We start from the raw sequence: 57,671 nt of genomic DNA on the forward strand, positions 1-57,671 counted from the left end.
CGAGTGAATCCGAAAAATAATTTTTTATTTTTTGAAAGATGGATTTTCCTAGTCGGTTATATAAATATACATTTAACACGCCATCGTTAAAGAACTGATGGGGCGTAAGAGGAGGAATGAGCTCATAAATGAACACACGAACATCATCTTCTTCCTTAATATATGTTTTTAACAAACCAATACCTTCTAATTTTAACCGCTCATGGTAAATAGCTTTCAAATTAATTTGCATCATTGACATTAGGTGATGATGCGTAGACTCTTTTCCCCATAAACGATCTTGTTCCAGCTCGCTCCATAGCGTCATATACAAACCAAAACACGTCGTACCCACCAACGGCTGATAGAGCATTGTTAAAATCTTTCGGTCGTATTCCTGCAGTATGCCGCTCGAACGAACAACATAACGATCGACCGGTATCATTTCTTTCCAATGTTGTTCTTTCATGTCGTTCCCTACCTACTTTTAAAGTAATAGAAATGACAAAAAAAGAGCCTAAAGAATACTTCAATAGCTCTTTTACAGTCGTTCCTTCTTAATTAAATCTTTTAATTCATCAATAAATACATTGATGTCTTTAAATTGTCGGTATACCGAAGCAAATCGAACATAAGAGACTTCATCGATAGCAGCTAATCGCTCCATCACCATTTCTCCTACCACATCTGACTGCACCTCTGATGTACCCTGACTGCGCAGCTCTGTTTCAATATCGTGTACGGTATCTTCCAGTTGTTTTAAGCTTACTTGGCGTTTTTCACACGCCTTAATTAACCCTCGAAGGATTTTGTCTTTGCTGAACTCTTCTCTCGCTCCATCTTTTTTTACAACAATTAACGGAAGTTCTTCTACTTTCTCAAAAGTTGTAAAACGATAGTGACACTCTTCGCATTCACGTCTTCTACGAATAGAGCGGCCTTCTTCTACAGGGCGCGAGTCCAGCACTCTCGTTCCATTGTAATGACAGGATGGGCACTTCATATTCTCAGCTCCAATAATAAACCTTGTTTTTCTTTTTATTTTCTCTCATATAAGTTAATTTTCATCTATGTTAGCCGGCTATTCGCCATTTATTATGATTGTCATCATCATTTCCTTTATCAAACACGATGCTATATTAAAGGATTTACTTTATTCCATCTTATAGAAAACAAGGCTTGAATACAAGTAAAGGAAAAGGAATTTCCCCATTTTATTTCCTGAAATTCAAAAATGATAAGGAACTTACGAAGAAAGAGGAATAAGTTTTTGATCAAAGCTCTTATAAAGCGTACGTACAAGTTCTTTGCTAAAACCAAAATCAACTGGCACCACTTTTGACTCTGTTGTAGCAGAAAAATCGATAGCGGTTTCAAGAGGACGTACGCTAATAATGGTAATCACAACAAAAGCTTTTCTTCCTTTTACAACGTTTAAGCTAATTTCTCCTCGCTCTTCATACGCAGCAAGTATCTCTATCCCTTGCATATGCTTCAACATTTCATGAACTTGCTTAAATGCATTCCCAGCCGTTGTTTTGTAATAATGCGTTTTTAGAGTCGGATCTGAATGACGATCGCTTGTTTCTACATGATTAGAAAATAAAGATTTAACTACTTGTACTACCCCCATGTTGTTATCCCCTTTGTTTTTGCATATTAAAAATTTATATACTAAAAAGAGGTGTGTAATACACCTCTTAACTTACGTAATCAATCGACACTATTAAAGTGCATTCGCTTTAGTTTGTTTTACCTGAACAGGACCCATTCCACGTGGTAATTCAATTGTTTCACGTGTCTGTGCACTTAGAGCATCTGCAATATAATCTGCTGCGATTGTAGGATCTAAATGACCACAAGTATAAACATCGATACTTGCATAACCATGCTCTGGGAAGCTGTGAATCGTTAAATGTGATTCTGAAATAATAACAACGCCACTTACACCTTGAGGTGCAAATTTATGGAACGCTACTTCGCGAACTTCCGCACCAGATTTTAAAGCTGCATCAACAAACGTTTTTTCAATATAATCAATATCATTTAACTTATCGAAATCGCATCCCCATAATTCTGAGATGACATGACGACCCATTGTTTCCATAATGATATTTCCCCCTTTAACAATTTTTAATCGTTAAACATGAAGTTCTTTCGCCATATAGCATGTTAACTACCACGGGGGAAAGTTAGTCCAAAGAGGTCCTAACCCTTTAAGTAGCCACATCACCGAAAGGTACACAAGAAGTTCACGAAACATAGTATACTTTGTTTACATTTATTTTGCAATACGTGTTTTGATTTTATTAAAGATTGTTCCCGCAGATAGACCTATACAAATTACCACTGTGTTCTCGTGAGACAGTGTGTAAAAGCTGCTAAACGACTATTCATTTTTTTAATAAAATTGAGGAAAAGAAACACTCCTTTGCATCATTATCTTATTGCTTTTCCCTATTCTTCTGAATAAAAACAAAAAAAACAGGGCGATAGCTCCCTGTTTTTTTAAAAAGCAATCTATAGCTTTCTTAGCTTACTCTTATCTTTGATCCATTACGCATTTCTGCAGCAATATATCTTACCAAATCGACTACGCGCTGAGAGTAGCCCCACTCGTTATCGTACCAAGCTAACACTTTAATTTTATGATCTTCCATTACGATAGTCGATAGTCCATCTACAATCGCTGAATGAGGATTTGTATTAAAGTCAATTGATACGAGTGGTTCCATTGTTAAATTTAAAATATTCTTTAATGGCCCTTCAGCAGCTTTAATGAACGCTAGATTAACATCTTCCATCGTCACAGGTTTCCTTACATCCACAACTAAATCGACAAGCGATACGTTCGGCGTAGGAACGCGCAGCGCCATTCCATGAAGCTTTCCTTTTAAATGAGGAAGAACTAATGAAAGCGCCTTGGCTGCTCCAGTTGTTGTAGGAATAATTGATTGAGCACACGCACGGGCTCTTCGCAAGTCTTTATGCGGGTTATCAATATTCTTTTGATCATTTGTATATGCGTGAACGGTCGTCATTAAACCGTTTTCAATTGTGAACGCTTCGTCTAACACCTTGACAACTGGAGCTAGACAATTTGTCGTACAAGAGGCATTAGAGATAATGTTATGCTGATTCACATCAAACTCTCGTTCGTTTACGCCCATCACAATAGTAATATCTTCTTGTTTACCCGGTGCCGTTAAGACAACTTTTTTCGCACCTGCTTCAATATGTAACTGCGCTTTTTCTCTTGAATTAAATTTCCCTGTTGCTTCAACGACTAAATCAATCCCAAGCTCTTTCCAAGGCAAATTCAGCGGATCGCGTGAATTTAATAGCTGGATTCTTTTACCGTTAACAATTAGCGCATCATCATCACATTTAACGTCTCCATTAAATGGTCCGTGTATAGAGTCATATTTGATTAAATGTGCTAATGTTTCTGCTGGATAAGATGCATTTATGGCAATAATATCTAAATTCTCCTCTATAATCGCTGTGCGAAAAACCATTCTTCCTATTCTCCCAAAACCATTAATGGCAATACGTGCTTTCATGGCTATACCCCTCTCTATATGTGTTATACTATTTAACTTTTTATATTGAATAGTATAACATAAATATTTAAAAAGTGAATAATATTAATTTTTTTTAATAAATTATTTTAATTGAGTTTTACTATATGTATATAGCGAGAACAGATATTTAACACATTCTTTTTTAGAAGCTCGTAAATATTCTCAATAAAAAAATCCGAACGAGCTTGATTCTACCTCAAGAATCAAGCTCGTTCGGATTTCCCTTCAGCTAACATACGTTTATCCAAGCCTCTTTAATCTAGCCATAGGGCTAATATACTTAAAAGCTGTTGTTTTGTTTCCTCTACAGGTCCGTTGTTATTGATCACCGCATCGGCTAAGGCTACTTTCTGAATCAAAGGCAGCTGTGCGTGGATACGTGCATAGGCATCTTTCGTCGAGAGATCATTACGAGATTTTAACCTTTCTAGCTGCACAGGCTCATCGACATATACAACCACTACTTTGTCGACTAAATGCGTCAAATCACTTTCAAACAGCAGCGGAATATCTAATACCACAGCATCGTATCCTTCCTCGATATACCTTTCCTTTTGAGAAAGCATTTCTTTTCTTACCGCAGGGTGTACAATTGCATTCAACTTTTTACGTTCTTCCTCTTGAGAAAACACAATTTCCCCTAAAGCCGCTCGATTGATCTCCGCATTTTCGTGAAGAATGGCACGGCCGAACGTCTCTACAATTTGGTTATATGCTTCTTTTCCTGGTTCGACGACTTCTTTTGCAATGTGGTCAGCATCGATTACTGGAATATTAATATCTCTCAGCATTCCGGTTACCGTACTTTTTCCACTAGCAATTCCGCCCGTTAATCCAATTACAATTGACATTGGCCTCTCCTTTATCGCTTTATTTAAAATCTAAAAATACCTAAAATAATAAGCAGAACTCCCGGTAAAAAGGAAAACATTTTCATCCATGATAAACGTGAAAAAACTTTGCCAAACTGTATGCCAGCACTTAAAAAAAGTGAACTCATAAGAGCTACAGCAATTGCTAAAGCATACGGCGAATAACCTAATAAAGCTGCTCCAAACCCTGCTCCAAATGCATCAAGAGATAATGCAATTCCAAGTATAAATGCTTCAATCCCAGTGATGGAACCTGAATTATCTAAATCTGCTGCCGTTGGTTTTTTCAATACGTTAATGACTAAGCCAATTGACTTAATTTCAATTTTCACTAATGTTTTTTCTTCTTTCACTCGAGATGAATCTGCCGGACAAAAAAACTGGTATAAAATCCACATTCCAAGTAGAACAAGAATACCTCCGCCTACTTTATTTAGTACATCCACTGAAAATAGATGCGTAAGTACCTTTCCTAAAAACATAGAAAACATTAAAGAAAATGCTGAGCAACATGAAATAATAAAAATGGATTTCAGCGGGATTTTCACCTTTCGAAGTCCGTATGTCAGGCCAACGCTAAAGCTGTCAAGACTTACGGCAAAAGCAAGAATAAGTAAAGAAAATGTTATCATGATGAGAGGACTCCTTTCCTTTCTGTCTATACGTAGTATATGAAAGGAGCCCATCCATTGTTATTTTTTAGCCGGCTGACAATTTGGGCAGATATGTGTTCCTCTACCGCCTACAACAAATTTTTCAATTGGGGTACCGCAAATTTTACAGGATTCGCCTTTTCTTCCGTACACGTAAAGCTGCTGCTGAAACATGCCTATTTGCCCCTGTGTGTTTACATACGTACGAATTGTGCTGCCCCCTTGTTTCACCGCTTCTTGAAGGGTCGCTACAATTTCTTCGTACAATTTTTCATACTCTTCGTCTGTTAATTGGCTTGCCACTCGTTCAGGGTGAATCCCTGCGCGAAATAGTGCTTCATCTACATAAATATTCCCTAGCCCAACCACGACATTTTGATCGAGTAAAACCGGCTTGATTTTTCGAGAGGTTTTGCCGATTCGCATTTTTAACTGACTTGGATTAAATGTTTCGTCAAACGGTTCAGGTCCAAGGCCAATAAGAGGAGGAAACAGATCTTCCTCTCCCTTTTTAAATAAGTGCATGGTACCAAATTTCCTTACATCCCGGTATCGTAATTCTGTTCCGTCGGTGAAGTGAAAAAAGACGTGTACATGCTTATCTGGTTCGTCTGCATTTTCATGGAGAGCATATTTTCCTTCCATACGCAGATGAGAAACCATCGTATAATCATCGAGTACAATTTTCAAAAACTTACCTCTGCGTTCAACATCTCGAATGGTTTGTCCAACAAGCGCGTCACAAAACTGCTCAACTTGCTCAGGACGTTTGATAATATTAGGCCATTTAACGGTTACACGCTCAATGGTCTTACCACTGGCTAATTCAATCAACGTACGTCTGACGGTCTCAACTTCTGGTAATTCTGGCACGTTTGTCACATCCTTTTTCCACTACTTTGCTTCGTACCAAGTCTTTCCGTAAGAATAATCTACTTTCAACGGAACTTCTAGCTCTAAAGCATGCTCCATTACTTCTGGTACGATTTTCTCTAAAATTTTAATTTCTTCTTCTGGGGCTTCAAAAATCAGCTCATCGTGTACTTGAAGCAGCAGCTTAGCCTGAAGATTTTCATCTTTTAAGCGCTTATCCATTTCAATCATTGCTTTTTTAATAATGTCAGCTGCTGTCCCTTGAATAGGCGTATTCATAGCTGTACGCTCAGCGAAGCTGCGGAGGTTAAAGTTTCGGCTCGTGATTTCAGGCAAGTAACGGCGGCGGTGCAAGAGCGTTGTTACGTATCCCTTTTCTTTTGCATCGCGCACAATCGTATCCATATACTCCTGTACACCCGGGAAGCTTTTTAAATAGCGTTCAATAAAAGTAGCCGCTGCTTTTCTTGTAATTCCTAAACTTTGCGATAAACCGTAATCACTGATGCCATAGACGATTCCAAAATTAACTGCTTTAGCCTGACGGCGCATATTCGACGTTACTTCTTCTCTTTCGACGTGGAACACATCCATCGCTGTTTTCGTATGAATATCTAAGTCATGCTTAAACGCATCAATTAGCTTTTCATCATTTGCAATATGAGCCAGTACGCGCAGCTCAATTTGTGAATAATCCGCCGCAAATATTAACCAATCAGGCTGTGAAGGCACGAACGCACCTCTTATTTTTTTACCTTCTTCAAGACGAATCGGGATGTTTTGCAAGTTAGGATCTACTGAGCTTAACCTTCCCGTTTGAGTTAACGTTTGATTAAAGCGGGTATGAACTTTTCCATCGCTTTCATGAATAACCTTTTTTAACCCTTCGATATACGTAGACTGTAATTTTCCTAGCTGACGGTATTGTAAAATCTCTGGGATAATATCATGGGCGCTAGCTAATTGCTCTAATACATCAGCTGATGTGGAATAGCCTGTCTTTGTTTTCTTTATGACTGGAAGCTGCATTTTTTCAAAAAGAACAACTCCTAGCTGCTTTGGTGAATTAATATTGAATTCTTGTCCAGCGTATTCGTAGATTTTCGCTTCAATTTTTTCAAGCTGTTCTCGAAGATCTTCGCCCATTTCATCCAAACGCGCCCGATCAATTTTCACCCCTTGATATTCCATATCGGCAAGGACAATGGCAAGAGGCATTTCAAGCTTTTCAAACAGCTCAAACTGTTCATTTTCAACCAATTCTTTTTCCAACACTTCTTTTAAATAAGCTACGGCGGCTGCTTTTCTTATAACATGCTCAGCTAGCTGAGCAGCTTCCGCAATGCTTCGCTTAGCTCCTTTTCCATACACCGCTTCATCTGATTGCACTTGATGATATCCTTTTAATTTTGCAATTGTCGCTAGGTCATCATTTGCTTCAGCGGGATTTAAGATGTAAGAAGCAATCATTACATCATGTTCAATTCCTTTAATTTCATGCCCCGCCCATTTTAACGATACAATCGTACGTTTTCCATTAAATACCGTCTTTTTTACATCTTCATCTTCTAGCCATGCTGTAAACTTGGAAGATGAAAGAGCTGTGTCTTTATCAATAAAATAGTGGCCGTTTTTGTTGCTGATTCCAAAACCGAGCAGCTGATTGTGATGATAGTTTTCTTCATAACCTTCTACGATCAGAGCTGCTTCGCTTGTTAACATATCATCGTGAACTTCCTGCACTATTTCAAACGTCAGTTCTTCAAAATCTGCTTCCTCTTCTGCTGATTCACCAAATTTAGCAAGCAGAGAATTAAACCCAAGCTCTTTAAATAAAGAGATGACCTTTGAAGATTCAAACCCGTCATATTTCGCATCTTCTACAGATACTTCAAGAGGCGCTTCGCAATAAATAGTTGCAAGCTTTTTACTCATGATGGCTGATTCACAATTATCTTCTAGCTTTTCTTTTAATTTTTTACCGCTGACTTGATCGATAGATTGCAATACATTTTCAACGGTTTCAAACTCTTTTAATAACTTTAAGGCTGTTTTTTCTCCAACTCCGGGCACGCCTGGAATATTATCTGAGCTGTCTCCCATAAGACCCTTCATATCAATGATTTGCGCAGCCGTGATTCCATATTTTTCATCAATGGCTGCAGGCGTATAGGAATCCACATCCGTAATTCCTTTTCTCGTAATATCTACGGTTACATGCTCTGACACAAGCTGAAGTAAATCTTTATCACCGGAAATGACTTTCACGGCCATTCCTTTTTGTTCTGCTTGTTTTGAAAGTGTACCGATAATATCATCTGCTTCGTACTCAGGCAGTTCATAGCGCTTAATTCCATATGCATCTAATAACTCACGAATAAAGGGAAACTGCTCTGAAAGTTCAGGAGGCGTCTTTTGTCTGCCTCCTTTATATTCTGTAAATGTTTTGTGACGAAACGTTGTTTTCCCTGCATCAAAAGCCACCAGTAAATGCGTTGGCTTCTCTTCCTCTAAAATACGTGTCAGCATTGTAGTAAAGCCGTATATGGCATTTGTATGTATTCCTTTATCATTGTTTAAAAGCGGCAAAGCAAAAAATGCACGGTAGGCAATACTATTCCCGTCAATTAATACTAGTTTTTGTGTCATTCATGTTCCTCCATTTCGCTCTCTTCTTATCTTACCTTTATTTTAGCAAACAATAAGCTTTAAGGACAAAAAGTACTCTTGAATTCAACGTTTTATTTTCATATGGTGATAAGATCTATACATCATAAAATAAAAAACACCGCCTAGTTATTTTAGGCGGTGTAGCATGTGAATGGATAGAAATTGTCAAAAAGAATCGGCGAAAATAGCACGGTTAAAGCTATTTTCGCCTTACATATTGGCTCCTTGGATGAAGGGGTTTCCATGAAAAATTGTATCAATTAATTATTAAGCTACATTAAATAAATTGTAAAAGGAACGTAAACATTTTACATCTGCGGCAAATACTTGTGCAGCTTCACCGAAAAAGTTGTCCCTTTATTGACTTCACTTTTCACTTCAATTTCCCCTTTATGAGCTTCAACAAGATGTTTAACAATTGCTAATCCAAGACCTGTTCCTCCGGAATTGCGGCTTCTTGCTTTATCTACTCTGTAAAAACGCTCAAAAATACGTGAAATTTCATCAGAATCAATACCGATACCTGTATCTTGAACATGAACCGTAATCGTTTCTTCTTCCTCTTCAAGCGAAACGTGAACGGTTCCTCCAGGCATTGTATACATGAGCGCATTGCCAATTAAGTTAACGAACACTTGCATAAGGCGCTGACTGTCACCATCAATCCACGCTTCTTCAGGAAGCGTATCTAACGTTAGAGTGATTTCTTTTTCATTCGCTCGGTTCGATAGCACTGTTATGACCTCATAGAGAAGGGTATTCAAATCTACTGAATGAATGCTTAGTTTAAAACCTTGCTGTTCAACTTTAGATAAATCCAAAAGATCTTGAATCAGGCTCTCCATGCGCTGGCTTTCCGTTAGAATAATAGATAGAAACTGCTCTCGCAGCTTTGGATCTTCCATGGCACCGTCTAACAATGTCTCACTAAACCCTTTAATGGACGTAATAGGCGTTTTTAGTTCATGAGACACATTCGCTACAAAGTCACGGCGCACTTGTTCTAGTTTTTTCAGCTCGGTAATATCATGGAAAACAAGCACAATGCCTTTCCATTCATCGTTTAAGCCAATAATCGGCGCTCCGTAAACATCAAAATATCTTCGTTCAATATTTAAAGGCAAAACGACTTGTTTTCGAACCTTTACTTCGGTCATAAATATTTTTTCCACAAGTTTAATGATTTCTTTGTGCTCAAATACCTCATAATACAAGTGATAAAGGAAATCGTCCGGATGTATATGAAACTGCTCTTTATAAGCTCGATTCACTAAGTTTATATAGCCTCGACTATCGATAAGAAGCATACCGCTTCCCATATTTTCAATTAGGGTGCGCAGCCTGTCCTGCTGCATTTCTTGATTAGTGATAGACTCTTGCAGATTACGAGCAAGTGCGTTAATAGACTGACTCAGCATCCCTGTTTCATCTACATAATCTTCATATGTACGAGCTTTATAATTCCCTTTTGCAAGTTCCATAGCCACCTTGGTTGCCGATTCAATAGGACGGGTATAGCGCCCCATAATCTTTACACCTAAGAGTAAAATCACAATCAAAGCTAGACCTAAGCTTCCAATAAGAAGCCCCCAGATTTGCTGATTTACTTGTTTTAATGAATCAAACGATGTACTCAAAACAACAAATCCCTCTTGCTTACCTTCTATAATAAGCGGGATACCATAGTAATATAAGTCGTAATCTTCTTTAATTTGATCAAAGCTTTTTTTGCTGTTTAACTGCTTTTTTAATACTTGTTGGATTACAATACTTTTTTCGATTCTTTGCTGCTTGCTACCTGGATTTGAGTCAACTAATATTTTTCCATCTTTTTGAACGACAGTCGTTCGTACACTTAGCGAATGACTGATTTGATCAACTTTAGATTTTAAAGCAGGACTTGTGATGCCTTCTTCACTAATGTACATTTCCACAAGCTTTGCTTCTTTTTCCATTCGCTCTTGAAACGTTTGAAAATAAAAGTTTTTAAACAACTGCCCCAGCAGCAGGCCAAGACCTACTAATACAATAATAATAAGTACTAATAGAGCCAAAAGTAGCCTTGAACGAAATTTATTCATCTACCTTTGGTTCCTCCAGCTTATATCCTAATCCTCTAATCGTTTTTATATAAACCGGTTTTCGCGTATTATGTTCAATTTTCTCACGCAGATGGCTGATGTGCACATCTACAATTCGCGTATCTCCGGCAAAATCATAATTCCACACTGCACTCAGCAGCTGATCACGAGTTAATACCCGTCCTTTGTATTTTGCCAAATATAATAATAACTCGAATTCTTTCGGAGTAAGCTCAAGCTGCTCTTGATTAAAGTAGGCCTCATAATGATCTGGAAGAATTTTTAAATCACCAATCATGATGCGTTCGCCATCTTCCTCCTGTTCATTTTCCTGAGCAATAATTTGTGTTCTGCGTAAAATGGCTTTTACACGGGCTACTACTTCTCGAGGACTAAATGGTTTCGTCATGTAGTCATCTGCGCCAAGTTCTAGCCCTAATACCTTGTCAAACTCATCGTCTTTTGCAGTTAACATTAAAATAGGCGTCATCACTTTTTGCTGACGAAGCTTTTTACAAACTTCAATTCCATCCATTTTAGGAAGCATCAAGTCTAACACAATTAAATCAGGTTTTCCTTCTAATGCCTTGTTGTATCCTTCTTCCCCGTCTTCAGCTGTTTCTACTGTAAAGCCAGCTTGTTGTAAATTATATTGTAATAATGTTGAAATTGATTGTTCATCATCTACGACTAATAATTTCTTACTCATATTAACGATATAAGCCTCCATCTAGTTAAATTAAACCGCAGCTTCACCCAAATGATATTATTTTCTATTTATCTTCTCTTATCATACAATGTTTTAGCCTCGTTCTCCAATACATTTCAACATTTTCAGAAAATATGGCTAAAGAGCTTCTTCTATATTTATCAATATTTAGGGCGTTTTAAAAATTTTCAAAGTCATGTGTCTCTACTGATGGAAGTCTAAGCGGCGGATACACAAGAAACCGAGCCGTTACTACTTTCTCTTTTTGTTCATTGACCGCTTCTACTTCAATCGTAACAGTTTTAGAAGAAACATCTACCTCTGTGACTTCAAATAAAAATTCAATCGTACTATAATGATGAATTTTTTTGGGAAAGGCAACCGTATGTTCTGCAACATGGCTTCCAGGTCCGGGCAAGTACTTTGAAATGGCTGCTGTCATAATACCGGTAATCATAATGCTTGGCACAATAGGTTTCTTAAAAGGTGTCTGAGATGCATAATCATGCTGAATGTATAAAGGGTTAGAATCATTTGTCAGCCCTAAGTACAATAAGATATCTTTATCTTCAATTCGTTCAGTTAGCGTTAATTTTTCTCCAACTTTTATATCTTCAATACTTCGACCTATTTTTTGTTTTTTACCTAATACCATCATCATTCCACCTTTTGTATAAAGTAATAGTTTTTCTTTATATACAAGAAAAATTCGAGGTTTCCCTCGAATTTTCCTTGTGACTATTGTTTGAATATCTATAAAAACCTATACTCAAACCTACTTTATTGTATTAAGCTAATACACCCATGACAGTTTTGACTGATTTTGCTGATTGATCTAACGCAGCTTTTTCAGAATCAGTAAGTTCTAATTCAATTACTTGCTCAATTCCTGCAGCTCCTAATACGGTCGGAACACCTAAGTAGATGCCGTTATAACCATATTCACCCTCTAGGTAAGCAATCGCTGGTAAAATACGACGCTGATCTTTTAAGATCGCTTCTGTCATTTCCACTAAAGAAGCAGCAGGAGCGTAGTACGCACTTCCGTTGCCTAATAAGTTAACGATCTCGCCGCCGCCTTTGCGTGTTCTTTCAACAATTGCTTCAAGACGCGCTTTTGGAATAAGCGTTTCAAGAGGAATACCGCCAGCATATGAGTAGCGTACAAGAGGTACCATATCGTCGCCATGTCCACCAAGTACAAAACCTGTGATATCTTTCACTGAAATGTTTAACTCCTGCGCTACGAACGTACGGAAACGTGCAGAATCTAATACGCCTGATTGACCGATTACGCGGTTTTTAGGAAAACCAGATTCTTTAAATACTGTGTACGTCATAGCATCTACCGGGTTTGTTAACACGATAATGTGACAGTTTGGCGAGTATTTAACAACTTCTTGAGTAACAGACTTCATAATTTTTTGGTTCGTTGTGACTAAATCATCGCGACTCATACCTGGCTTACGCGCGATACCAGCTGTAATAATGACAATGTCAGAATCAGCTGTGTCTTCGTAGTTGGCTGTTCCTGTAATGTTAGCGTCAAAGCCTTGTACAGGACTTGCTTCTAACATATCCAGCGCTTTACCTTTAGCTGGATTTTCTAATTGCGGAATATCAACTAATACAACATCAGCTAATTCTTTTTGACCAATTAAAAAAGCAGTTGTAGCTCCCGTAAAGCCCGCTCCGATAACAGATACTTTTTTACGCATATTTGCCATTATAATTCCTCCCCTAAATGAATAGCTATTAAACTGTTACTTGTTTTCCTAGATTGCTAATTAATTCATCAGCAAACTCTGAACACTTCACTTCTGTTGCGCCGTCCATTAAACGTGCGAAATCATATGTTACTACTTTTGAAGCAATTGTTTTTTCCATTGATTTCATGATTAAATCCGCTGCTTCATTCCAGCCAAGGTGTTCAAGCATTAACACACCTGATAATAATACAGAAGATGGGTTTACTTTATCTAAACCAGCATATTTAGGTGCTGTACCGTGAGTTGCTTCAAAGATAGCATGTCCAGTTTCATAGTTGATGTTTGCTCCTGGAGCAATTCCGATACCGCCAACTTGTGCTGCTAATGCATCTGAAATGTAATCTCCATTTAAGTTCATTGTTGCTACTACATCAAATTCACGTGGACGAGTTAAAATTTGTTGTAAGAAGATATCTGCAATAGAATCTTTTACAATAATTTTTCCTGCTGCTTCCGCTTCTGCTTGAGCTTTGTTTGCAGCTTGTGCACCTTCTTTTTCAACGATGCGGTCATATTGAGCCCAAGTAAATACTTTATCGCCGAATTCTTTTTCAGCTAGCTCATAGCCCCAATTTTTAAATGCGCCTTCTGTATATTTCATAATGTTACCTTTGTGTACAAGCGTAACAGACTTGCGGCCCTGTTCAATCGCATAGTTGATTGCTGCACGCACAAGACGCTCCGTTCCTTCAGAAGAAATAGGCTTAATACCTAATCCAGAAGTTTCAGGGAAACGGATTTTATTTACGCCTAATTCCGTTTGTAGGAATGAAACAAGTTTTTGTACTTCTTCAGAACCCTTCGCATATTCAATACCAGCATAAATATCTTCAGTATTTTCACGGAAGATAACCATATCTGTATCTTCTGGGCGCTTAATTGGAGAAGGTACGCCGTCAAAGTAGCGAACAGGACGTAAGCATGTGAATAAGTCTAATTCTTGACGCAATGCCACGTTTAGAGAACGAATTCCACCGCCTACTGGTGTCGTTAATGGTCCTTTGATTGCAATTATGTATTCGCGAATTGCATCTAACGTTTCTTCCGGTAACCATTCGCCAGTTTGATTAAATGCTTTTTCACCTGCTAATACTTCTTTCCAAACGATTTCTTTTTCACCACTGTATGCTTTTGCAACTGCTGCTTCTAATACGCGGGAAGCTGCTGCCCAGATATCCGGACCAATTCCGTCACCTTCGATAAATGGAATAATTGGGTTATTTGGTACGTTTAAAACGCCGTTTGCTACAGAAATTTGTTCACCTTTTGTCATGAGAATGACCTCCTTAAAAAATTGTCTACTTTCACTTATGGAAAAGTGCTCAACGAACGTGAGCACCTTCGTCACATTGTTTAGCTGCGCTCTTCAAGCGGAATGTACGTTTGTTTTCCAGGACCGATATAATCAGCTCTTGGACGAATCAAACGATTGTTTGAATACTGCTCTAAAATGTGAGCAATCCATCCTGATACGCGGCTTACGGCAAAAATCGGAGTAAATAAATCGTGATCAATACCTAAGCTGTGGTATACAGAAGCTGAATAGAAATCAACGTTTGGCGGAAGCTTTTTCTCGCCTGTTACGATTTCCTCAATTTTCACTGACATATCGTATAGCGTTGTATCTCCTGCTTGTTTTGTAAGTTTTTCAGACATTTCTTTCAAGTGCTTGGCACGAGGATCACCCTGCTGATACACACGATGTCCAAATCCCATAATCTTTTCTTTCTTCGCGAGCTTTTCGCGAATGTAAGGTTCTGCGTTTTCAACTGTTTGAATGTCAGACAACATTTTCATAACAGCTTCATTCGCTCCCCCGTGAAGAGGACCCTTTAACGCTCCAATAGCGGCTGTAATTCCTGAATAAATATCAGATAATGTTGCCACACAGACACGAGCTGTAAAAGTTGAAGCATTTAGCTCATGGTCAGCGTGTAAGACAAGTGCCTTATCAAATGCCTCTACTTGGATATCAGTTGGCTCTTCGCCGGTTAACATATATAAAAAGTTAGCGGCAATGCTATAGTTTTCGTTTGGTTCAATTGGCTCTAATCCGTTACGGACTCTTGAAAAAGCCGTTACCACCGTTGGTAATTGTGCTTGCAAACGAACAGCTTTGCGATAATTTGCTTCTTCATCCATTAAATCAGCTTCAGGATCGTACAACCCCAATAGTGATACGACTGTTCTTAAAGCTGCCATTGGATGAACATCTTGAATTGGATAAGTTTTGAAATGATTTAAGACTTCTTGGGGTAATTTAGCGTTTTCTGCTAGTAATCTAGAAAACACAGATAATTCTTCTTTGTTAGGTAATTTTCCGTGCCATAGTAAATACACCACTTCTTCAAATGTTGCATAATTCGCTAAATCATCAATATTGTAGCCTTGATATGTTAAAGTGTCATCAATAATTGAACTTACTGCTGACGTTGTAGCGACTACCCCTTCTAGACCTCGAGTTGCTGTCATAAATCTCCACTCCTTTACAGAAAAAATTCCCCATACCTTTCTGTGTAAAACGTGAAAAACAAAATTGAGCTTCTGCTCAACTAGACATTAAATGATATACGAAGCGCCTCTTTTGAATATATATCTTGGAAGAACATTCCTTCACCCCACGTAAAGAAAATGCTTACATTTCCATTTGTTTCAATAACACACAAAATTAAAACATCTGCATGTGTCATTGCTTTGTTACAGCCCTATAGGTAAAACATACAATTGTATGTAAAAAGATGCGGCCTCAAAATATATTATAAACAATTATCTGACTTTTGTGAATCAAAAGAGAGAAGAAATTTTAAAAAAATTATTATTATACAAAAATTTCTACGAAAAAAGTTCAGTTAATTTCATAAATAAATAAGCAATTCCAGCACCGATTAACGGACCTACTGCTACCCCTTGAAACAGCGCCACAGCAAGAATTGTGCCAAAAACTAAAGCGGTCGTAATATGCGGATCATCTTCCAAGAGCGTAAGCCCATATTTGGCAATAATTGCTACAGCAATGCCGGCTCCTAGAGCAATCCAGGCATAAGAAGATTTCACAGCTTCTCCTAATTGTTTAAACCCTATGTCTCCTGTTGCAATTGGCACAAGAACGGCAATTGTAATCACCGTTACCCCAATATTAATTCCTTTTGATTGTAGAAAAGGAAAAACCTTACTGTCTAACCCGATTAATTTTAAAATAAGTAAAAATGCAACTGCAATGATTAATGATTGATTTTTAGCCACTAATCCAATTACGAGTAAAACAGCTAAAAAAAGCATCGGTTGTGAAAACATTTTACTCATCCTTTCTTTTTTTATTGTGATAATTCTAAAGCGTATTACGTAACTATTTTATGAGTAGCTTTTTCTTTTGTTGACTATCGTTTACAAGGAGGCCTCTATTTATTGTGTACAAGCTTCATTTACATCGCCTATTTCGCTTAGCTTGTGTGTTGGTAATTATTGCAGCAGCTGTATTTCTTAGTTATTATGTCTCTTCTCTCCTCTATCCATTTATTATCGCCTGCTGCATCGCTTTTTTTATAAATCCTATGGTTAATCTATTTGAATTAAAGCTGCGCTTACCACGCTACTTAGCTGTTTTACTGTCAATGGTTCTTATCTTCTCTCTTTTGGCTGGACTTATTACGTTACTTATCACAGAAATTATTGCAGGAAGTACGTATTTAGCGAAAGTTGTTCCCACAAATTTCAAAGAAGTGGTCATATTTATTGAAAATATTGCTACAGAACAAATACTTCCGTTTTATGAACGCATTACTTCTATGTTTAATAACTTAAATACCGGTCAGCAAGCAACTATTTTATCGAACATTAAAGGGGTAGGCAACCATATCGCTCAAACGGTGGGCGATTTTCTGCAAAATGTATTGCAAAGCATCCCAGTATTTTTATCCGTATTGCCTAATGCAGCTACTGTGATTATTTTTTCATTGCTGGCTACTTTTTTTATTAGTAAAGATTGGTACAAGCTGATGGCTAAAAGCAGCGTGTTTATTCCTAAAAAAGTAAGAGAAAATGGACAGACAGTTGTTATGGAGCTTAAAAATGCACTGTTTGGTTTTATTAAAGCTCAGCTTACGCTTATTTCGATTACCACCATTATCGTTCTTTTTGGTTTACTTGTTCTTAAGGTTGATTATGCTATTACAGTCGCTTTATTAATCGGCTTAGTAGATATTCTTCCTTACCTCGGAACAGGACTGGTTTTTGTTCCTTGGATGATTTATGCGTTTGCAACAGATAATGTGTCATTTGCTGTAGGACTTTCGGTACTATATGCTGTAGTACTTGTGCAGCGACAAATTATGGAGCCCAAGATTCTGTCATCGAGCATTGGTCTTGACCCTCTTGCTACATTAATTGCTTTATTTGTAGGATATCAATTGATTGGATTTTTTGGATTAATAGTTGGCCCTGTTATTCTTGTTATTCTAAAAACACTTCATACAACGGGAGTTTTTAAAGAAACGTGGCAGTTTATTGTAGGAAAATGAAGAAAGAGAGTCAGACACAATAAAAAAATCCGAACGGTTTATCGTTCGGATTTTCCTTGCACTAAAGTACTTTTGTTCCAGCCTCTTTCTAGTTAACGTATAATCGTCATTCGATTACGCCCTTGAAAAAATCTTCTTAACCACGTTAAAAGAAAAGGCTTGACGATTTTGCGTGTAAACGGCAGTAAAAAGATAAAGCCTACAACATCTGTCAAGAAGCCTGGAAACAGTAGAAACAAACCGCCAAATAGTATACACATACCATCAAGGATTTCACCGCTTGGAACATGTCCTTGGCTCATCTGACGCTGTGCTTTTTGAAAAAGAGATGTTCCTTGTTTTTTCGCTAGAAACGCACCAATAAAACTGGTAGCAATAATCAGTAAAAATGTTGACATTACACCAATGAGATGACTTGAATAAATCAAAATCATTACCTCAACAGCAGGTACAATAAGAAGGAGCGGAAGAAGCTTCCTCACCATCATCACCTCTTCGCTTATTGAATTGCCTAAACAAAAAGAGAAGGATTTCCCCTTCTCTTTTTTTCAATCATCTACGTGTTTCTTACAGTACGCTTGCGTGTCCGTTGTATACAACACCACGTGAAGCATCAACTGTAATATCTTGATCTTCTGAGAATACGCTTGTTGCGTTTTCTACACCTACAATGACAGGAATGCTTAAGTTTAATCCTACTACAGCTGCATGGCTTGTTAGACCGCCTTCTTCCGTAATAAGAGCCCCTGCTTTTTCGATTGCACTTATCATATCGCGATCTGTGCTGTTTGTAACAAGGATAGCACCTTCAGTCATTTTTGCATTTGCTTCTTCAGCAGTTTTAGCAATAACTACTTTACCAACTGCTGCTTTACGACCAATTCCTTGTCCTTTAGCCAGAACGTCACCTACAACTTGAACTTTCATTAAGTTCGTTGCACCTGATTCTCCAACTGGAACACCAGCAGTAATAACAACTAAATCACCGTGTGCTACAACGCCTGTTTTTACTGCGTCATTTACAGCGTGATCTAACATATCGTCAATTGTACTTACGCGCTCACCAACAACTGGTGTAACACCCCATACTAGAGAAAGACGACGTGCAACAGAATCGTTTGCTGCAACAGCTACGATTGGAGATTGCGGACGATATTTAGAAACGATTTTCGCTGTATAACCACTTTCTGTTGGCGCTACGATTGCACTAGCGTTTAAGTTAAGCGCTGTGTGTACAACAGATTGTCCGATTGCATCTGTAATAGATGGGCCAACTTGCTTGCTGCGCTGTTGTAAAATCTCAGAGTAGTTTAGAGCTTGCTCAGCACGAGAAGCGATTGAATGCATTGTTTGTACAGCTTCAACTGGGTAAGAACCCGCAGCTGTTTCACCAGATAACATAATTGCATCTGTACCATCAAAAATAGCATTGGCAACGTCACTTGCTTCCGCACGAGTCGGGCGCGGGTTGCGTTGCATTGAATCAAGCATTTGTGTAGCTGTAATAACTGGTTTGCCAAGTGCATTACATTGTTTGATTAGATCTTTTTGTACTAATGGTACTTCTTCAGCAGGAATTTCTACTCCTAAGTCACCACGAGCAACCATTAAGCCGTCTGAAACTTCAAGGATTTCTTTGATGTTATCTACGCCTTCTTGGTTTTCGATTTTTGAGATGATTTGAATGTGAGCTGCATTGTGTTTTTCTAGTAGTTCACGAATTTCTAATACATCAGATGCACGACGCACAAAAGAAGCAGCGATAAAATCAATGCCTTGTTCGATACCAAATACAATATCGTTTGCATCTTTTTCAGTGATACCAGGAAGGTTTACACTTACGTTTGGCACGTTTACACCTTTTTTATTTTTTAATGTACCAGGGTTAAGTACTTTCGTTTTGATTTCACCATCAGTTTTATTGACATCTAGTACTTCAAGACCGATTAAACCGTCATCTAAAAGGATTTTTGATCCTACGTGTACGTCATCAATTAGACCTGGATATGTAATTGAGAATTTTTCAGTTGTTCCCACTACTTCTGTCATAGAAACAATGATTTCAGCGCCTTCTTCTAACTCAATTGCACCATTTTCCATTGTGTTTGTACGAATTTCAGGTCCTTTTGTATCAAGTAAGATACCTACTGTTTTACCTGTTTGTTTCGCAGCTTCACGAATGTTAACGATACGTGCACCATGCTCTTCAAAGTCACCGTGAGAGAAGTTTAGGCGACAAACGTTTAAGCCTGAGTTAATTAGTTCAACTAATTTTTCTACACTTTCACTCGCTGGTCCAATAGTACATACAATTTTAGTTTTACGCATTCAAATTTCCTCCTATATATTTACTATTTACTCTTTAGGTAGAGCAAACAGCTATTTCCTTTACTAACCTTTTACAAGCAGGCTGTGAACAAATATTTTGTTGCCTTAACCTGTTCACCTTGCTTTACGTGTAACTTATGAAATACCTACATAGCGCTGAATCAAATAGCAAACAAATACACAGCACTTTAACGATGAATTTCTTCATCGTTTGCTTCTTGTTTTACTATTCCCTGCAATTCATACAGCAATACTTGCTGCCTGATTTGTCTTATATATCTCACGTTTTAGAGAAAAGACAAACGCTCGCACAGCTGCTAATAACCATAGGAATTTTTTTAAAAACACTCTTTTTCTACTTTTACTTAAAGGTTTTTGCTGTCTATAAAATACCACGAAGAACTTGTAAACACAATAGAGAAGGGCTATACAAACCGCACAAAAACGCGCACCCTTATTTTTCAAGAGTGCACGTTTCTTTATTTTATAGTAATGGCATCGTTTTCAGCTGCAAATTGTCCGATTTTTTTGTATTTTAAATAACGCTCCTCCACTAGCTCTTCTTTTGATAAATTCATCAGTTCTTTTAATGACTTCTTAATAATGCTTTCCATGTATCCAGCTTGTGCATCGATATCTCGATGAGCTCCGCCTTTTACCTCTGAAACCATTTCATCTACAATACCCAGTTCTTTCAAATCCGGTGCTGTAATCTTCATCGTTTCAGCAGCTTTTTTAGCAAGAGAAGAATCTTTCCAAAGAATGGCAGCCGCTCCTTCTGGAGAAATAACTGAATACGTCGAGTTCTCAAGCATATGAAGGTGATTTCCTAAACCTAATGCCAAGGCTCCTCCGCTTCCTCCTTCTCCAATGACAATACAAATAACAGGTACAGTTAAGCCAGCCATTTCGAAAAGATTTTTCGCAATAGCTTCGCTTTGTCCGCGTTCTTCTGCCGCTTTTCCTGGATAAGCTCCTTTTGTATCAATAAAGCAAATAATTGGGCGGTTAAATTTCTCCGCTTGCTTCATTAGACGCAGTGCTTTACGGTAGCCTTCAGGATGAGGCATACCAAAATTACGACGAATATTTTCTTTCGTATCTTTACCTCTCTGATGTCCAATCACGGTAACAGGCACGCCATTAAACTTGGCAATTCCTCCTACGATTGCTTCATCATCTCCATAAAAGCGATCGCCATGACACTCTAAAAAGTTTGTAAACAAGCGAGTAATATAATCGAGTGTTGTAGGACGCTCAGGATGACGAGCAATTTGAACACGGTTCCACGGGCTTAGATGATTGTAAATATCGTTTTCTACTTTTTCTAAGCGCTTTTCCAACTTATCAATTTCGCTAGATAAATCCACTTCTGTATTTTTAGCAAACTCTTTCAGTTCTGCAATCTTGTCGCGTAACTCAACAATTGGACGTTCAAACTCTAATTCACTTACCACTCGATGTCACCTCCTGCTACGTGTATATCTAAAATAGTTGTTAACGTGTCTTTTAAATCGTGACGGTCAATAACTCCATCTAATTGACCATGCTTCAACAGAAATTCAGACGTCTGAAAATCTTCTGGAAGCTCTTCTCTAATTGTTTGTTCAATAATACGTCTTCCAGCAAAGCCAATTAACGCGCCCGGCTCGGCTAAATTATAATCGCCTAGCGAAGCAAAGCTTGCTGACACTCCTCCCGTAGTAGGATGTGTCATGATCGAAATGATTAAGCCGCCTTCGTCACTGAACATTTTAAGGGCTGCGCTAGTTTTAGCCATTTGCATCAAGCTCAGAACACCTTCTTGCATACGTGCACCGCCTGAAGCTGTAAAAATAAGGAATGGGACATGCATTTCCTTTGCTTTTTCAATGGCGCGAGTAATTTTCTCACCTACTACAGAACCCATGCTTCCCATACGGAAATGTGAATCCATAACAGCAACCACTACTTTAATTCCTTCAATATCTCCTTCACCCGTAACAATCGCTTCACTTAAATTAGTTTTCTCACGATCTTTTTCGAGCTTTTCAAGATAATCCGGGAATCCAAGAGGATTTTCTGACGTCATATCTTTGTCGTATTCAACAAACGTACCGCTGTCAATCAAGCTTTCAATACGCTCTGGTGCTGTCATTTGATGATGGTATCCACAGTTTAAGCATACTTTTAAGTTTTTATTTAACTCTTTTGTATACATGATTTTCTTACACTTTTTACACTTGGTCATAATCCCTTCAGGTACATCTTGTCTCATATGCTCAGAAGGAATCGTAGCATATTTTCGTTTTTTTGGAGTTTTTGTGTTTTTTGTAAATAAATCTCGTAACAAGGTGTAACCTCCTTTTGGTTCTTTTTTTATCATAAGAACCTTTCTTCTTCCTCTTCTTCTACTTTACAAGTTATGAAAGCCCGTCTCAAACGCAAAAAACAAGCGCCAGATAAGAAAAAATTGGATGAATTGTTCGCTTCACTTTATTAGTTGCTATTTACTTTACTAGATGACGGTTTGATTTTGTGTAGAAAGATGGCATGTCTCTTTCGACAAATTCCTTCTTTCACACTTGTTTGTAGCACTGATGGTGAAGATTTAATACAGCTGCTTCATCTTTTTTAACTAGCGCCTCTACTAATTCATTTATAAGAGTGTCGCTTGGCGCTGAGTTTTGTTGAAAGGTTTGAGAAAAACGGCAAATAATCAGCCAAATTCGGTGCAATAGCCGATTAGGCTGCAAAGAAAACAAATAGTCAAACAAGTTCTTTAAACAATCGTCATTCTGCTTTTGAATTGCTTTCGAAACATTGATTTCGTTCTGTTCTGCTAAAACAGAAAACAAACAGCTTTTTTCAAGAATATATCTCGTCTGAATTAAGTCTGATTTTGTTTTACCGTCTTGTATTAAAAAAGTAGCTAATAAATCAATAAATTGATGATCTCCCACTTCTTTAATAAACGTACCTTCACCCCTTCTAGTTTCAATCAACCCAATTAGCTCTAACGCTCTGAGCGCTTCTCGAACGGAAGAACGTCCTGCGCCTAACCGTTCAGAAAGTTCTCGTTCTGACGGGATTTTATCACCCGTAGTTAAACGATCATCTTCCATTAGCTGGCGAATTTGTTTTAGAATTTCTACATATACTTTTGAACGTTCATTCTTCAAGTTTATTACCACTCACTTTACATTACTTTAACAGGCATGCTTGAAGCATCATGCCTGTCAAAGAACAGTTGATGTAACCTTATTCAATAATCGCTAAACGACGTGTATTTTCAGCTACGGCTTCTGGCTTTACTTTTATTCGGGCAACGCCTGTTTCCATAGCTGCTTTTGCAACAGCGGCAGCTACTGCCGGAGCCACTCGGGCATCAAATGGCCCTGGAATCACATAGTCTGTATTCAAGTCCTCTTCCGTAATTAAATTAGCAATGGCCTCAACTGCAGCCATTTTCATTTTTTCATTAATATGAGTAGCACGCACATCTAGTGCACCTCGGAATATCCCCGGAAACGCTAAGACGTTGTTCACTTGATTAGGAAAATCTGAACGTCCGGTGCCGATTACTTTCGCGCCAGCTTTCTTAGCTTCTTCTGGCATAATTTCAGGCACTGGATTTGCCATTGCAAAAATGATTGGGTCTGGATTCATCTTTCCAATCATTTCCGGTGTGAGTGCTCCTTCAACCGAAACTCCAATAAATACGTCAGCTTCTTCTAACGCATCGGCTAACGTACCTTCTACTTTGCTTCGATTTGTATAGGCTGCAACTTCATCTTTTATACGGTTCATGCCGTGAGGACGCTTGTCATAAATCGTTCCTTTGGAATCACACATAATAATATCGCGCACTCCATAGCTGTATAATAATTTAATAATCGCAATGCCAGCAGCTCCTGCTCCATTCGCTACCACTTTGATTTGTGACATTTTTCTTCCTGTCAGCTTCAGGGCATTAAGAAGACCCGCTACCGTAACAATAGCCGTCCCATGCTGATCATCATGAAAAACCGGGATATTTGTTTCCTTTTTCAACCGCTCTTCAATTTCAAAACAGTTAGGAGCCGCAATATCTTCTAAATTAACGCCTCCAAAAGTAGGTTCTAGCAATTTAACAGTTTCTATAATTTTGTCCACATCTGTCGTGTTTAAACAAATTGGGAATGCATCTACGCCGGCAAAACTTTTAAAAAGGACAGCTTTCCCTTCCATTACTGGCAGAGCAGCTTCAGGGCCTATATTGCCCAAGCCCAATACGGCAGTGCCATCAGATACAACAGCTACCATATTTCCTTTCATCGTATATTCATATACATTGTTTACATCATCATATATTTCTTTGCAAGGTTCTGCTACACCAGGGGAATAAGCAAGGCTTAAATCCTCTGCGTTTCGAACAGGAATTTTGGACTTTGATTCTAGTTTACCTTTGTTAATGCGGTGCATATGCAATGCTTCTTCACGTAAAGACAATGAATTTCACTCCCAATAAACAAAATGATAACAAATACTGCGCCTGAACCATGTTCTTTCCCACACTCATATGATGTTATAAATCCAATTGCATTTCATTTCAAGAAAAACGCATCTAATTCGTATATTTTATAAAAAAACGGTGGTCAGACCACTTTTTTAACTATTTTACCATATAACATCACATGAAATCTGTAAAGACTATATCTTCTTGAACACAACGTGCTTCTCTCCAAGCATTGCTTTTAAAGTTTTTATCAACTCATCGCTTCGTTCAACAGAATAGTGAACAGGAAGCTTGACCAATTGACGTTCTGCCTCATAATAAATTTTCACGGGAATTTCTCCTCTATGAGACTGAAAATGCTGATAAATAGTATGAAGCAGCTTTTCCGTACCTTGCTTTGTTTCTATACGTAAGTACAATTCTTCTGACGGTAATTTTCGGACCGCTTCGCTAGCAGCTTCAGCACGTTGACAAACAATTTGCTGCTGTCCATTTCTTTCATCTATCTTTCCTTGTATCAGTAAAACCTTCCCTTGTTCAAACAACAGACGATTTTGCTCAAATACGCGGGGAAACGCAACAACTTCTCCTTCTCCACTTTCATCCGTAATGCGCAAAAAGGCCATTTGCTCTCCTTTTTTCGTGCGAATGACGCGAATATCCAACACAAATACTAAAAGAGAGACCGCTTTTCCTGAAGCGTATTCTTTCATATCGTGAAGAGAAACAACAGAATAAAATGAATTCAGTGCTTCATACTGAGAAGCAGGGTGGCTTGATAAATAAAAACCTAGCATATCTTTTTCATACTGAAGCCGATCTTCTATTTTCAGTTCCTCTTTTTCCATATGTTTAGGCTTTAACGAAAATTCAGCTCCAAATCCAAAGTCGTCATCAGGGAGCACCAAGCTTGCGTGTTCAAATGCTACATCAATCGTTGCTAATAAAGTTGCTCGATTTTCTCCAAATTCATCAAAGCCTCCAGACAAAATCATAGCTTCCAGCGCTTTTTTATTCACGACTTTTGGTGAAACACGTGCACAAAAATCAAATAAGTCTTCAAATCTTTTTTTCTTTCTCTCTTCTGTTATTTCCTGCATAGCTGCCGCACCAATATGTTTAATCGCTGCAAGGCTATATCTTATTCTTTCACCTTCTACATTAAACGAATACATACTCTTGTTAATAGAAGGTGGGAGAACTTGTATTTTTTTTCTTTTGAGTTCATTAATATATTGAGCAATTTTCCCTTCGTTTCCAATAACGCTCGTTAACAACGCTGAAAAGAACTGTAGAGGATAATGCGCTTTTAAATAAGCTAACTGATAAGCCACCATACTGTAAGCAACGGCATGGCTCCGGTTGAAGCCATAATCAGCAAAGCGCACAATAAGGTCATAGACCCGATTAGCAACGGATAGGTCATATCCTTTCTTCTCGCTTCCTTGAACAAAATGTGCTCGTTCACGATCAAGCACGGCTCGTTCTTTTTTACTAACTGCTCTTCTCAATAAATCTGCTTCTCCAAGGGAAAAACCAGCCATCTTTGAAGCAATCTGCATAATTTGCTCCTGATACACGATAACGCCATGCGTGGATTGTAAAATGTCTTGAAGCGTAGGATGGTCATATATGACGCTCTCCACTCCGTGCTTGCGCTTAATATAGGTTGGAATATTTTCCATCGGACCGGGTCTATACAGCGCGTTAACTGCTACAATATCTTCTAGCTCTGTAGGTTTTAATTGCTGAAGAACTCTTCTCATTCCATCTGACTCTAGCTGAAAAATCCCTGTCGTATCTCCTTTGCTCAGCAGTTCAAAAGTTTTCTCATCGTTAAATGGAATATGAGACAGTGACAGCTTTTGATTCATGTCCCGCTCAATTTTCTTTAAAATGTGATCTAAAATGGTTAAGTTACGCAAACCTAAAAAGTCCATTTTCAAAAGCCCAACGTCTTGCAGAGCTTCCATTGGATATTGAGTCAGATATACATTATCATGTCCTTCTTGTACAGCTATAGATTGCGTCAGCGGCTTCTCACTGATCACAACGCCTGCTGCGTGTGTTGAAGTATGCCTTGGCAGTCCTTCTATCTTCATGGCAATGTTATACCATTGCTTTCGGGCTTCATTTTCAGATAAATAGTCTTGAAGAACTCTTGAATCACGAAGAGCACTTTTTAACGTTGTACCTGGTTTAGTTGGAATCGCTTTGGACATTTTGTTTAGGGCCTCTTGATCAAATCCCATCACTCTTCCTACATCACGTACGGCTGCTTTAGCCGCTAATGTTCCAAATGTAATAATTTGAGCTACATGCAGCGCTCCATATTTTTGAGCCACATACTGAATGACTTGATCTCGTTTATTATCGGGAAAATCGATATCAATATCAGGCATCGAAATACGTTCAGGATTTAAAAAGCGCTCAAAGAGAAGCTGATGCTGAATTGGATCAACATTTGTAATTCGTAAGGCGTATGAAACTAGTGAGCCCGCCGCTGAGCCACGGCCTGGACCTGTTAAAATGCCATGTTCATGAGCATAATTCATAAAATCCCACACGATAAGGAAGTAATCGCTAAAGCGCATACTTTCAATAATGTTCAGCTCATAATCTAAGCGTTTCTGGTATTGTTCCGTGATCACTTGAACTCTTTCTTGCAGTCCTTTTTCGCAAAGAGTGCGCAAGTAGGTTGATGATGTAACTGACGGAGGAACAGGGTATTTTGGAATAGACATGACGCCTAGAGAAATTTTAAGCTCGCATCGTCTTGCGATTTTTATACTTTCTTCTATTAAAAAATGCTGATCATGAAAGAGAACTTCCATTTCATGAGGTGATTTAAAATAGTACTCGCTGCTTTCTTCTTGCACCTGTTCACCGCTATGTAATTTCTCTCCGTCTCGAATAGCCGCTAAGCAATCATATGCGTCCCGATCTTCTTTTTTTAAATATTTCACTTGATTCGTTGCTACGAGCGGGACATTTTCTTCAGCAGCAAGCTCCGTTAACTGCTGATTTATCAAAGCTTCATCCTGTCCGTGGCGCTGTATAGATATATACAAAGACTGAGAATATACTTTTTTAAAGAATTGAAGCACTCGCTTTGCATCTTGAAGCTTGCTTTCTGCTAGCAGAGTTTCTACTTCTCCCCTTACGCCAGGTGTAATAGCAATCAGCCCGCTGCTATAATGCTGGAGCCATTTTTTCTTTACACCGTGTTTTTCCTTTGTTTGAACTAAACTGCTTAGTTTTAATAGATTTTCATAGCCTTTATCATTTTCTGCTAGCAAAACTAAAGGATACGCTTGCTCGCTTTCTTCATGTTCCAAAATTGATAGTGTAAGCCCAATAATCGGCTTAATCCCCGCTTTCACGCAGGCTTTATAAAAAGGAATGACTCCGTACATTACATTTTCATCGGTCAAAGCAATCGCTTCATAGTTCATTTTTTTAGCTGTTTCTACAAGTTCATGAATACGAACGGAACTGCTTAGTAAGCTATAAGAACTTTGAAGCTGTAAGTGAACAAAAGGCACAGGACTTCCCACCTTTCTTTAATTCTTTATTCTCATTATAAATTTTGTTGCGGGCGTAGACAAATTACATAACTCTGAACGTTTGTCCATATATATGTAGGAAGCATGAGTTATCAATAAAATAGTAAAGGAGGACGCGTCATGACAAAAGAGCCTTTTATGTCTCTTTTCATTTGGAGTTACTTTACTTCATTAGGTATTATTTTAGGCGGTTCATTAATCGGAGCATTTGCGGGGTTCTTAATTGGAAAATCTCCCCTGTACGTTATGCATACCCTCAGCAATAGCTTAAAAATCTGGGCAATTGTCGGAGCCATCGGAGGAACATTTGATACGTTTTACAGCTTTGAGCGAGGACTCTTTGAAGGAGCGACAAAAGATGTATTCAAACAAATTCTTTTAATTCTATCCGCTATGGGAGGAGCTCAGACCGGAGCTCTGATCATCAAGTGGTTAACGCAGGAGCACTTTGTATGAGAGTACCCAGCGAGCGAATGTTCAAGCGCTCCGACTGGCAGCGTTTTTTCGCCGGTATTGTCATTGGAGCAATTGTCAGCTGGGGAGTGTTTTTAACAATTTACGGCGTTTCAAGAGATAGAGAGCTAGAGGAGATTCGAATTGCTAATGATAAGCTAAAAAAAGCAAATTTGCAAATTAGCGCATGGCAAGAAGATGTAAAAGCATTAAACAAGGAAATGAAGCAGCATTTGATTATTCAAAATGTGAAAGTAAAATTAGTGAACGGCCATCGTTATAAAGTAAACTCTGTGGTGGAATACAATATTCAAAAAAGCGTCGACGAAGAAGCGCAGCACTTAATTGCCCAAGATATTGAAAGTGCGTATCGAAGCAGGGATATCTTAAAAAAAGCAATTGAAAACAAAAAATACGAATTCGATAAAACGATTTATGAAGTTGAAGTTCATCAAATTTATTTTTATACAACGCTTTCGATTGAAGTTCGAATTAAAAAGATGGAAAAAGTACTATAAAAAGCCGCTGATTTAAAATCAACGGCTTATTTTACAGATTACTCCTGACTGCAGAGCTCTTCTAAATCAAGTAGTAAAGGCTCTACTTCTTCCCATGAGTCAATGGAAGCGCCGGACGCAAGAGGATGGCCTCCCCCGTTGTATTTTCTAGCAATTGTATTAATCACAAGCTCTTTTGAACGCAGGCGGACCCGAATCTGATTTTCTTCTTCTACAAAAAATACCCACGTTTTCACTCCATCAATTTGTCCTAACGAGCCGACTAGCTGAGAGGCATCAGCAGGTGTCACATCATATTTGCGAAGAATTTCATTCGGAATTTTCATGTGAGCAACTCCCGCTGGAGACATCGTGAAGTTTTGCAGCACATATCCATGTAAGTGAGCGACGTTTTCTTTTGTTTTGTATAGCTGATCATATACATCCTTAAAATTGAAGCCATATTGAATCAATTCACTTGCATAGCAAAACGTTTTCGGCTTTGTATTTGGAAATAAAAATCGGCCCGTATCACCGACAATACCAGTGAAAATTAACTTTGCTCCTTCATCATTAAGAGCTAACCCCTTTTCTTTTCCTTCCAAGTAAAATTCATAAATCATTTCACTTGTTGAAGAAGCAGACGTCTCAACCCAAAGTAAATCACCGTAAGGAGTTTGATTCGGATGGTGATCGATTTTAATGATCATTTTTCCACTTGCGTAGCGCTGATCTGATACACGCGCTTCATTCGCCGTATCACAAACGATGACAAGCGCATCTTCATAGGTGTCATCGGCGATATCATCCATACGGTATAAAAATTTTAACGACTCCGCTTCTTCTCCCGTTACGTATACCTTCTTCTCCGGAAAAGATGTTTTTAACAATTCCGCTAATCCGCACTGAGATCCGTATGCATCTGGATCTGGACGAATGTGCCTGTGAATAATGATGGTGTCAAACTGCTTAATAGCTTCTAATATTTGTGCTTTCATTTTCTCTCTCCTGTCAATACTGTTCTTGTTTTATGTACGTACCACATGCACTTATATTTCCACAGCGCTGTATCCATAATCTTTATTAAATCATATCTCTTCTCCTTTTTAAAAGAAGAATCAATCAATAGTAGAATTTTCTGTTATTGACCTGTAAAATAATAGATACTACTGTAAACACTTTCAACACTACGCATTACTAGCATCTAGAAACATTACGGATAGAAATACACCGGACTGGAGGGGCGTCTGTGCCATTTTTTATGATTTTAATCGTTGTGTCCTTTGTTTTCTACATGTATTTAAAAGTAAAATACGTACGTTCAAAACGCCCAATGGAACGAAAGTGGATTTCCGCTAAGTCGAGTATTTGTCTTGGCTCTTTTGTATTATTTTTTGGGATCAATCAATGGTTTATTTACGAAACAAACCTTTCGCTTATCATCGGCATATTATTTGTATTATTCGGTTCAGGTAGCATAATAGCAGGTGTCAAAGCTTATAAGTACTATCAGCCTTATGCAATAAAAGAAGCAGATCAAATGTAAAAAAGGCTGAGGCATAACGAGAGGAATCCAATCTAAAGACGAACAAATGGGAGACATGAGCTGAACCGCTTGAGACACCGCCGTTGATTTCCGTGCAAGACTTCGCTTTCCGCGGGCGGACGCTGAGCCTCCTCGTCGCTTACGCTCCTGCGGGGTCTCATCTATTCCGTTTTTCCCGCAGGAGTCTTCGTCTTGCCCTCCAATCAACGGCTAGAAGAATCTAAACAGGTGAAACCTACGTTTACCCTAACAAAAAAAACGAACCACTCATCAACATGGTTGATAAATGGTTCGTTTTTCACTTCGTCTAACATACTTTTGTCCCAGCTTCTTTTTTATACCCTGTCCAATAACTGAGCCATCATCATCGCTTTTCCTACTACAACTCCGGCGTTGTAGACTTCTACATCTAATTTAGCAAACTTCCGACCAAGTTCTAATAGCTTAGGGCGAATTTCAATTACACTTTCAATTTGAACCGGTTTAATAAAATAAACGGTAATGTTTTCAATAACCAAATCACCTTTTTTATATAAGCGCAGAACACGATTAGCAGCTTCCGTCACAATAGTAGTAAAAACTCCGTATGAAATAGTTCCCATATAATTTGTCATTTGTGGCGTTACTTCACAGCGATAGACAGGTGCTTCCTTTGTCTCTTGTACGTCCATAAATTGATTCGTTACAATGTCATCAATGGTTTCTCCTACCTGTGGTTGACGCTGAATCATTTGCAGCGCTTTTAAGACATCTTGACGGCTGATAATGCCTTCTAGTCGGTGGTAATCGTCCACTACAGGCAGCACTTCAATCCCTTCCCATACCATCATATGAGCGGAAGAAGCGACCGATGTTTTCCCGTGAACGGTCATCGGATTTTTCGTCATCACTTTTTCAATCGAAGTGGAAAGATCATATCCAATAACATCTTTTGAGGTAACCATTCCATGAACTTTCATATGCTGATCTACTACAGGAAAACGACTGTGGTGCGTTTGATCGTTACATTCGTGCCATTTTTCAATCGTATCGGTTAACTGCAAGCTAACCGCTTCAGAGACGGGTGTTAAAATATCCTCTACAAGCACAATTTCTTTTTTTATCAACTGATCATAGATAGCCCGATTAATCATCGTTGCAACTGTAAATGTATCATAGCTCGTTGAAATAATAGGAAGCTTAAGATCATCCGCAAGCTTCTTAACCCATTCTTCCGTATCAAAGCCGCCCGTAATTAAAACGGCTGCGCCTGCTTCAAGGGCTAATTCATGAGCGTTTACTCGATTCCCTACGATAAGAAGGTTTCCGGCCTCGGTATACCTCATCATAGCATCAAGCTTCATCGCTCCAATAACAAACTTATTTAACGTTTTATGCAAACCTTCACGTCCGCCCAGCACTTGTCCATCTACAATGTTTACTACTTCGGCAAACGTGAGCTTTTCAATGTTTTCTTTCTTCTTTCGTTCAATTCGAATAGTCCCTACTCGTTCAATCGTTGAAACATATCCTTTATTTTCCGCATCTTTTATTGCTCGGTACGCCGTGCCTTCACTGACAGTCAGTTCTTTGGCAATTTGGCGCACTGAAATTTTTTCACCAATTGGAAGCGAATCGATATACTGTAAAATTTGCTCATGTTTTGTCGCCACGTGTACTTCACCCTTCTAAAACGTTTTTACGTTTCATATGTCTTTTCTTTTATTATACGGGGGAAGTGAAATGGATTCAATCTAACCTCTTTGACGCAAAGGCTTTCTCGCACTATTTTTTTGAATACCTGTCTTTTTACGGCGCGGTGCATAAAGTAGTGATGACAAATTGCCTCCGGCTACAAAAAGAGCAAAGGTAAGCCAGCTTATACTAAAAATCCCTTGCAAACTCGCAGTTGTTAACACTAAGTGCGGCATTGCATAGTAAAGCATCACTCCGCATAGTAAAAGCGATAAAATAACTCGATTTTTTTCCATAACTCTCCCTCCTTATTATTACTATCGTATGCGGGAAAGTAAAAAAAGCAGAACGTTTCTTTGCAAATAAAAAGAGATTAAGACATAACTGCATCGATTCAATCTAAAGATGAACAAATGTGAAACCTACGTTCACCTTAACAATAAAAAAAGAACGAGTGATCGATATTATCGATTACTCGTTCTTTTTTAACTTTAACTGAAATCGTTTTGTCCCATCCTCTATGATTAAAGATCCAATCCTTCTCCAACTTTTAATACTTTTCCTTCAATACCAGATAAAGACTCAACAAATTGATGAGGATCTTGCTTAATTACAGGAAATGTATTGTAGTGAATTGGCACAACAAGCTTTGCCTGCACCCATTCCGCTGCGATAGCCGCATCTTCAGGTCCCATTGTAAAGTTATCTCCAATTGGAAGAAATGCTACGTCAGGCTCATGGCGACCAATTAACTTTAAATCAGAAAATAAAGCCGTATCTCCAGCATGATAAATTGTCTTTCCTTCAATCGTTAAAAGCAAACCAGCCGGCATTCCTGTATAAATAATTTTCTCATTATTTTCTGTATAACTTGAACCGTGGAAAGCTTGTGTCAATTTTACCGTACCAAAATCAAATGTATAGGCTCCGCCTATGCTCATTGGATGTACGTTTAAGCCTTGCCAGCTAAGATATGTAGCTAATTCTGCTACTGCCACAACAAGTGCACCGCTGCGCTTAGCAATTTCCACCGTGTCGCCTACATGATCATTATGGCCATGAGTCAGTAAAATCACATCTGCTTTTACATCTTCAGCATGTAAATCTGTTAATTCATTTCCAGTGATAAACGGGTCAATTAAAATTGTTTTTCCTTTTGTTTCAATTTTAACAACAGAATGTCCATGATAAGAAACGTGCATCATATATTCTCTCCTTTTACACTAACCTTTTCTATATTCTACCCGTCTGTTTTGGTTACAAAACAAGTAAATACGCGGCTATCATATCACAAACTGCGCAAAAACATGCCTTATTATGCTTGCTCTAATAAAGTTGTTGCATCAGCGTAAGTTAGACCGTGTGCATCTGCAACAGCCGCGTAAGTGACAAACCCATTTAGGGTGTTGATGCCTTGAAGAAGGGAAGGGTTTTTTAAGCACGCTTTTTTATATCCCTGATTTGCTATTTGCAGAGCATAAGGAACCGTTACGTTGGTCAGCGCTAAGGTCGACGTGCGGGGAACAGCCCCTGGCATATTAGCAACAGCATAATGCAAGACCTCATGCTTCGAGTAAGTCGGGTTATCGTGAGTAGTAATACGATCAGTTGTTTCAAAAATTCCGCCTTGGTCAATGGCAATATCAACCACAACTGACCCTTTTGACATCGTTTGAACCATTTCCTCGGTGACAAGCTTTGGCGCTTTAGCTCCCGGTATGAGAACCGCTCCTATCACTAAATCTGACTCTTTTACAGATTGTGCGATATTGTAGTGATTTGACATTAATGTTGTCACTTCTTTACCAAACAAATCATCCAGCTGGCGAAGGCGATCAGCGTTTAAATCAATTATTGTGACATCAGCCCCTAATCCGATCGCAATTTTAGCAGCGTTGGTTCCCGCTACTCCTCCTCCAATAATTGTTACTTTTCCTCTTTGCACGCCTGGCACTCCACTTAACAAAATCCCTTTGCCACCTTTGGTTTTTTCTAAAAATTGAGCTCCAATTTGAGAAGACATTCTTCCTGCAACTTCGCTCATCGGCGTTAACAGAGGCAAGCTTTTATTTGGAAGCTGTACCGTTTCATAAGCGATACCCACTACCTTTTTATCAATCAATGCTTTCGTTAACGCTTCTTCAGCTGCCAAATGTAAATACGTAAACAAAATAAGTCCTTCACGAAAATATCCGTATTCTTCTGAAATCGGTTCTTTTACTTTCATAACCATTTCAGCATCCCATGCTTCTTTTGCAGTATTTACAATAGAAGCTCCTGCATTTGTGTAATCTTCATCATGGAATCCAGAGCCTTCTCCTGCCTGTGTTTCAATATATACATCATGCCCACCGTTAACTAAAGCTGTAACACCAGCTGGAGTAATAGCCACGCGATTTTCATTATTTTTTACTTCTTTCGGCACTCCAATTTTCACCTTTATCCCTCTTTTCTTATATCAGTGATTAACTGAAAAAAGAACGCCACACCAAATCCTTTAGAAAACCGGATTTACTATGACGTTACCTTTCGATAGAGCTCAGCATAATCCTGCTTTTCTTAGTCTATATACAGTATATGCATGTAGTTATTCATATAGTTCGTTATCACTCTGTGCTTCTGGATTTTCAACTACAGAAGCCATAGCATCGCCAATAACGCCGCTTGAATAAGAATCCATTAGCTGTCTTGATGTCTCTTTTTCTCCTTCAAAATCATATTCATATACATGCTGCGGATGTTTTTTGTCTTTCATATGTCACTTCTCCTTTTTCACTCTATTTTCTTTACGAATGTGAACTTTATTTCATAATCCCTTACATGATCTTTTCTATTTTCTTCTTAATTGCTCTAGTTATACCATTTATCTCACATCAAAAAACGCCCGCAGAATTTTCTGCGGACGTTTTGAAAACTGTTTTATATTGAAGCTTTTTCATGCAATTCATCTTTAGCTAGCTGAATTGCTTTTTTCACTTGTTCAAACCCTGTTCCCCCCGCGCTATTGCGGCGATTAACAGCTGTTTTTGGACTTAATACATGGTAGATGTCTTCCTCAAATAAATCTGACGCTTCTTTATATTGCTCGAGCGGCAAATCCATTAGGTAGATATTTTTCTGAATACAAACGAGAACTAGTTTCCCAACCACTTCATGTGCTTCACGAAACGGCATACCTTTTGCAGCAAGATAGTCAGCTAACTCCGTTGCATTTGAAAAATCTTGTTTCGTAGCTTTTTCCATAACATTTGTTTTTACTGTCATTGTTTCAATCATGCCAGCAAAGATTGTTAAGCAGCCTTCAATCGTTGTAACCGTATCGAACATGCCTTCTTTATCTTCTTGCAAGTCTTTGTTGTATGTTAAAGGCGTGCCTTTTAACACAGTCAACAAGCTAAATAAATGACCATATACTCGTCCTGTTTTACCACGAATTAACTCTGCCATATCAGGATTTTTCTTTTGAGGCATAATACTGCTGCCAGTTGCATACGTATCATCCATTTCAATAAATTGAAACTCTTGACTAGACCATAAAATTAACTCTTCACAAAAACGAGATAAATGCATCATTAAAATAGAACTGTTGCTTAAAAACTCTAAAATAAAGTCACGGTCGCTGACAGCATCCATACTGTTTTGATAAATTCCATTAAAGCCTAGAAGCTCCGCGCTGTAATGACGATCAATTGGAAATGTCGTACCAGCTAAAGCTCCTGCTCCTAAAGGAGATAAATCAATACGCTTTAGTGTTTCCGCATAACGCTCAGCATCACGCTTAAACATTGAAACATAAGCCATTAGATGATGAGCAAAAGAAACCGGCTGCGCGCGCTGTAAATGTGTGTAGCCTGGAAAAATAGTTTCGACATGCTGATCTGCTTTTGTAAGCAGCACATCTTCTAGATTTTCGATCAGTCCTACAATTTGCTGAACATGCTTTTTTAAATATAAGTGCATATCTGTAGCAACTTGATCATTACGGCTTCGACCCGTATGAAGCTTACCTCCAACCGGACCAATTTCATCAATTAATAGCTTTTCTAAATTCAAATGAATATCTTCATATTGAGCAGAAAATGTTAATTCTTTCTTCTTAGCTTTTTCAAGCAGTGTTTGAAGGCCTTTTTTAATTTGTGACGCTTCATCTCCAGAAAGAATGCTGCATTTCTCAAGCATTGTTACATGTGCTAAACTGCCTTCAATATCTTCTTCTACAAGATGCTGATCAAATGAAATGGACGCACCGAACTCGTCAATCCATTGTTCAGGGCGTTTCGTAAAACGCCCTCCCCAAAGTTTGGTCATACCGTTGTCACCTTCTTTTGATTTACCATGCTGCTCACTTGTGTTGGAAGACCCCATAATGAGATAAAACCAACTGCTGCATTGTGATCAAATTCATCTTCTTTTGTATATGTTGCAAGTTTTTCATTGTATAAAGAATTAGGAGATTTACGTCCCTCTACGATAGCATGCCCTTTAAATAGTTTTACTCTCACTGTTCCGTTCACATATTGCTGCGTGTCTTTTAAGAATGCAAGCAGGGAATTTGTTAATGGAGAGAACCATAAACCCTCATAGATAACTTCCGTTAATTTTTTCTCAATCACTGGTTTGAAGTGCGCTACTTCTTTCACTAATGTTAAATCTTCAAGCTCTTTGTGTGCTTTAATTAATGTCATAGCAGCTGGACACTCATATACTTCACGTGATTTGATTCCCACAAGACGGTTTTCTACATGATCAATACGTCCCACTCCGTGCTTACCTGCAATTTCATTCAATTCTAGAATTAACTGAGCTAGCGTATAAGATTGACCATTTAATGCTACTGGAACACCTTCAACGAATTCAATTTCTACTACATCGGCTGTGTCCGGAGTATTTTCAAGAGAAGCCGTTAGGTCATATGCTTCTTCAGGTGGAGCTGCCCAAGGATCTTCAAGAACGCCGCACTCGTTACTTCTTCCCCATAAGTTTTGATCAATTGAAAATGGGCTGTCTAAGTTAATTGGAATTGGGATATTCTTTTCTTTTGCATACTCGATTTCTTCTTCACGAGACCATTTCCAGTCACGAACAGGAGCTAAAACTTCTAAGTGTGGATTTAATGCTTTAATTGATACTTCGAAACGCACTTGGTCATTTCCTTTTCCCGTACATCCATGTGCGACAGCTACTGCATTTTCTTGTTCTGCTACTTCTACAAGCTTTTTAGCGATTAGCGGTCTAGATAGTGCAGATACTAATGGATATTTTCCTTCATATAACGTGTGTGCTTGAAGTGCTGCTAATGCAAATGTATTAGCATATTCTTCTTTTGCATCAATCACATATGACGATACCGCTCCAACTGTTAAGGCTTTTTCTTTAACGAATTTTAAATCTTTTCCTTCGCCTACGTCTAAACAGCAAGCTACCACATCGTACCCTTTTTCTTGTAACCATTTAATTGCAACTGATGTATCTAAACCTCCGGAATATGCTAAAACAACTTTTGGATTACTCATCATCTATTCCTCCTACAAATTATATATATATTAATACAACCGTTTTAATTTTTATTCATTTAATCTACTATTACTTTAACAACTTTTTAATCTATTTTCAATAGTTATTCAAAAAAAAGTATATAAATTCACGTTTTTTTTAATTTAATAGGATAAAAGCTTTTAAAATACTGTAAAAATAGACGTGAATGAATATTCCTGCCTTAAATGCATTGTATATTTATATGCATAAATCAAGTATAAATGATTTATTTTTCACTTAAAGTAGCTCTGGCTTTTGTCATTGTATAAAATGGAAGGGAAGAGGTGAAAAAATGGAGCGCTTTTTTACTTATGACAACAGACTCGGTATAAAAATTCCTGCTCTTGAAAGAGAATGGACATTCTATTCTGAAAAAGTTCAGCAGGATATCCTCCTAACATGGGAATCCATTCGAGGGCAAATTCCAGACAAAATTCAATCTGTAGAAAAGAGGATTAATCAAAAACAAGCGGCGTTAGAAGATGAGACTAATTTTATCCGCTCCTGTGAATTAAATAGCGAGATAGGAGAACTTGCTTCTATTATTAATGATTTGTGGATTTGGTATCGAACAAATGAGGAAATATCAAAAAAAGTTCACGGATAGACAAAAAAACGAGTCTCATGAAAAATTAATGAGACTCGTTTTTCTTATCCAGCAAATAGCGGTATTGGTAAAAGCGCTTCGCATAATCTGTCACTTGTTTGGCCATTCGATAATTCATCCCTCCGCCAACCATCATACTCACAATTGGCAAACGATTATAAACTTTTCGCTTCGCAGCAAATATAGCTAGCGTTTTTCCAATTTGCACAACGATTTTTTGCAGCCACGTCTTATCTACAATTTGATCAACACCTTCATAAAAATACGGGTCAAATTCTTGGCTTAGCTCACTCTTTAATTGATGCCACCCCTCAGCCTGAAGGTGTCTAGGTAACGTTGCTGCATGAAAAACTTTTAGCGTTAGCATAAGCTCTGAAGGAGTCTGGATATGATAGCCGTAGCTCATTGCTGCCTGTTGCACCGCTTGAATATTCATGCATAAAACAGCGGGTATATCAATACCGACTAGCAGCGATTGGCCGGTTCCTGAAAGTGCTCCTTGACTCAGCGCATACAACCGCAGCTTGGCCATTTGCTGTTCGCATATATAAGAAAGCTGATCTACTTGAAGGGAATTCATTTCTGACAGATCTGTGATATCTTCTTTGAATACACGGGCGGTTTCAATAATTCGTTTTGTCGCTTGAGTTTGCATTTCCGTACCTTGAATTAATGCAGTTAACTGAAAGAGTCCCTCATCAATTTTATGTAAATAGGTCTCACGAACAGAAGCAGGAATTAAGTTAAGCCCTTTTTCTAACCATTCTTCGTACAATAACTCCATCTCAGTTGCTTCTACGCTCTGTAAGCTCTCTTCCCATTTATAGATTTCTTCCAAAAGCTGTTCTTCGCGATTCGTTAATATCATCATGTCACCCTTTCAAGAAATAAGTAGTTTTATTTTTATTATAACAAATAATACATCCGTTACATTTTGCTTCCTATATTATTTCTTTCTTCTATACGTTGTAAACCTTCTTTCAACCGTCAGCTCCTTACGCTATATAAAAAAGCTGATTTCCTAACAAGGAAATCAGCTTTTCGTTAGTTTGCCTGACAATTTATGAGAATTCATGCATTGAAGAGGCACTTTATGAACTTAAATATTCGCTAAACGAGTAACGTCACGTGCAATCATAACTTCTTCGTCTGTAGGAATAACCATAACTTTAACTGGAGAATGAGGGTAGCTAATAAATGCTTCTTCTCCTTGTACACTATTTAAAGCTGGATCCCAATAAACGCCCATGAACTCTAAACCACGAAGAACGCGAGCACGTACAACATCACTGTTTTCTCCAATACCTGCTGTGAAGATGATTGCATCTACACCAGACATACGAGCAGCATAAGAACCGATATATTTATGAATACGGCTAGCAAATACTTCAAGTGCTGTTTCAGCGCGTTCATTGCCTTCAGCGCTTGCTTTGATTAGATCACGTAGGTCACTAGAAATACCAGATACACCTAAAAGACCACTTTCTTTATTTAATACATTTAATACTTCGTCAGCAGTTTTTCCTGTTTTCTCCATAATAAATGGAATTAATGCAGGGTCAATGTTACCTGAACGAGTTCCCATTGCTACACCAGCTAATGGTGTGAAGCCCATTGATGTATCAATTGACTTTCCGCCTTCAATTGCAGCGATACTTGCACCGTTACCTAAGTGACAAGAGATTAAGCGTAATTGTTCAATTGGGCGGCCAAGAAGTTCAGCTGCACGCTCAGAAACATATTTATGAGATGTGCCGTGGAAACCGTATTTACGAACGCCATACTTTTCATAGTACTCGTACGGTAAGCTGTACAAGAATGATTTTTCTGGCATTGTTTGATGGAATGCTGTATCGAAGACTGCTACAGCTGGAACATTTGGAAGAATATCTTGGAACGCTTTAATTCCCACAATATTTGCTGGGTTGTGAAGCGGTGCTAAATCAGATAAAGCTTCAATTTCCGCTAGTGTTTCATCTGTGATTAAAACAGAGTCAGCAAATTTCTCTCCGCCGTGTACGACACGGTGACCTACACCAGTGATTTCATCGTATGATTGAATGATGTTTTGAGAAAGTAACTTTTCAACTAAAATTTTAACTGCAACAGCATGGTCAGGGATTTCTGTAATATCCGTTTGTTTTTCACCATTTACCGAGATCGTGAAAACAGCGTTATCTAAACCAATTCGTTCTACTAAGCCTTTTGTTAATACCGTCTCACTTGGCATTTCAAATAATTGAAACTTAAGTGAAGAACTGCCGGCGTTGATTGCCATGATTTTTGACATAAAAAAACAGCTCCTTCTTTATTATACGTGCATCATAAACATAACGAACAGAACATAAAAGTGTAATCTCTACAATATTCTATGCATTTCGACACGATTTCTATCCTTATTCATTTAATCATTCACGACAATAGATTTCAAGAGCTATACATCATGAAAACGCTACCGGCAAATATTCATTATTTTCGAAAAAGACTTACTTTTTATTAACGCGAAACCATTGGTCCATTTGAGCCATAATATCACTCATTGCTTCTCGATTACTGAACTTCGGCAAATTCACAAGCAGCGCGTTCTCAGGTGCCGTTACCCCTTCTCCTTGCTTTTGAAGAATGATAATACTCTTAGCAGCCTGCTCTTGTTTGAACATTGAAAGCGGCAGCTGAACGATTCCTTGAACGATTGCTTCCTCTTTTAGCAGCGGCTGTAATAAATGAGACTGTTCAGATTCGAACAAGTTATTTGGAATAAGAGCTACTACGTATCCTCCGTCTTTTACATGGCGCAAGCTTTGTTCAATGAATAAGTGATGAGCATAGGTATGACCTTCTTCAGCTCTTACTTTATAGTCTTTTGCCCCTTCATCGTTTGGATAATAACCAACCGGCAGGTCACAGACAACTAAATCAACAGGATCAATAAAAAGCGGCTGTAAGCTGTCTTGATTAAATAATTGAACGCCGTGCTTCTGTAAGTTTGCATTTACATATGTCAATTGAAGTAATAAATCATCCACATCTACACCGTATACATGTTCAATTGACGCAGCGTGTGTATTTAAAATGGTTGTTAATAAGTTTCCAGCTCCTACTGCTGGATCTAAAAGCGTATACTTATCTTTTCCTGCCATGAATTTTCCAACTAAGTAGCTAACAAATAGTCCTACAGCATCAGGGGTCATTTGGTGGTTAGGCTGAACTGCTTCTTTCATCCCTTTTAAAATAGCTAGCTGATATGCTTTTCGAATCGTTTCTTTTTCAAAATGATCAAGCGTGATTGAATCGTATTCTTTTTTTAAACGTTTTTTGGTTACCTCATCTAGCTCTTCTTGCAAAATAGTTCCTTGAAACAAGTTTTCTCCCGTTTCAGCTACTGCTTCTAAATATACGCAGTTTAGTTCTTTTCTTAAAATAATAGCTGTTTGATCAATTACACCAAATAGCTTTTCCATACTAGCTAATTGACTCATATTCTGCCTCCTGTGTAATGAAATGATATCTATATAAATGAGTAAACGTCCTATTTGGAACATCATATTTTATCATAAAAGCTTCTTAAAACACAAAGAAGGCGAAAAACATTGTTTTCCGCCTTCTGCCGAACGCCATCGACAATCTTACTTAGCTGCTTTAGCTGCTTCGATTGCTGCTTCGTAGTTCGGATGCTCAGTTACTTCTGGTAAGTACTCAACATACGTTACGTTGTCATTTGAGTCTACTACAAAGATTGAACGAGCCAATAAGCGTAATTCTTGAATAGCTACACCATATGCTTCGCCGAAAGATAAGTCGCGGTGGTCAGATAATGTTTGAACATTATCAATGCCATTAGCACCACACCAGCGCTTTTGAGCAAACGGTAAATCTACGCTCACTGTTAATACTTTTACGTTATCTAATTTAGCTGCTTCTTCGTTGAAGCGGCGAGTTTGCGCATCACAAACTCCAGTATCAATAGAAGGAACTACACTGATTAGGCGAACAGAACCCTTTGTACTGTCAAGCGTTACTTCTGATAAATCATTTGCTAAAACGGTAAAGTTTGGCGCCTTGTCTCCAACCTTTACTTGATTTCCTAATAATGTTACATCGTTACCTTTAAATTTAGTCACGAATAATTCCTCCTTTAAATAAGTATGTACACTGTTCATATTAGCTTGTCTGTCTCTATATTGCAATTAAATGACATACATACTATAACGCTATATGTTAGAAAACATGCCCAATAAAAAAAGGCTTTGCTTGCTTCTTTTATCGTTCAAAGAAGCAAGCAAAGCTTTATTTTATCCCTACAAATTAAAATCATTTGCACCGTCATGATGCTGATTTTGTTGATTATGATGATCCTGCTGATGGTTATTTCGCTTGAACATTTGCTGCACGCGTTCAATTGCTTGAGGTGCTGTATCTAAAATCTTTTCATATAAATGTGTACTTTCATTAAGGTGAAGCATTTTAATTCCGCTTCCACTCACAATTAAAAAGGCAATTGGCGTAATTGATACACCGCCACCGCTACCTCCGCCAAATGGATGACCTGATTCTTGCTGATGCTGCCCTGGAGAAGATGGCGCATGCCCTTCTACTCCAAACTCGCTTCCGCCCGCTGCAAAGCCAAAACCTACTTTTGAGACAGTTAAAATAACGCTGCCATCAGGTGTTTCTACGGGATCACCAATGATTGTATTAACATCAATCATTTCCTTTAAATTTTCCATAGCTGTCGACATTAAACTTTTAATTGGATGTTCTGCCATTAAGATAACCTCCTTATGTTTTCACAGAGTGTGTCTTGTTCTTATTTGACGACTTCCATCTTTTGCGACGCTTTTTGGACGTATGCCGCCAGTATCTCAAGGTCCGTAAACCTACTAGAATAGCTTGACCAACTCGAAAAGAAATTATGCACTCAAATACCGTTTCTGACCAAAGATGTTGAAATACAGGAGTAACGCTCATTACAGGCATATCTTTTAGTTTCATATAACGGCTGATTATACCAACTATGCCCCCCTTTGCAGACCATACCGCCCCGGTAAGTACGCCTGTTAACGCAGCATCACCTAAGCCGAAACGGCTGTGCCATTTAATATCCCTTACCGTCACTTTCTGTAAGAAACGACGAAAAATGTTATGAAAACCGACTACCTGTTCAAGGAATTGCTTCGCATTTTCTAACATGCTTAACCCGTCTTCTACAGAATAATCACTCCATGAATTCTCGTCTTCTTTTCCTTGATCACCCATTCCTTTCTTCTTTTCAACAAGCAAACGAGGAGAATCTTTTTTTACTTTCACTACCGGAATTTCATATGTATAGCGAATAAGACCAAACCAAGCCCTGAGTCTCACTCTGTAATAATCGTTATCTCGGACATGATGAAGCTCTACAAATAGCGTGATTTTTGTCCATACAATAAGTACAATAACAATTAAAAGTGCTAGCAATATCCATAAAAGCCATAGCACATCCTTCACTCCTTCTTAGCTTCACATTATCTCCAAAACACAGAATATTAAACCTTATGAAAACAATAAAAAGAGGTTGAGACATAACGAAATGAATCCAATTTAAAGACGAACAAATAGTATACATGAGCTTAACCGTTTGCGACACCGCAGTTGATTTCCGTGCAAGGCTTCGCTTTCCCTCCAATCAACTGCTAGAAAGACCTACACACATGAAACCTACGTTTACCATAACCAAAAAAACGAACCACTAATCAAACACCTTGATCAATGGTTCGTTTTTCAATTCGTCTAAATATTTTTGCCCCAGCCTCTTTTTATTATCTGCTTATTGTACCTTCATGTATAACGGTTGTATCTGCATAGTAATCATGCGCTCCTTGCTTTTTAGGTAAAAAAGCAACTAACAAATAGCCAAGTAAAAAAACTGTTTTAGAAATATAACGTCCAATTCCTTCACGAAACAGCACAACAGGCCAAGTTAAAGTGGAGTCTTTCAGTGATACTACTTTAAGCCCAAACACCATCTTTCCAAGCGTTTGTCCAAAATACTTGGTCATTAAAACAAAATAACCATAAAAGATAATCACCGTCACAATCGTATAGGGAGAAAAAAATCCATCCCCTTGAGGAATATCTGCTAAATGGAAAATGGGTTTGATCAGCAGGGAGTTCAAGCTAGCTACTACAGCTAGATCCAAAAGATATGCCCAAAAGCGCATCCAAAAGCCTGCATAATGGAATTCACTACCTATTGGAGCACTTACCGCTGGCTCATGTTTTATAGTGTCGTTTGATTCGGTTGAATGAGATTGATTTTCCATGTTCCCACCTCTATTCTGCATATAAATACATCAAGCGCGGAGAGCTTGGCTGCGCAAATGTTTTTAACATTGCGGTAACTTGTTCATCTCCACCAATTACTTTTTGCATGCTCATTGAAAGCCAAGAAGGCAGTCCGAATCCTTGATTGTATTGAATTACTTGTGCACCTTTTAACTTGTAATCTTTCTCCATTCCTTTTACCGTATCTTCAAAATAGCCTAGTTGATCGATCAGCTTCAGCTCTTTAGCCTGACGTCCATCGTACACTCGTCCATCTGCAATAGAACGCACTTTTTCTTTAGAAAGGTGACGTCCTTCAGAGATAACATTGACGAAACCATCATACGAGTTGTCTACAAGTGTTTGCATAATTTCTTTTTCTTCTCCGGTCATTTCTCTTGTTGGAGACATAATATCTTTATGAGCCCCGCTTTTAATAACAACAGATTCTACTCCTAGTTTATCCGCCAGCTTGCCGTAGTTAACACTTTGCATAATTACACCTAGTGAACCTGTTAAAGTGTCCGGAATTGCATAGATTTTAGTAGCAGCTGTTGAAATATAATAGCCTCCTGAAGCAGCCATTGATCCCATTGAAATATACACTGGCTTTTTCGTTTCTTTCTTCAGCTCTTCAATTTTTTTATGTATTTCAGCACTTTCAACGACGCCGCCGCCCGGTGAATTCACCTTAATAATGACTCCTTTAACTGCCTTATCATTTTTTGCAGCCTCTAGCTGCTTTAAAAATGCTTGGTGGTTATAACCATTTTGAGACATAAGCGGAGAGGAACTGCTTCCTGTATCTTGAATCGTTCCATTGACCTCTAGCACTGCAATTTTCTTAGCTGCATTCCCTTTTTCGATAACTGTTTCTGATAGTTCACTGTCGTCTCCTCCAAATATGCCTGCCAGACCGTCATCTTTTTCTTCTTTGACTGAAAAACCAATATTAACAATCGCAGAAAAAATGAATAAGCAGGCCGCAATTAAAAGAGCAATCCACCTTTTTTTGTTCATGAAAATCCTCCTTTTTAGGTGTCAGAATTAAAAGATTATTCTTTTAATTCTTAAAGCAATAATGCTATAATTATTGTAACAAACTTTTTTTAAAAAGTTTACTTTATCGCTAATATTTTACATATCAGACAAACAAGGGGGAACTATCTATGCCAAATCGTCGCAACGTTTATTTCTTTCATCCAAAAAACCAGGAATCAAAGGCGCTCGTAAGTCCACTTATTGAACTTGCAAAACAATATGACTTTCAAGTAGTAGACCATTTCGACAGCGCTAACATCATTGTAAGTATTGGCGGTGACGGAGCTTTCTTGCAGGCTGTCCGTCAATCTGGCTTTCGAGATGACTGCTTATATGCTGGTGTCACAACTTCAGATCAACTAAGCTTTTACTGCGATTTTCATATCGATGAAACGGATAAAATGATTGAAGCTATTACGACAGAAAATATAGAAGTACGTCGATTTCCCGTTTTACAAACTCAAATTGATCAAGGAACTTCTTTTTATTGCTTAAATGAATGTTCTATTCGATCAGGTGTTATAAAAACACTCAGTCTAGATGTTTTTATTAATGAAAATCACTTTGAAACATTCCGTGGGGATGGGATGATTATTTCAACACCAACAGGCAGTACGGCTTATAATAAATCGGTAAGTGGAGCCGTAGTTGATCCGTTAATTCCTTGTATGCAAGTCAGCGAATTGGCATCGTTAAACAATAATAATTATCGTACATTAGGATCTTCATTCATCCTAAGCGCTGAGCATACGCTCACTTTAAAACTATCCAATGACAACAACCACAGTCCAATTATTGGAATAGATAACGAAGCATTAAATGCACGTCAAGTTGATCAAGTTCAAATACGTTTAAGCGACCGTCAAATTAAAACGGTTAAGCTAAAAGATAACTCTTTCTGGCAACGAGTTAAGCGTACATTTCTATAACAAAAAGCGCCCAAGGGCGCTTTTTATTTTTGATATACAATTTTTCCATTAATAGCAGTCATCTGCACCTGTACCCCTGGAATATCATCTGCAGATATCTCAAACAGATCTTTTTCTAATACGGTAAAATCGGCCACATATCCCTTCTGAACATATCCTTTTTTATGCTCTTGATGAATGGCCTGCGCGCTTCCTAAAGTAAACAGCTGAACAGCTTCAAATACTGTGAGTCGCTCAGAAGGTATGTAAACGACCGAGCTATTTGGAGAAGTTTTTCTAGAAACCGCTGCATGGATCGTTAACATGGGATTGATAGGTTCAATAGGTGCATCCGATCCGCCTGCACACATAACCCCTTCGTCCAATAACGTTTTCCAAGCATAGCAATAATCCAAATGCTCTTCTCCGATTTTTTCAATGACCCATGGAAAATCACTGGCTAAAAACCGAGGCTGAATATCTAGCACAACCGGGAGCATTTTTACACGATCAACTAAATCTTTTCGTAGAATTTGCGCATGGATGATACGATCTCTTTGCCCTGTTTGAGGAGGATATTGCTCGATGCTTTCCACTACGTATTGAAACGCTAAATCCCCAATCGCATGAATTGCAACGGTCATGCCCAATTCTCTCGCTTTCCTCACTAGCTGCTTTAATTCATCTAGTGATTGAATAGCTACACCTCTTGTAGAAGGGTCGCTTTTGTAGGGAAAGCTTAAAAGCGCAGATTGACTGCCGAGCGAACCATCAGCAAAAATCTTCATTGGCCCTATTTCAATAAAATCGGATGTGTCTTTCTTTTCTTCACAGTATGTATACATATCATCTACAGCTTCATGATGAACAAGTAAATGAGCACGAAACAGCTGCTTTTCTTTATGAATAACGTCTTGGAATGCTTGATATGTACGCAAAAAGCCTCCATAATAATTTAAATCTTCCGTATGTCCACCCGTTAATCCGTGATGAACACAATCTTTAATGGCTACTGAAAGCGCTTGTCGAATGTATGCTTCTGATACTTTAGGAATATGAGCCGTTACTAATTCTTGCGCTTGATCAGCCAAAAAACCGGTAGGATTTCCAGCTTCATCCCTCTGGATAATACCTCCTTCCGGGTCACGTGTTTCAGCTGTAATCCCGGCTATTTTAAGAGCAGTCCCGTTTACTACTAATCCGTGACGACAGACTCGCTTCAACATAATAGGATGTTCAGTTGACAGCTGATCAAGATCTTGATACTGAATCAAAGAGGAATCTTCCCACTGATTTTCATCCCACCCTTCTCCAATTACCCATTCTCCTTTTGGCGTACTCTCTACTTTTTTCCGAACGAGCCTTAACACCTCTTCCCGAGAAGTAGCTTGAGACAAATCAAGCCGAAGAAGCTTTTCACCGTGACCAATTAAGTGAAGGTGGCTATCGACAAAGCCCGGATACATTGGGTGTCCTTTGAGGTGTACTTCTTTGTCAATCTCAGCACCCCATTTGATTCTTAGATCTTCTTCTGCGCCTATATCTTCAATGAATCCTTTTTCAACATATACGCTTTCTACATGCTCACCTTCTTTTAGCATCGTATATATTTTGCCGCCGTAAAATAAAGTCCCCATCGCCAACATCTCCTTTACTTTATAAAGCTTGATCTTGTCTCTATTATACGTGACAAAACAAACAAGACAAAAGAGTGAGGTTTCCCCCACTCTTTTTAGCCATCATTATTTAATTAATATGACTTATTTACCACCAAGTTGTTGCTCAGCCATTTGAACTAAGCGTTTAGTGATTTCTCCACCAACAGATCCGTTAGCGCGAGCTGTTGCTTCTGGTCCAAGATTTACACCGAATTCAGAAGCGATTTCGTATTTCATTTGGTCGATAGCAGCTGCTGAACCAGGAGCTACTAATTTGTTTGTGTTTGCCATGTGTTTTCACCTCCTTGTTGAATATAGATTGTGTCAAAACACATGGCATCATACATTATTTTTTTGGTAATTTTATGAAATTTTACTTTTAAAACAAATCTTCTACGCTGTCTGCGGTATTTGTAGCCGAAGAAGCTGTCATCTCAAGCGTTTCTACATTATTTACCGCTTCTTGAATTAATGTTTCAAAATCATAAAATTGTTCGTATCGATTTATTTTTTCACGCTTTGGCTTAGTTTTTGGTGAGCTTGGCGTAAAAATTGTACAGCAGTCTTCATACGGACGATTCGAAATTTCATGCGTGTCAATTTTACGGGCAATTTCCACAATCTCCGTTTTATCCATTGTCACAAGCGGACGCAAAATTGGCGTATTCGTCACTTCATTAATCGCATACATGCTCTCAACCGTTTGACTAGCTACTTGCCCTAAGCTGTCGCCAGTTACGATAGCTAACGATTCATTTTTTTCACGAATAAGGTCCGTAATTCGAAGCATCATACGACGTGTAGAAGTCATCGTATAATTCTCTGGAATTTGCTTTTGGATCGCTTGCTGTACAGCTGTAAACGGTACAATGTGAAGCTTTACTTTTTCGTGATAAGCCGTTAATTTTTGCGTTAAATCAATTACTTTTTGCTTAGAACGTTCACTTGTAAAAGGCGGACTATAAAAATGAACCGCTTCTATTTCTAAACCGCGCTTCATAGCTAAGTATCCTGCAACCGGGCTGTCGATTCCTCCAGAAAGCATGAGCATCGCTTTTCCACTCGTACCAACTGGAAGACCCCCTGCTCCGCGATAATCAAAACATGTAATATACGTTGCTTCACTTCTCACTTCTACTCGTACATTTACGCTTGGCTCTTTTACGTTTACCTGTAGATGCTCTGTATTTCGTAGAATATGACTTCCTACTGCATAATTTAATTCGTTTGTATCAAGAGGAAATTGTTTGTACGCTCTTCGAGTAGATACTTTGAACGTTTTTCCTTCTATATCAAATTCTTTCATTGCTTCTAGCGCTGCTTCTTGAATGGCTTCAAGTTCATTTTCAACTTTTAATGCTAAACTAAAACTTTGAATACCAAAGATTTGCTGAAGACGTTCAATGATAGGCTCGTGATTTTCACCATTTAAGTGAATATACATGCGGTCTCTTGTGTATTTTACGTGAATGTTTTGGAATGCACTAAGAGCCGTTACAATATTTTTTCTTAGCTGCGCAACAAATTTTTTTCTATTTTGTCCTTTAGTGGAGATTTCTCCGTATCGAATTAAAATATGGTTATATATCATAGTTATTTACCTCATTACTTTCTTTAAATCTTCAATTACTGTGAAAATAGCATTTATAATGGGCGTTACTTCATTATAGTCATTTAATCCTGACAAGCTCAAACGAATGGACTGATCGGCTTCTTCGTAATTTTTACCGATAGCTAAAAGCGTTTTACTTGGCTTTTTTCGTTTTGATGAGCAGGCAGATGTAGTTGATACAAACACTCCTTTTTCTTCAAGAGCGTGAACAAAAACCTCACCTTTAATACCTTGCGCTGTAAAATTTATAATATGGGGAGCTGAATGCTCATTCGGCGTATTAATCGTGATTCTTTCGTGAGCAGAAAGTTTGTCCATCAGTTCTGCTTTTATTTTCTGCATTTTTTGCTGATTCTGAGCTGCATGTTCAAGTGTTAAACGAAGTGCTTTAGCAAATGCTACGATTCCCGGAACATTTTCCGTGCCTGATCGATGCTGCATTTCCTGAGAGCCTCCGCTAAGCAACGGATGAAGCTGAACTCCATTTCGTTTATATAAAATCCCCGTTCCTTTTAAGCCGTGAATTTTGTGTCCTGATAATGTGCATAAATCAATTTTATGATTTGCTAAAGAAAGCGGAACTTTTCCAATCCCCTGCACATGATCGACATGAAAAAGCACCTTCGAATAGTTCGTAAGCATCTGTCCAATTTCTTCAATTGGCTGAATGGTGCCAATTTCATTATTTACATGCATAACGGATACTAAAATGGTTTCATCCGTAATAGCTGATTCAATAGACGCAGGTGACACAAATCCATTTGAATCTACCGGAACATACGTCACATGAAACCCTAGTGCTTCTAACTGCTTAAATGGTTCATGAACAGAATCATGTTCAATATTTGTCGTAATAATATGCTGACCTCGGCTTTTATATTGCATCGCTACGCCTTTAATAGCTAAATTATTCCCTTCCGTTCCTCCTGATGTAAAGATAATTTCATTTGACGATACGTGCAGCAATTCTGCTACTTGCTCACGTGAACGGCTCAACAAATTCTCCGCCTGTACGCCAAATTGATGGAGGGACGATGGATTGCCATAATAAGTTGTAGCTACTTTGGTAAAAGATTGTATGACTTCATTATAGGGTTTTGTTGTAGCGCTATTATCTAAATAAATCAAGGATGCGCGCCCCCTTCTTCATTTTTTCGGAACAACGTATTATCATACCACACCTTGGTATTTTTTTAAATTAGGCGTTCCTTTTATTATTAATAAACTATTTAGATTTTTTCAAAAAAACCTATATATGATTCCATAAATGTGGTAGTATGTATCACGTACTTTTAGTTTTTAAAAAGTCAGAAAATTTAATCATCAACATAAGAAACACTAGGAGGCATTATGAAAACCAAAGCACTCACTAACAAAGAAATACTTGCCATCGGTCTTATGCTGTTTGCTCTCTTTTTCGGAGCGGGAAATATGATTTTCCCTCCTTTGCTCGGACAGCAAGCCGGAACACACACTTGGAGTTCCATTATCGGTTTTCTCATTACAGGTGTAGGACTTCCGCTTATGGGGATAATCGCTGTTTCTAAAAGTAATGGAAATTTTACCGAAGTAGCTAAAAAAGTTCACCCTATTTTCGGGATTTCTTTTACTATATTGCTTTACTTAGCAATTGGCCCTTTTTTTGGTATACCCAGAACGGATACGGTAGCGTTTGAAATCGGTGTGACCCCATTTTTATCAGAAAATGCGGTTGCAAGCAAGATTCCTTTAATGGTCTATACCGTTATTTTCTTTGGCCTAACACTTTATTTATCATTGAATCCAACTAAAATTGTTGATCGCATAGGAAAAATTCTAACTCCTTTACTGCTCGCAGTATTAGCTCTTTTAGCTATCAAAAGTTTAATGACACCTATGGGTTCTTTTCAAGAACCTCACGCCAAATATATAGCCTCTCCATTTACGGGCGGCTTTATTGATGGATATTTGACAATGGATACAATTGCAGCTCTCGTATTTGGCATCGTTGTTATCAACAGTATTAAGGAAAAAGGCGTAACGGACGAACGAACACTTGCTTCGGTATGTATCAAAGCCGGGTTGATTGCTGCTGCTGGGTTAGCTATCGTTTATCTTTCTCTCGCGTATGTCGGCGCTTCAAGCGTAGAAGCAATTGGTATGAAAGAAAATGGAGGAGCTATTTTAACAGCTGTAGCTACAACATTATTCGGTTCGTTTGGCACCATTATTTTAGGACTCGCTATTACATTTGCTTGTCTAACGACAGCCATCGGATTAACTTCTGCTTGCGCACGATTTTTCACGCAGCTGGTGCCAAGCATGTCATATAAAACATTTGTTGTCATTTTAATGCTGTTTAGTGCTGTTATTTCAAATGTAGGGCTTACTCAATTAATTTCTATTTCCATACCTATTTTGACCTTTGTATACCCTATTGCCATTACGCTAATTGCTTTATCATTAATTGAAAGAGCCATTTCGTTTGGTCGAGAAGTATATGTGACAGCCGTAATCATTAGCTCGATTCTGAGCATTTTTGACGGGTTAAAAGCAGCAGGAATTATCTTAACAAGCATAGACAATTTTTTCAAAAACTATTTGCCGCTTTATAGCCAAGGCCTTGGCTGGCTTATTCCAACAGTTGCTGCTGCCTTCATAGGCTATATTATTAGTATTGCAAGAGGTACACATCACACAGATAGTATACAAAGAAAAGCGTCATAAAAAAGCTCGTGTCCTTTGGACACGAGCTTTTTAACTCTGTGAAGATACAATACGCTGTATACGATCCAGCGCACCAGGATCTACTTGCTCAATAGCTGCAGATGCCTGTTTTAATGCTTCTTTGTATTCGTAATGACGAAACGCTTCTTCTGCTTCTTCTAAAGACTGTGCAATCGAGTGATGAGTACTTCTATAACGGTTACCGTATTGAATCACTCTTTCAACGAGTCGCGCCTCTTCTAACATTGCCTCTGTTTCATCAAATGTATCCTGAACAAAACCAACAGCATCTTCAAGTAAAGATTGAACAGCTTGAATATTAAGCGGTTTTTCTTTCAGCTTAGCGGTTACTTCATTTAAGATATGAACCGTTTTTTCAAGCTGCACTTTGTATTCTTCAGGAACACCGGGAAGGTTGCTTTTTTGAATAAGGCGTCTTGCTTCAATCAACTGAGATTTCAGTTCTTCTATTTTGTCCTTAGCCGAGAGCTCATCTTTGCGAAGAGCTTGTAGCATATCGCTATAGGATTCCTGAGATTCTTTTAATTGGTTAAGCTGTTTGGAAACGTCTTCGAGTTCTTCTTGGATCACACTGTAGGCTAAATTGTGCTCCGCCACCTTGTCCGAAATATTATAGTACAAGTTAGTCAATCGTTTTAGTTCGCGATCCATTTTGTAATATACGTCTAAATCGCGCTCTTTAAAATGATAGCTCTGCTGTACAAATAGCGTTTCTTCACGAAGTTCACGGTTTCGTTCTTGAAGCATACGAAGGAAGTTAGATACCGTATGAGATTCACGGTTCATTTTATGATAGGAGAAAACCTCATGCTCAAGTGAGTCATATAACTGCTCTAAGCGTTCGTTCACATCATCTAGTTTTGTAATCGCTTCTTCCACATATAATTCTTCAATATCTGCAATAATTTCAGCAGTTTCTTGTTTTAAAAGCTCTACCGTTTCTTCTACTTGCAGATGATCTAACACATATCCCTGCTCACTCATTTCGCGGAACCCGTCAAGCAGTTCATTGAATTGAACAGGAAGAGTGGTCTGACACTCAACTAACACTTTCGGAATTTGTTCTAAATACGAATCAATAGCTGTTAAATCAGTTTTTAATTGAAGAACAATCTCACGTGCTTGAAGATAGTTTCCGTTAATCGTCTCTTCCTCGTATTTTTTAAACTGCTCTTTAGATGTATTAATTGCGTATTCTAACGTTTTTTCAGCATTTCCATAGGAATACCGATGTGCGAGCAATTTTTTCTTCACATGGCGGTGAAGCTGATTTAATTCCTCAATATCATATCGATTATCTTGTTCGCTACCAATTAAATTTTGAAGTTCAGTAAGTATGTTTTCAATATCTATCTTGGTTTGTTCTAAGGCTTGATCAATATGTATAGATAACTGCTTCGCTTTTTTAAATCGGTATTTATCTGCTGCTTCTTCCGTTTCAAACAGTTCTTTATCAATTTTGGGGAGATTAGTTGATATAATTTCATCCCACTGCTCACGCCAACGTTCAAATAGCTCTTCAGTTTGACCTGTCATGTTCAATTCTTTTACTTTTGAAATTTCCTCTGCAACTGGCGTATTTGCTAATTCGACTTTGATCGTTTCCAGGCGATCAATTTCTTGATAAATCTTTTTACGTGAAAACATTCCGTACACAACTAATCCGATAATGAGTATGATTAGTGCTATAATGAATTCCATACTAAGCCCCCTTACAGTACGTTCTACATGACAAGTTTCTTATTTATAAAAAGGGTGAATTTAATCCTTTAAATTTTTTTGCGTCAATGTTTTTATGATACCATGTAAAGCCCAACTTTTGAGCAAAAAATTAAATTTTTTTATACAAAATATTGGCATGGAGTCACTTTGTGTCGTTACAATGGAAAAAGAAGAAAAAAGGAGGCATTTTTTATGAAAGTTGACAAACATATTCATACTCCATTTTGCCCACACGGTTCGCCTGATTCATTGCAACAATATGTTGAACAGGCGATTTCCCTGAACTTTGGCGAGATTTCGTTTACAGAGCATGCTCCGTTACCAAAAAGCTTCATTGATCCGACGCCTGATCGAGACAGCGGAATGGATCCTGACAAACTTGATCGCTACATTCAAAACGTACAGCAAGTAAAAAAAGAATTTGAGCGCGATATTCGTATTAATATCGGATTGGAAGTTGACTTTATTGAAGGATTTGAACACGAAACAACAGAGTTCTTAAACGAATATGGTCCTTATCTTGATGACAGCATCCTTTCGGTTCACTTCTTAAAATATGAAGAAGAATATGACTGCCTAGATTTTAGCGCTGACGTATTTGCACATATTGTACAGAAATTCGGCAGCGTAAGCAAAGTATATGATAAGTATTACAACACGGTATTACGCTCTGTACAGGCCAATTTAGGCGTTTATAAGCCCAAGCGCATTGGTCATATGACACTCGTACATAAATTTCAAACTCGCTTTCCATATGAAGACACACTTTCCCCTATTATTTTATCAATACTCGATGAAATAAAAATGAAAGATCTGGCGTTGGATTATAATGGTGCAGGGTTGTTTAAACCTTTGTGCAAGGAAGCGTATCCAGCTCCCTTTGTCGTAAAGGCAGCCCAACAGAAAAAAATCCCTCTCGTATATGGGTCAGACGCCCACTGTGCGAAGGATTTAGGCCAAGGCTATAGAGAGCTTCATTTAAGATAATTGAACGCGAAGTTTGTTTGTCCGTTCATATGGCAAACATACCGTTGTGTGCACCCATCGCTCAAGCTCAATCGCATATTGCTGAACAAAATACGGTTCGTGAGGCAATATATGAAGAACTTCACTTAGGTACTGAGGATGAAGATAAGGCATAGACAGCATGCCCTTAAGCTCAATGATTGTAAAGGAAACGTGCAGCTTTCGAAACTCCTTTTCTTTCATCCCTCTTTCAAGGATTGTTTTTAAGTAGTATTTTTCCTTGGTTAAATACGTAGTCATAACTTCTCGAATTAAAATCGTGTCAAGAGAGATTTCTCTATATACGAGCCGGGCAATATGCCTATTTTCGTGCTGGTAATGTAAGATAGCTCGAATCATTACGATCATACTTTCTGTTGAAGACAGCTTTTTCATTTCTTGAAATGCTTGCTCCAACACCCCAATATAACCTTCAAAATAAGAAATCACTAAACTTTCAAGCAATCCTTCTTTGCTATGAAAATAATATGAAATATTCGCTACGTTCACTTTCGCTTTTCCTGCAATCTCGCGCACCGACGTACCATCAAAACCTTTTACGTTAAAAAGAGAAACGGCCGCATCAATAATTTTCTCTTTCGTTTTTGACTGTACAGCCATCTATCTACACCTCATTTCGATTTATTTTTACAAAACACATATGATTGCAAAATTGTGTAGAAATCGTTACAGTATTTAAAAAGGATTTTAGTAGCCTCTCTACATAATTCGTGATAGGCTTTTTAGTTCCTGTAATCTTTTATCGACAAAGTAGCGTTAAAACTGACGTTTCCTGATAAAAATTCATTAAATCTTATGTTGAATGGAGGAGAATACATTGTTTAATGTCGAAAACTACAGCGGCTCAAAACAAAAGGATTATGAATTAGTAATTAAGCAATTACGCGCCTTATTAGAAGGAGAAAGCAATACGATTGCTAATCTAGCAAATGCTTCAGCTTTGCTAAATCAATTTTTAAATGAAGTAAACTGGGTAGGTTTTTATTTAATGGAAGACGGGGAGTTAGTGCTTGGACCTTTCCAGGGACTGCCGGCTTGCGTTCGTATTCCACTTGGAAAAGGCGTATGCGGTACAGCAGCTCAAAATCAAAAAACAGAGCGAATTGAAGATGTTCACGCCTTCCCTGGCCACATTGCATGTGATGCCGCTTCTCAATCTGAAATCGTTGTACCAATTGTAAAAGACGGTCAGCTTTTAGGTGTTCTTGATATTGACAGTCCAATCAAAAATCGCTTTGATGAAATCGATCAACAGTATCTTGAAGAATTCGTCAAAGAACTCACTTCTTTTCTTTAAATATGAATAAGCAAAAAAACCGCTGCAAATCAGCGGTTTTTGCTTATTAAACAAACGTTTGATTAGCCATCACCACCGTTTTCTTACGTTCTTTCTTCTCTTTTCATACTTCAAATGAATATATCCTTTCTTTTACAATCTTTTAATCTTCAATCTTCCTTGACTTTATACGAGGAAACACCTATAATACTCGTTGTGTGAAATATTGCAGCTTATACAATCTTCTTTATGTTTTTTCATTTTGTTCCTCATTAAAAGGTTGTTTTACAGAAGTAGCAATTCTTTTAAAAAGATGGTGTATCGTGTAACTCTCTGCTGCTAGAGCGATGGTACATGAAAACAAAATGAGCATATCGCTAGAATGTGTCTGTTTTTGTTTTGCATAAAATAAAAACACAAACAAGGAGGAGTCATCATGGCTCGTTATACAGGTCCAAGTTGGAAAATCTCTCGTCGCTTAGGTCTTTCTCTAAGTGGTACAGGTAAAGAATTAGAAAAACGCCCTTACGCTCCAGGTCCACACGGCCCAGGTCAACGTAAGAAAATTTCTGAGTACGGTTTACAATTACAAGAAAAGCAAAAATTACGCCACATGTATGGTGTAACTGAGCGTCAATTCCGTAACTTATTCGTTGCTGCTGGTAAATTAACTGGTAAGCACGGTGAGAACTTCATGATTCTTTTAGAAGCTCGTCTTGATAACTTAGTATACCGTATGGGTCTTGCACGCACTCGTCGTCAAGCTCGTCAATTAGTTAACCACGGTCACGTTTTAGTTGACGGTAAACGCGTTGACATCCCATCTTACCGTGTACAACCTGGTCAAGTGATCGGTGTTCGCGAAAAATCTCGCAACCTTTCAATCGTGAAAGAAGCGCTTGAAGTTAACAACTTCGTACCAGACTACTTAACAGTAGACGCTGAGAAATTAGAAGGTACATTCACTCGCTTACCTGAGCGTTCTGAATTATCTGCTGAAATCAACGA

General features: G+C 38.2%; 55 protein-coding genes (2 of these 55 only partly in view). 10 read left to right on the top strand and 45 right to left on the bottom strand.

From position 1 onward, the window contains the following. The 16 genes from ACRPLY_RS18660 to ACRPLY_RS18735 form a co-directional block, all read right to left on the bottom strand. Positions 1–448: the 5' portion of a replication initiation and membrane attachment family protein gene (locus tag ACRPLY_RS18660; RefSeq protein ID WP_048019696.1), read on the bottom strand. Its footprint begins 980 nt before the window's first position; only the first 448 of its 1,428 coding nucleotides appear in the window; it begins with the start codon at positions 446–448; its stop codon lies beyond the left edge, outside the window. Between the two features lie 72 nt (positions 449–520). After that, positions 521–982 carry a transcriptional regulator NrdR gene (nrdR, locus tag ACRPLY_RS18665; RefSeq protein ID WP_013059432.1) on the bottom strand — a complete coding sequence of 154 codons (462 nt, stop codon included), beginning with the start codon at positions 980–982 and terminating at the stop codon, positions 521–523. 243 nt (positions 983–1,225) lie between these two features. After that, positions 1,226–1,612, bottom strand: coding sequence for a hypothetical protein (locus ACRPLY_RS18670; RefSeq protein ID WP_028411774.1), 387 nt, complete (start codon positions 1,610–1,612; stop codon positions 1,226–1,228). 93 nt (positions 1,613–1,705) lie between these two features. After that, a complete protein-coding gene (speD, locus tag ACRPLY_RS18675) occupies positions 1,706–2,086 on the bottom strand; it encodes an adenosylmethionine decarboxylase (protein ID WP_013059434.1) in 381 nt (126 codons plus the stop codon). Positions 2,087–2,510: 424 nt separating this feature from the next. Further along, positions 2,511–3,542, bottom strand: coding sequence for a glyceraldehyde-3-phosphate dehydrogenase (locus ACRPLY_RS18680; RefSeq protein WP_013059435.1), 1,032 nt, complete (start codon positions 3,540–3,542; stop codon positions 2,511–2,513). Between the two features lie 275 nt (positions 3,543–3,817). Beyond that, positions 3,818–4,414 carry a dephospho-CoA kinase gene (coaE, locus tag ACRPLY_RS18685; RefSeq protein ID WP_098999237.1) on the bottom strand — a complete coding sequence of 199 codons (597 nt, stop codon included), beginning with the start codon at positions 4,412–4,414 and terminating at the stop codon, positions 3,818–3,820. A gap of 23 nt (positions 4,415–4,437) precedes the next feature. Continuing rightward, on the bottom strand, positions 4,438–5,067 hold the full coding sequence (gene ytaF, locus ACRPLY_RS18690) for a sporulation membrane protein YtaF (RefSeq protein ID WP_033579623.1): 630 nt from the start codon (positions 5,065–5,067) through the stop codon (positions 4,438–4,440). A 60-nt stretch (positions 5,068–5,127) separates the two neighbouring features. Further along, positions 5,128–5,961 carry a DNA-formamidopyrimidine glycosylase gene (gene mutM, locus ACRPLY_RS18695; RefSeq protein ID WP_028411775.1) on the bottom strand — a complete coding sequence of 278 codons (834 nt, stop codon included), beginning with the start codon at positions 5,959–5,961 and terminating at the stop codon, positions 5,128–5,130. 21 nt (positions 5,962–5,982) lie between these two features. Further along, a complete protein-coding gene (gene polA, locus ACRPLY_RS18700) occupies positions 5,983–8,610 on the bottom strand; it encodes a DNA polymerase I (protein WP_432232087.1) in 2,628 nt (875 codons plus the stop codon). Positions 8,611–8,939: 329 nt separating this feature from the next. Continuing rightward, positions 8,940–10,712, bottom strand: coding sequence for a two-component system histidine kinase PnpS (pnpS, locus tag ACRPLY_RS18705; RefSeq protein ID WP_028411777.1), 1,773 nt, complete (start codon positions 10,710–10,712; stop codon positions 8,940–8,942). Next, complete coding sequence (locus tag ACRPLY_RS18710) at positions 10,705–11,421, bottom strand: response regulator transcription factor (protein ID WP_013085192.1); 717 nt, start codon at positions 11,419–11,421, stop codon at positions 10,705–10,707. Before ACRPLY_RS18710 ends, pnpS begins: the two co-directional genes overlap by 8 nt. Positions 11,422–11,599: 178 nt before the next feature. Continuing rightward, positions 11,600–12,076, bottom strand: coding sequence for a MaoC family dehydratase (locus ACRPLY_RS18715; protein WP_028411778.1), 477 nt, complete (start codon positions 12,074–12,076; stop codon positions 11,600–11,602). Between the two features lie 133 nt (positions 12,077–12,209). Next, complete coding sequence (mdh, locus tag ACRPLY_RS18720) at positions 12,210–13,148, bottom strand: malate dehydrogenase (RefSeq protein WP_013059443.1); 939 nt, start codon at positions 13,146–13,148, stop codon at positions 12,210–12,212. A gap of 28 nt (positions 13,149–13,176) precedes the next feature. Next, on the bottom strand, positions 13,177–14,469 hold the full coding sequence (gene icd, locus ACRPLY_RS18725; protein WP_255906663.1) for an NADP-dependent isocitrate dehydrogenase: 1,293 nt from the start codon (positions 14,467–14,469) through the stop codon (positions 13,177–13,179). A gap of 74 nt (positions 14,470–14,543) precedes the next feature. Beyond that, positions 14,544–15,662: a citrate synthase gene (citZ, locus tag ACRPLY_RS18730; RefSeq protein ID WP_033579621.1), complete on the bottom strand. Its 1,119-nt coding sequence runs from the start codon at positions 15,660–15,662 to the stop codon at positions 14,544–14,546. Between the two features lie 360 nt (positions 15,663–16,022). Then, a complete protein-coding gene (locus ACRPLY_RS18735; RefSeq protein ID WP_033579620.1) occupies positions 16,023–16,484 on the bottom strand; it encodes a DUF441 domain-containing protein in 462 nt (153 codons plus the stop codon). Positions 16,485–16,597: 113 nt separating this feature from the next. Here ACRPLY_RS18735 and ytvI point away from each other — a divergent pair, with 113 nt between their 5' ends. Further along, positions 16,598–17,707, top strand: a complete 1,110-nt coding sequence (ytvI, locus tag ACRPLY_RS18740) for a sporulation integral membrane protein YtvI (RefSeq protein ID WP_049166249.1) — start codon at positions 16,598–16,600, stop codon at positions 17,705–17,707. 92 nt (positions 17,708–17,799) lie between these two features. Here ytvI and ACRPLY_RS18745 read toward each other — a convergent pair whose 3' ends face one another. From ACRPLY_RS18745 to dnaE, 7 genes are all read right to left on the bottom strand, one after another. Continuing rightward, positions 17,800–18,192 (bottom strand): FxsA family protein, encoded by a 393-nt coding sequence (locus ACRPLY_RS18745; RefSeq protein WP_367076837.1) that lies wholly within the window; start codon positions 18,190–18,192, stop codon positions 17,800–17,802. A gap of 82 nt (positions 18,193–18,274) precedes the next feature. Then, a complete protein-coding gene (gene pyk, locus ACRPLY_RS18750; protein ID WP_045291184.1) occupies positions 18,275–20,035 on the bottom strand; it encodes a pyruvate kinase in 1,761 nt (586 codons plus the stop codon). 479 nt (positions 20,036–20,514) lie between these two features. Next, positions 20,515–21,492 (bottom strand): acetyl-CoA carboxylase carboxyl transferase subunit alpha, encoded by a 978-nt coding sequence (accA, locus tag ACRPLY_RS18755; protein WP_047749772.1) that lies wholly within the window; start codon positions 21,490–21,492, stop codon positions 20,515–20,517. Further along, the gene (accD, locus tag ACRPLY_RS18760) at positions 21,486–22,367 is read right to left on the bottom strand and encodes an acetyl-CoA carboxylase, carboxyltransferase subunit beta (protein WP_028411784.1); all 882 of its coding nucleotides are present in this window, start codon (positions 22,365–22,367) and stop codon (positions 21,486–21,488) included. The genes accA and accD overlap by 7 nt, the downstream gene beginning before the upstream one ends. A 226-nt stretch (positions 22,368–22,593) precedes the next feature. Further along, positions 22,594–23,196 (bottom strand): FadR/GntR family transcriptional regulator, encoded by a 603-nt coding sequence (locus tag ACRPLY_RS18765; protein WP_071270335.1) that lies wholly within the window; start codon positions 23,194–23,196, stop codon positions 22,594–22,596. Positions 23,197–23,275: 79 nt separating this feature from the next. Next, complete coding sequence (locus ACRPLY_RS18770; RefSeq protein ID WP_013059453.1) at positions 23,276–24,505, bottom strand: NAD(P)-dependent malic enzyme; 1,230 nt, start codon at positions 24,503–24,505, stop codon at positions 23,276–23,278. 201 nt (positions 24,506–24,706) lie between these two features. Then, a complete protein-coding gene (dnaE, locus tag ACRPLY_RS18775) occupies positions 24,707–28,057 on the bottom strand; it encodes a DNA polymerase III subunit alpha (RefSeq protein WP_432232088.1) in 3,351 nt (1,116 codons plus the stop codon). 141 nt (positions 28,058–28,198) lie between these two features. On the opposite strand from dnaE, the gene ACRPLY_RS18780 reads away from it, so the two are divergent. Together ACRPLY_RS18780 and ytrI are read left to right on the top strand one after the other, a co-directional pair. Continuing rightward, positions 28,199–28,534, top strand: a complete 336-nt coding sequence (locus ACRPLY_RS18780) for a YtrH family sporulation protein (protein ID WP_013059455.1) — start codon at positions 28,199–28,201, stop codon at positions 28,532–28,534. Next, positions 28,531–29,049, top strand: coding sequence for a sporulation membrane protein YtrI (gene ytrI / locus ACRPLY_RS18785; protein ID WP_014458035.1), 519 nt, complete (start codon positions 28,531–28,533; stop codon positions 29,047–29,049). Before ACRPLY_RS18780 ends, ytrI begins: the two co-directional genes overlap by 4 nt. Positions 29,050–29,087: 38 nt before the next feature. Here the strand turns inward: ytrI and ACRPLY_RS18790 are convergent, their stop codons facing one another. Then, entirely contained in the window at positions 29,088–30,026 is a 939-nt protein-coding gene (locus tag ACRPLY_RS18790; protein ID WP_033579614.1) for a DHH family phosphoesterase, read from the bottom strand. Between the two features lie 251 nt (positions 30,027–30,277). Here ACRPLY_RS18790 and ACRPLY_RS18795 point away from each other — a divergent pair, with 251 nt between their 5' ends. Continuing rightward, the gene (locus ACRPLY_RS18795; RefSeq protein ID WP_028411789.1) at positions 30,278–30,574 is read left to right on the top strand and encodes a YtpI family protein; all 297 of its coding nucleotides are present in this window, start codon (positions 30,278–30,280) and stop codon (positions 30,572–30,574) included. A 335-nt stretch (positions 30,575–30,909) separates the two neighbouring features. On the opposite strand, the gene ACRPLY_RS18800 is transcribed toward ACRPLY_RS18795, so the two are convergent. The 7 genes from ACRPLY_RS18800 to ACRPLY_RS18830 form a co-directional block, all read right to left on the bottom strand. Next, the gene (locus ACRPLY_RS18800) at positions 30,910–32,226 is read right to left on the bottom strand and encodes a CBS domain-containing protein (RefSeq protein WP_028411790.1); all 1,317 of its coding nucleotides are present in this window, start codon (positions 32,224–32,226) and stop codon (positions 30,910–30,912) included. Between the two features lie 81 nt (positions 32,227–32,307). Then, complete coding sequence (locus tag ACRPLY_RS18805) at positions 32,308–32,544, bottom strand: hypothetical protein (protein WP_033579613.1); 237 nt, start codon at positions 32,542–32,544, stop codon at positions 32,308–32,310. Positions 32,545–32,772: 228 nt separating this feature from the next. Beyond that, entirely contained in the window at positions 32,773–33,450 is a 678-nt protein-coding gene (locus tag ACRPLY_RS18810; protein WP_033579823.1) for a metal-dependent hydrolase, read from the bottom strand. A gap of 113 nt (positions 33,451–33,563) precedes the next feature. After that, positions 33,564–34,685 (bottom strand): alanine dehydrogenase, encoded by a 1,122-nt coding sequence (gene ald / locus ACRPLY_RS18815; protein ID WP_432232089.1) that lies wholly within the window; start codon positions 34,683–34,685, stop codon positions 33,564–33,566. A 150-nt stretch (positions 34,686–34,835) separates the two neighbouring features. Continuing rightward, positions 34,836–35,003, bottom strand: coding sequence for a hypothetical protein (locus ACRPLY_RS18820; RefSeq protein WP_013059463.1), 168 nt, complete (start codon positions 35,001–35,003; stop codon positions 34,836–34,838). A gap of 164 nt (positions 35,004–35,167) precedes the next feature. After that, positions 35,168–36,556, bottom strand: a complete 1,389-nt coding sequence (gene argH / locus ACRPLY_RS18825; protein WP_432232090.1) for an argininosuccinate lyase — start codon at positions 36,554–36,556, stop codon at positions 35,168–35,170. After that, positions 36,553–37,761: an argininosuccinate synthase gene (locus tag ACRPLY_RS18830; protein ID WP_033579611.1), complete on the bottom strand. Its 1,209-nt coding sequence runs from the start codon at positions 37,759–37,761 to the stop codon at positions 36,553–36,555. Before ACRPLY_RS18830 ends, argH begins: the two co-directional genes overlap by 4 nt. Positions 37,762–38,075: 314 nt before the next feature. Between ACRPLY_RS18830 and ACRPLY_RS18835 the strand changes: the two genes are divergently transcribed. Next, the gene (locus tag ACRPLY_RS18835) at positions 38,076–38,390 is read left to right on the top strand and encodes a hypothetical protein (protein ID WP_028411794.1); all 315 of its coding nucleotides are present in this window, start codon (positions 38,076–38,078) and stop codon (positions 38,388–38,390) included. A 25-nt stretch (positions 38,391–38,415) separates the two neighbouring features. On the opposite strand, the gene ACRPLY_RS18840 is transcribed toward ACRPLY_RS18835, so the two are convergent. The 8 genes from ACRPLY_RS18840 to sppA form a co-directional block, all read right to left on the bottom strand. Beyond that, the gene (locus ACRPLY_RS18840; protein ID WP_028411795.1) at positions 38,416–39,258 is read right to left on the bottom strand and encodes an EcsC family protein; all 843 of its coding nucleotides are present in this window, start codon (positions 39,256–39,258) and stop codon (positions 38,416–38,418) included. Positions 39,259–39,489: 231 nt separating this feature from the next. Continuing rightward, positions 39,490–40,680, bottom strand: coding sequence for an acetate kinase (locus ACRPLY_RS18845; RefSeq protein WP_013059468.1), 1,191 nt, complete (start codon positions 40,678–40,680; stop codon positions 39,490–39,492). A 196-nt stretch (positions 40,681–40,876) separates the two neighbouring features. Further along, positions 40,877–41,869 carry a class I SAM-dependent methyltransferase gene (locus tag ACRPLY_RS18850; RefSeq protein WP_033579609.1) on the bottom strand — a complete coding sequence of 331 codons (993 nt, stop codon included), beginning with the start codon at positions 41,867–41,869 and terminating at the stop codon, positions 40,877–40,879. Positions 41,870–42,016: 147 nt separating this feature from the next. Then, positions 42,017–42,511 carry a thiol peroxidase gene (gene tpx / locus ACRPLY_RS18855; RefSeq protein ID WP_028411797.1) on the bottom strand — a complete coding sequence of 165 codons (495 nt, stop codon included), beginning with the start codon at positions 42,509–42,511 and terminating at the stop codon, positions 42,017–42,019. A 177-nt stretch (positions 42,512–42,688) separates the two neighbouring features. Beyond that, positions 42,689–43,156 carry a GerW family sporulation protein gene (gene ytfJ, locus ACRPLY_RS18860; RefSeq protein WP_028411798.1) on the bottom strand — a complete coding sequence of 156 codons (468 nt, stop codon included), beginning with the start codon at positions 43,154–43,156 and terminating at the stop codon, positions 42,689–42,691. A 13-nt stretch (positions 43,157–43,169) separates the two neighbouring features. Beyond that, positions 43,170–43,868 (bottom strand): DUF2953 domain-containing protein, encoded by a 699-nt coding sequence (locus ACRPLY_RS18865; protein ID WP_328141605.1) that lies wholly within the window; start codon positions 43,866–43,868, stop codon positions 43,170–43,172. Between the two features lie 320 nt (positions 43,869–44,188). Then, complete coding sequence (locus ACRPLY_RS18870; RefSeq protein WP_033579607.1) at positions 44,189–44,692, bottom strand: RDD family protein; 504 nt, start codon at positions 44,690–44,692, stop codon at positions 44,189–44,191. A gap of 10 nt (positions 44,693–44,702) precedes the next feature. After that, positions 44,703–45,713, bottom strand: coding sequence for a signal peptide peptidase SppA (gene sppA, locus ACRPLY_RS18875; RefSeq protein WP_323873933.1), 1,011 nt, complete (start codon positions 45,711–45,713; stop codon positions 44,703–44,705). Between the two features lie 149 nt (positions 45,714–45,862). Here sppA and ACRPLY_RS18880 point away from each other — a divergent pair, with 149 nt between their 5' ends. Then, on the top strand, positions 45,863–46,663 hold the full coding sequence (locus ACRPLY_RS18880) for an NAD kinase (RefSeq protein ID WP_014458018.1): 801 nt from the start codon (positions 45,863–45,865) through the stop codon (positions 46,661–46,663). A 23-nt stretch (positions 46,664–46,686) separates the two neighbouring features. Here the strand turns inward: ACRPLY_RS18880 and ACRPLY_RS18885 are convergent, their stop codons facing one another. The 4 genes from ACRPLY_RS18885 to ACRPLY_RS18900 form a co-directional block, all read right to left on the bottom strand. Then, positions 46,687–48,279, bottom strand: coding sequence for an amidohydrolase (locus tag ACRPLY_RS18885; protein ID WP_323873932.1), 1,593 nt, complete (start codon positions 48,277–48,279; stop codon positions 46,687–46,689). A 123-nt stretch (positions 48,280–48,402) separates the two neighbouring features. Then, a complete protein-coding gene (locus tag ACRPLY_RS18890) occupies positions 48,403–48,591 on the bottom strand; it encodes an alpha/beta-type small acid-soluble spore protein (RefSeq protein ID WP_013059477.1) in 189 nt (62 codons plus the stop codon). A gap of 88 nt (positions 48,592–48,679) precedes the next feature. Then, the gene (gene thiI, locus ACRPLY_RS18895) at positions 48,680–49,891 is read right to left on the bottom strand and encodes a tRNA uracil 4-sulfurtransferase ThiI (RefSeq protein ID WP_014458016.1); all 1,212 of its coding nucleotides are present in this window, start codon (positions 49,889–49,891) and stop codon (positions 48,680–48,682) included. A gap of 6 nt (positions 49,892–49,897) precedes the next feature. Next, on the bottom strand, positions 49,898–51,040 hold the full coding sequence (locus ACRPLY_RS18900; protein ID WP_323873931.1) for a cysteine desulfurase family protein: 1,143 nt from the start codon (positions 51,038–51,040) through the stop codon (positions 49,898–49,900). 222 nt (positions 51,041–51,262) lie between these two features. Here ACRPLY_RS18900 and brnQ point away from each other — a divergent pair, with 222 nt between their 5' ends. Continuing rightward, entirely contained in the window at positions 51,263–52,618 is a 1,356-nt protein-coding gene (gene brnQ / locus ACRPLY_RS18905; protein WP_014458014.1) for a branched-chain amino acid transport system II carrier protein, read from the top strand. Positions 52,619–52,648: 30 nt separating this feature from the next. On the opposite strand, the gene ezrA is transcribed toward brnQ, so the two are convergent. Beyond that, positions 52,649–54,340 carry a septation ring formation regulator EzrA gene (gene ezrA, locus ACRPLY_RS18910; RefSeq protein ID WP_013059480.1) on the bottom strand — a complete coding sequence of 564 codons (1,692 nt, stop codon included), beginning with the start codon at positions 54,338–54,340 and terminating at the stop codon, positions 52,649–52,651. Between the two features lie 213 nt (positions 54,341–54,553). On the opposite strand from ezrA, the gene hisJ reads away from it, so the two are divergent. Beyond that, the gene (gene hisJ / locus ACRPLY_RS18915) at positions 54,554–55,348 is read left to right on the top strand and encodes a histidinol-phosphatase HisJ (protein ID WP_165635102.1); all 795 of its coding nucleotides are present in this window, start codon (positions 54,554–54,556) and stop codon (positions 55,346–55,348) included. On the opposite strand, the gene refZ is transcribed toward hisJ, so the two are convergent. After that, complete coding sequence (gene refZ / locus ACRPLY_RS18920) at positions 55,340–55,987, bottom strand: forespore capture DNA-binding protein RefZ (protein WP_014458012.1); 648 nt, start codon at positions 55,985–55,987, stop codon at positions 55,340–55,342. The genes hisJ and refZ overlap by 9 nt on opposite strands. 217 nt (positions 55,988–56,204) lie before the next feature. On the opposite strand from refZ, the gene ACRPLY_RS18925 reads away from it, so the two are divergent. Both ACRPLY_RS18925 and rpsD read left to right on the top strand, forming a co-directional pair. Then, positions 56,205–56,684 carry a GAF domain-containing protein gene (locus tag ACRPLY_RS18925; RefSeq protein ID WP_014458011.1) on the top strand — a complete coding sequence of 160 codons (480 nt, stop codon included), beginning with the start codon at positions 56,205–56,207 and terminating at the stop codon, positions 56,682–56,684. Positions 56,685–57,099: 415 nt separating this feature from the next. Beyond that, positions 57,100–57,671 carry the 5' portion of a 30S ribosomal protein S4 gene (gene rpsD, locus ACRPLY_RS18930; protein WP_013059485.1) on the top strand. The gene runs 31 nt beyond the window's last position, so 572 of the gene's 603 nt are visible here — the first part of the coding sequence; it begins with the start codon at positions 57,100–57,102; the stop codon falls past the right edge of the window.

This window comes from Priestia sp. TGN 0903, from assembly GCF_050846855.1.
Lineage (GTDB): Bacteria > Bacillota > Bacilli > Bacillales > Bacillaceae_H > Priestia > Priestia zanthoxyli.

Bases quoted from the DNA above. Each gene is read 5' to 3' on its own strand.
- nrdR (WP_013059432.1), bottom strand. From the start codon at position 982: ATGAAGTGCCCATCCTGTCATTACAATGGAACGAGAGTGCTGGACTCG.
- ACRPLY_RS18670 (WP_028411774.1), bottom strand. From the start codon at position 1,612: ATGGGGGTAGTACAAGTAGTTAAATCTTTATTTTCTAATCATGTAGAA.
- speD (WP_013059434.1), bottom strand. From the start codon at position 2,086: ATGGAAACAATGGGTCGTCATGTCATCTCAGAATTATGGGGATGCGAT.
- ACRPLY_RS18680 (WP_013059435.1), bottom strand. From the start codon at position 3,542: ATGAAAGCACGTATTGCCATTAATGGTTTTGGGAGAATAGGAAGAATG.
- coaE (WP_098999237.1), bottom strand. From the start codon at position 4,414: ATGTCAATTGTAATTGGATTAACGGGCGGAATTGCTAGTGGAAAAAGT.
- ytaF (WP_033579623.1), bottom strand. From the start codon at position 5,067: ATGATAACATTTTCTTTACTTATTCTTGCTTTTGCCGTAAGTCTTGAC.
- polA (WP_432232087.1), bottom strand. From the start codon at position 8,610: ATGACACAAAAACTAGTATTAATTGACGGGAATAGTATTGCCTACCGT.
- pnpS (WP_028411777.1), bottom strand. From the start codon at position 10,712: ATGAATAAATTTCGTTCAAGGCTACTTTTGGCTCTATTAGTACTTATT.
- ACRPLY_RS18710 (WP_013085192.1), bottom strand. From the start codon at position 11,421: ATGAGTAAGAAATTATTAGTCGTAGATGATGAACAATCAATTTCAACA.
- ACRPLY_RS18715 (WP_028411778.1), bottom strand. From the start codon at position 12,076: ATGGTATTAGGTAAAAAACAAAAAATAGGTCGAAGTATTGAAGATATA.
- mdh (WP_013059443.1), bottom strand. From the start codon at position 13,148: ATGGCAAATATGCGTAAAAAAGTATCTGTTATCGGAGCGGGCTTTACG.
- citZ (WP_033579621.1), bottom strand. From the start codon at position 15,662: ATGACAGCAACTCGAGGTCTAGAAGGGGTAGTCGCTACAACGTCAGCA.
- ACRPLY_RS18735 (WP_033579620.1), bottom strand. From the start codon at position 16,484: ATGTTTTCACAACCGATGCTTTTTTTAGCTGTTTTACTCGTAATTGGA.
- ACRPLY_RS18745 (WP_367076837.1), bottom strand. From the start codon at position 18,192: ATGGTGAGGAAGCTTCTTCCGCTCCTTCTTATTGTACCTGCTGTTGAG.
- pyk (WP_045291184.1), bottom strand. From the start codon at position 20,035: ATGCGTAAAACTAAAATTGTATGTACTATTGGACCAGCGAGTGAAAGT.
- ACRPLY_RS18780 (WP_013059455.1), top strand. From the start codon at position 28,199: ATGACAAAAGAGCCTTTTATGTCTCTTTTCATTTGGAGTTACTTTACT.
- ytrI (WP_014458035.1), top strand. From the start codon at position 28,531: ATGAGAGTACCCAGCGAGCGAATGTTCAAGCGCTCCGACTGGCAGCGT.
- ACRPLY_RS18790 (WP_033579614.1), bottom strand. From the start codon at position 30,026: ATGAAAGCACAAATATTAGAAGCTATTAAGCAGTTTGACACCATCATT.
- ACRPLY_RS18805 (WP_033579613.1), bottom strand. From the start codon at position 32,544: ATGGAAAAAAATCGAGTTATTTTATCGCTTTTACTATGCGGAGTGATG.
- ACRPLY_RS18810 (WP_033579823.1), bottom strand. From the start codon at position 33,450: ATGCACGTTTCTTATCATGGACATTCTGTTGTTAAAATTGAAACAAAA.
- ACRPLY_RS18820 (WP_013059463.1), bottom strand. From the start codon at position 35,003: ATGAAAGACAAAAAACATCCGCAGCATGTATATGAATATGATTTTGAA.
- argH (WP_432232090.1), bottom strand. From the start codon at position 36,556: ATGACCAAACTTTGGGGAGGGCGTTTTACGAAACGCCCTGAACAATGG.
- ACRPLY_RS18830 (WP_033579611.1), bottom strand. From the start codon at position 37,761: ATGAGTAATCCAAAAGTTGTTTTAGCATATTCCGGAGGTTTAGATACA.
- ACRPLY_RS18835 (WP_028411794.1), top strand. From the start codon at position 38,076: ATGGAGCGCTTTTTTACTTATGACAACAGACTCGGTATAAAAATTCCT.
- ACRPLY_RS18840 (WP_028411795.1), bottom strand. From the start codon at position 39,258: ATGATATTAACGAATCGCGAAGAACAGCTTTTGGAAGAAATCTATAAA.
- ACRPLY_RS18845 (WP_013059468.1), bottom strand. From the start codon at position 40,680: ATGTCAAAAATCATGGCAATCAACGCCGGCAGTTCTTCACTTAAGTTT.
- ACRPLY_RS18850 (WP_033579609.1), bottom strand. From the start codon at position 41,869: ATGAGTCAATTAGCTAGTATGGAAAAGCTATTTGGTGTAATTGATCAA.
- ytfJ (WP_028411798.1), bottom strand. From the start codon at position 43,156: ATGGCAGAACATCCAATTAAAAGTTTAATGTCGACAGCTATGGAAAAT.
- ACRPLY_RS18870 (WP_033579607.1), bottom strand. From the start codon at position 44,692: ATGGAAAATCAATCTCATTCAACCGAATCAAACGACACTATAAAACAT.
- sppA (WP_323873933.1), bottom strand. From the start codon at position 45,713: ATGAACAAAAAAAGGTGGATTGCTCTTTTAATTGCGGCCTGCTTATTC.
- ACRPLY_RS18880 (WP_014458018.1), top strand. From the start codon at position 45,863: ATGCCAAATCGTCGCAACGTTTATTTCTTTCATCCAAAAAACCAGGAA.
- ACRPLY_RS18885 (WP_323873932.1), bottom strand. From the start codon at position 48,279: ATGGGGACTTTATTTTACGGCGGCAAAATATATACGATGCTAAAAGAA.
- ACRPLY_RS18890 (WP_013059477.1), bottom strand. From the start codon at position 48,591: ATGGCAAACACAAACAAATTAGTAGCTCCTGGTTCAGCAGCTGCTATC.
- thiI (WP_014458016.1), bottom strand. From the start codon at position 49,891: ATGATATATAACCATATTTTAATTCGATACGGAGAAATCTCCACTAAA.
- brnQ (WP_014458014.1), top strand. From the start codon at position 51,263: ATGAAAACCAAAGCACTCACTAACAAAGAAATACTTGCCATCGGTCTT.
- ezrA (WP_013059480.1), bottom strand. From the start codon at position 54,340: ATGGAATTCATTATAGCACTAATCATACTCATTATCGGATTAGTTGTG.
- hisJ (WP_165635102.1), top strand. From the start codon at position 54,554: ATGAAAGTTGACAAACATATTCATACTCCATTTTGCCCACACGGTTCG.
- refZ (WP_014458012.1), bottom strand. From the start codon at position 55,987: ATGGCTGTACAGTCAAAAACGAAAGAGAAAATTATTGATGCGGCCGTT.